Origin of the sequence: Paenibacillus sp. 11B (genome assembly GCF_030487755.1) — a bacterium.
Taxonomy (GTDB): domain Bacteria; phylum Bacillota; class Bacilli; order Paenibacillales; family Paenibacillaceae; genus Paenibacillus; species Paenibacillus vandeheii.
Window position 1 is genome coordinate 230,685 of the sequence record NZ_JAUKNS010000009.1, and the last position, 57,671, is coordinate 288,355.

A 57,671-nucleotide genomic window follows, 5' to 3' on the forward strand; every position below is an offset into this window, starting at 1 on the left:
TAGCACGTTCAGCAATTTTTTCGATTGTAACCGCTCCGAAGCCGTGTTCTAGTAATAATTCATAGGAAGCTGCAAGAATCGCATTCTGGGTTTCCACATTGCGGGGACGCCCTCTTTTGGCAGTCATCATAAGCCCTCCTTGGCATAACAAAACCATTTGTATTTCATAAAAACGATACGTTCATTATACTAAATCACCGATAAATTAAACAATTTCAAGCTCACTTTACTTCGATAATACAAAAAAAATGTCTGCGCCTATTTACAATACTGAACGTCTAGTATATTATATGTTTGTGATTAGTAAACGCATCGTTTAGTAATTAACATTTTGAATATACGTATACATTAATGAAAATGAATTTAAGAACATGTGGAGGTTGATGATTATGCATATGCCAAACGAAGTGAAGGCTAAGTCCGTCCCAAGCTGGTTGATTTTACTTTTGGCTGCCGCGTGCGGGCTAGTTGCTGCAAACCTGTATTATGCTCAGACCGTCGTAGGACCAATCAGCGTTACAACAGGGCTTTCCTCTGCTGCTGCTGGATTGATTGTGACGTTAACACAGATCGGTTATGTCATTGGGCTGCTGTTTATCGTACCGCTTAGTGATATTGTGGAGAATAAACGACTGGTCACTTTTTTCCTCATCATATTGGTCGTTGGGTTGATCGCCGCCGCCTTCTCTTCCCATGCCGTATTATTCCTGATTGCTTCTCTCGTTATCGGTATCAGCTCAGTCGTTGCACAAATTCTGGTCCCTTATGCCACCTACCTCACTTCGGAGGAGCAGCGCGGACGGGTCGTCGGGAATGTGATGAGTGGTCTGCTGTTGGGCATCATGCTGGCTCGACCTGTCGCAAGTTTTATTACGAGCCTGCTCGGGTGGCAAGCGGTCTTTGTCTTCTCCGCAATCATTATCGTTTTGCTGACACTGCTTCTGTCCCGTGCACTTCCTACACGTCAGCCACAACCTGCGATGAAGTACGGACAATTAATCCTGTCATTAGGTACCCTGCTCAAAACATTTCCATTGCTCCGCCGCCGAGCCCTCTATCAGGCCAGTTTGTTTGGCGCCTTCAGCCTGTTCTGGACTACAGTTCCCTTACAGCTCGCCAATGAATATGGCATGTCCCAACAGGGAATTGCCTGGTTTGCACTGGCTGGTGTTGGGGGTGCTATCGCAGCACCGATTGCCGGAAGATGGGCGGATAAAGGGTTAACCCGCATATTAACCGGAGTCGCCATGATCATCGCGGTTGCATCTTTTGGGCTTGCCTATCTGTTCCAGGGCCACTCTACCGCTACCCTAATTCTGCTTGTGATCGTTGCCATCACGCTGGATATGGCAGTCTCGGGCAATCTGGTGCTGGGACAGCGCATCATTTATTCGTTGAGTGAAGCAAGAGGACGGGTAAACGGGATCTTCATGTCGATCTTTTTTGTAGGGGGAGCGATTGGATCATCTCTTGGCAGCTGGTCGTATGCACACGGGGGTTGGAGTCTCACCACATTGATTGGTCTGATCATGCCTCTGCTGGCACTCGGATATTATTTAACGGAAAAGAAAACTGCCGTCGTCAGCAAGGCTTAATTGGACTTCATATGTAAGCAAAGGGCAGACTGATCTCAACAATCAGCTCTGCCCTTTTTCTTTTATTTCATAACACTGAATTTCTTAGTCGCGGTTCGAACTACATCATCCGCTCCCCAGACAATAACGCCGACCACTTTGGTGGCTTCCAAGTCCATGGACGCAATCTCACCTGCATACTGTTCAAAGGCATTGTTGAGCGATTGTCCCGTCTGCGAGAAAACAACATAGTTTAGTCCTTCGTTCTCAGTTGAACAGGATTTGGTTAAATTGATGAGTTGGTTCTCGCCAGCCTTCAGGATGACCGTACTAAACCGGATACCCGCATGCTGATTACCGCTCTGATCCAGTACAGGGGCATCCGAATATAATCCGGGCTCCCTTAGGGCTGCTTGTCCCATTAATAATGCGGCAACATTCGCTGCTGCACCAATTTCGAGATTTTTCTCCAGTATGATAGCTATTCTCTTCATATGAGTGCGTTCACCCTCTGCATACTTTTTGTAAAACATACCCACGGCATGTTGATTCCCTCTCGCAATACTTTGTAGGTCACTAACCCGTAATGGTCGGCACAGAGCTGATTCGTAAGTGCAATGGAACCCTCCGCATTGTGCATGACCTTTCTGCAAGCTTCAGGGTTGGACGATACGGTGCTGTTCTCTCTATAGGTCGTGCTGATCTCTGTTAACAAGTATGTAGTTGCCGGATGATGGAATATAATATCAATCTGATCGGGACATACCGCATGGGAACCGCATAGCACCAGTGCCGGAATCTGCTCTACAAAACTCTCCGACACCACCAATTCGGAATCCATGATGAAGCTGTTTAGCTTTGGATAAGCCCCGGGAACCAACAAGCAGGAAATTGCTCCTGATTTCAAGTCTTCCGCTGCGGCTTCAAATTGCGGATATGGCTTGATTAGATCAGAGTTGTTGAGTTTCTTGGCGATATGCATGCTGCAAGTCAGAAATCCTTCGTCGTCTCCCAGTGTTCCCAGTATGGCATATTTGTTTTCGGTCATCTCCATTTTTTTCTATTTCCTCCCTTTTATTCAAATCCGGTAAGATCGTATACCAAAAAATATCTGTTGTCAATTAACACTTTAACGCAACAAAAATATGTTCTATCATGCATATATTTTACAAAAAACGGTATTGAAAATGGAAAATATTGAGCTATAATGTTATGAAATGTATTTTTTCAATATTACTTTTTCCTTGAGGGAGGATTTATGAAAACCATCGTATACATATCTGATTTCAGGCTTCCATTTAGCTTAAACTTTGTGAAACCTTTGAAGGAATTAGCTAATTACAAGAAAATTTTGATCATCGAGCGATACAATCTGCATAACGAGGATGTACTCAAAGACTTCTTCGACGAAATCAGATATATCGACCACCTGGAATCCGTGGACTTCATCAGGGACCATATCATTGATATTCGAAAGTCCCATTCCATTGCTGCCTTGTTAACTCCTGGCGAGAATGCCATCGAGATTGGCGGCCAAATCCGATCCGAGTTTGGCATCCCCGGCATGCAGCGCAATCAGGCCGAAGCCGTTCGTAACAAATGGATTATGAAACAAATGCTTCATCAACGCGGGATTCGGACTTCGGATATTGCAATTGCCCTGAATGAAGAGGACTACCTCCAATTCACCGATAAACATGGGTTCCCGATTATTGTAAAGCCGCTCAGCGGATATGGGAGTATTAATACGTTTAAACTTTCCAGCATGGAAGAATTGTTCCATTATCTCCGGCACTCAAGACAAGAGCAGCAAAAGGACTTACTGGAAGAATTCATCAGCGGTAAGGAATTTCACTGTGATTCCATTGTCTCCAAGGGCGAAGTTGTGTTCTCATCCGTCTCCCAGTACCTGTATAACTGTCTGGACATTGCCACGAACCAGAAGCCACCCGCCAGTATTACGTTTCCGGAAGGTTCCAGTGAGGACTTCATTCAACGGATCAAAGAGGTTAACCAACAAGTGATTGCTGCACTCGGAATCAATCATTCCGTAACACATGCCGAATTGTTCCTGACTCCTCAAGGAGAAGTGGTATTTGGCGAGATCGGTGCGAGAATCGGGGGTTCACAGGTTATGCCGCCTTGTATCAAGAACACACACGGCGTTGATTTCTTCAAGGCAGTCACTGAATTGGAAGTTGGCATATATGAATTCAGCAAACAAGAGACGAGTAACAAGTATACAGGCATGATTTGTTTTCCTTCACGTACAGGAATCATTCGGAATATTTCCGGAATAGAGGATTATGAGGATATCTCCGGGATTATTGAGTTCCATGTAGCTTACCAGGTGGGACAACGTGCCGGAGACGTGAGTGATACGATGACCCGATCAGGCTTTGCGATTGTGGAAGGTGATTCGTTTGAGGAATTGCGTCATACATTGCTGGATATGTACGATCGTTTCAACATAGAAGTTAATGTTGCCGAAATCGTATAGGCTGTCTGGGAAGAACGGATAAGCCTATAGCTGGATTGACCGTTTCTGGGGAGGTTTGGATGTATTGTCTTTATTCAAAACATACGCGGGGTTAAGCCGCGAAATATATTATCTTTGTTTGGCCCGAACGATTAACAGCACAGGGGATTTCGTATTTTCCCTCATTACCCTGGTTCTGACTTTGCAGATGGGGATGAACGTTGTCAATGCAGGCATATTTGTTTCAATGGCAGCCTTGATCAGCGGGCCAGGCGTACTCCTTGGGGGGTATTTGAGTGATGTCATGGGCAAAAAAACCATTATCGTTACCGGACAATCGCTTGCCGCCATCATAATCATCTGCTGCTCGTTCTGGTCGGGCACTATTACGGTTGGATATTTGCTAATTGCAGTTATGTTCTTCATCAGCATTACCCGGCCTGCCTATAACGCGTTGATCATTCAGCTGTCTCCACAGGAAACAGGGCGAAAATCCGCTTTCTCTCTGATGTATTTGGGAGCCAATCTGGGTATAGCCATCGGGCCGTTGGTGGCCGGCTTTTTCATCAAGGATTATATCAACATGGTCTTTATAAGTATTGGCTCCGTGTTTCTGTTATCCACCTTCATCATCATCAACCGGGTAAAGGTGGGTACACCCAAGGAATTGGACTCAACAGGCAGCCAACATGCTGTCCAACAACAACCAAGCCAATCGCCTTCTCCATTATTCAGACTGTTGCTGAAAAATCCGCTCGTCGCCTTCTTTATCATGGTGTCATTCCTTAATTATTTTATCTATATGCAATACTCGTTTAGCCTTCCGCTCCAAATGAATTATTCGTTCGGAGAGAACGGCGCGGCATATTACGGCTCTGTCATGACTATTAATGCCATCAGCGTCATCGTTCTGACCACCTTAATCCTGTCCGTTACACGCAAATTAACCGCGCTAAACTCCATTGCCATAGGGGCACTCTTCTATGGAATCGGATTTGGTGCGTTGAGCTTGATGAGTTACTTTCCCTATTTCACCCTTGTGGCCATCTCTACGGTGCTGTGGACCATTGGAGAGATTTTGGTGCAGACCAATATCAATCTGTATATTGCTTCGCGAGTACCGGACACGCATCAGGGGCGGTTTAACGGCCTGCTGCTGTTCGTAGGCTGTCTGGGCTATACACTCAGTCCGTATTTGACCGGGATTTTTATCAAAAGCATGGATATGGGGAGCGTATGGATCATTATTCTGGCCTTCAGCTTGTTCTATGCGTTGTGCATGATAATCCTGTGGTATATCGAAAAAAGCTCAACCAAAAAAAGTGAAATTGAACCGTTGGATTTATCACAAAGTGTTTGAGTATCGAAGCTGATCCCAGGATCAGCTTTTGTCCTTTTATCATCATTTTTACACCAATTTATGATGTAAAAACCCTTTTTAATAAGGTCGTAGAAGTCTCAAATACCCGATGAACTATAAAGGGGAATTTTTCTTGCTTTTCACTAAAATAAACAGAAGAGATAGGAAAAACAGAAACTCTGAAATACTGACCAACAGCCTCGTGCCTTCCCCTAAATCCTTTAATCCAAATAGAATATGGATCAGCGAAATTTTTCCCGTAATTACAGCGACCACTACAGCCAGAACCAGCATGCATTAATCCCCTCAAAATTTATTTTAAATTCGACAATACCAAACTATTCCTTTAAATTACAAATAATGATAGATTAAGAGTAGTGTGATATGGATATACATTCCAAAGGAGGATATTAATATTGAGTAAATCTATTGTTCTACGTTGTGTCTTAACCTGTCTGTTATTTCTGAGTTCATTATCTGCCCTGTCCACCCCAGCCAATGCAGAAGCTTCAGCGGCTGCCAGTGGGCGCAATCCGATTGTTCTTGTACACGGTATTGGAGGCGCGGGATTTAACTTTGCCAGCATCGAAAGAGCGCTAATAAACGAAGGCTATTCCCGAAGTGACCTGTACGCCATCGATTTTCTGGACAAGTCGGGAAACAATGTCACCAATTCACGTCAGTTATCCGCCTATATTGATGATGTCCTGCGGAAGACCGGCGCCAGCCAGGTCGATATCATTGCCCATAGCATGGGCGGAGCCAACACCCTGTATTATATCAACAACCTCGGTGGTGGTAAAAATATAGGCAAAGTCGTTACGCTCGGTTCTCCCAATCGGCTTGTAGCCCGTTCCGCTCCAAACGGTATTGATTATACCTCCATCTACAGTACGTCGGACTTTATTGTAAATAATACGTTATCCCCTCTGAACGGGGCGAACAATATTCGCATTTTCGGGGTAACCCATATCGGCCTGTTGACTGACCGTGGAGTTCAAAGCCATATCATGAACGCTTTAAAGTAAAACCAAAATATAAAGAAGGCGGGTATCCATATGGAAACCCGCCTTCTATTTGTACTTTCACTTTATCTGCGCTTTATTCGGAGCATTCGGGCAGAGCGGTTCAGGAGACGTTAGCATTTTTTCTAAGGAACACAGAACGTCTTATTTGGTCCCCAAGCCCTCTTTTTCAAACGTAAGGAACACCAGACGCGTTATTTCCTAGAATCCCCCTAAAAAGATGCTAAAAACAGCTTCAAAATTCGATAAAATTTACCCGCGCAGTCTCCGGGAACTTAGGGCGTGATGACCATTTTGCAGGAACGTGCTGCGTGTATTCTTCATCAGTTCAATCCGGCGTTCAGCCAGACGATCTGCGGCAATATACGTTGCGATGCCTTCGGTCCGTGACGTATCGAAGATTTTCTCCAGATTATTGTAGATCTCCCCAACCTTGCTCCAAGCACGGTCCGCATTATAGCCGTTCAACTCGTCCGCAATATTGATTACGCCGCCTGCATTAATCACGTAGTCTGGTGCGTATACAATCCCCATCTCATGCAGCTTGTCACCATGACGCGGCTCCAGCAGCTGATTGTTGGCACAGCCTGCCACAACCTTGGCCTTGAGCTGTTTCAGCGTATCATCATTAATTGTCCCGCCCAAGGCACACGGCGCATAAATATCACAATCCACTCCAGTAATGTCGGAGGGGTCTACCGCCTTAGCACCGAATTGATCCACAGCCTGCTTCACGGAATCCTTACGGATATCGGTCACAATCAGATGCGCACCTTCTTCGTACAAATGTTTGCACAGACGCATCGCCACGTTGCCCACACCTTGTACAGCCACGGTTTTGCCTTCCAGCAGATCTGTGCCGAAGGCTTCCTTCGCCGCGGCCTTCATGCCCTGATATACCCCCCATGCTGTTGCCGGGGAAGGATTACCGGAGGAGCCGTAGCTTGGCGATATGCCTGTAACATAGTCGGTCTCCTGATAGATCAGATTCATATCTTCCTCAGTTGTTCCCACATCCTCTGCGGTGACATAACGTCCGTTCAGTCCCTGAATGTATCGGCCAAAGGCCCGGAACATCGCTTCATTTTTGTCACGGCGCGGATCTCCGATTATTACGGCTTTGCCTCCGCCCAGATTCAGTCCGGATACCGCATGTTTATATGTCATTCCCCGCGCAAGGCGCAAGGCATCTTCAATGGCAGCTTCCTCCGAAGCATAGGTCCACATCCGTGTGCCTCCCAGCGCAGGACCGAGTGTTGTATCGTGAATAGCAATAATTGCTTTTAATCCAGAGGCTCTATCCTGGCACAGTACCAGTTCCTCATAATCGTGATGTTCCATTGCTTCAAACCAGTTCATGTGTTAACCGTCTCCTCCAACCATTTTTGCGATCCATTCGCCTTCTTCAGTTCGTCTTCCACCTCTATTGTACCCATGAATATCAAGTTTGTGCAAAATCACATCTGGATGTAACAAAAAGACCTTTCTCCCTCCACAGGGAAAAAGGTTCATATAATCCAGCCCAGCATGGAGTTTGTAAAAAGGCGGTATCAACATGTAATCATGACAAGGTTTCAACCACGTTAATGGGATGTAAATCCCCACTCACGGCGAATGACGCTTGCCCGGTCTCTTCCGAGACCACCAGTACAACCGCATCCGTCAGTTCACTCAATCCGAGAGCAGCCCTGTGCCTTGTGCCAATCTTTCGTTCACGCGCAATCGCCTGTGACAAAGGCAGTACATTACCCGCAGATACAATCTGATTGCCTCGAATCAGTACAGCCCCATCATGCAGAGGCGCACCCGGTATAAATAAAGACTCCAGCAATGCATGAGTAACCCGGGCATCGACTGCAACTCCTGAATGGATAATCGGTTCAAGCGGCACTTCCCGTTCAATCACAATGAGAGCACCATATCTGCGATCAGACAAATGCTGTATACTGGCAGTCAGTTCGGCAAATTTCTCTGTGAAGGGTGACAGATAACAATCCAGATAAAAGGAAGACGCAAGCACCTCGATCTGCTTGATCTCGGCCCGAATCTCCGCAAATTGGCCCAGCAAACACACACTGTCATTATCAAAGGTGGATAAAGTTAGGTTCATTCGCTCTGCCACACGATGAAGATCTCCTTTGAGTTTCTGCCTCATGGACGAGCTGTCACAGTCTGCTTGCCGATTCATCATGGTCTTCCTCCTCACCTTGTCATCTATCTCGCTCATCATTCATAAGTACTCATACGTTTCCCTCAGCTCCGGGCATTTATGCAAAATAAAGCCTGTCCGCAATGATTGCGGACAGGCCGATTATCCGTATATTTACGTTACTGCTTATCTTATTGCGCTTTACCGTACGAACCTGCCTTGAACGTTGTAGGATCATACCATTTGTATCCGGCAGCCGGTACAGCCCATGGCTCCGTTTGCGGCTCGGTGGATGAAGCTGGAGCTTCAATCGCAAGCAGACTGGTCGGTGTATCCAATGTCAGTCCAGACACCTGAGCCAGACTCGTATAGCTTTCTTTTACAGCAAGCCATTTCACGGTATTCACAAGGAATACACCATCGTTCACTTCCTTGAAGCCGTTGTACGTTGTTTTGGCAGCGCCTGTTTCTTCACGAAGATATTTGGGAGTGGCATCTTCAACAGGTGAGGAGTCACCAATAAATGCCGCTTTACCTGCTCCTACCTTGGCAATCGCTGCGTAGGCTCCTTCAGCCCGTCCGCCGCCATTGTATACGCCCTGATCGACCGCGTTGCCCCATTTGGAGACACCGCTAGGCACATATACCAGGCCTTTAGCTTTGTTTGGATCAATAATGGCAAGGGTAGAACCTGCATGCATGGCTACAGCGCTCACTCCGGTTGTAATGCCGAACGACTGCGAAGGTGCAACGATATCCGTTGCATTCACGTCACCCAGTGCATTGTAGCGGAAGCGAATGCCGAAGTTGGATGCCAACCAGTCGGAGCTGGTCACGCCTTGCATGGCTGGAGATTCGGCTTCTGCCGACGACATGCCTTTGGCCGGATTCAGGAATGCACCACGGCGATAGCCGTTGAACACTTCGGAGGAATCCCAACGGTTTTTGTTCCGGTCTGCATTATAATGATCGGCAATGAAGAAGACACTGCCACCATTCTGCACATACTGCAGCAGTGCTGCCTGCTCAGTAGCTTTGAACGGCACGTTCGCTTCGCCGATAACGAAGACATCATAATCTTTCAATTTATTAAAGGTGATGGCTTGCTCACCGAAGGTATACGGGATGCTGCGTTCCAGCTGATCCACGGTAAAGCCTGCGTTTCGCAAACCATTCGCAAAGTCCGAAAATGCCCCGTCAATAACCCAGTCCGCAGCTCCAGCTGTCTGAGCATGCGCGTTGTCGAACAATACTTTCTTCCCTGTACCATCCGGCAGCGTTGTGCCTGGATCAGGATTAGGATTCGTTGTTCCAGAGGAGAGCGCGATTGAGGTCGGATTCTTCAACCCGGCATAGCTGTTATACGCACCCAGTGTTCCGGTTACGATTACCTTCTGCCCTACAAGATTCGGGTTGGAGGCCAGTCCATATTGCGAACGGTACGACGCTGGAATTTGCACGTCGAGCAGCTTCGCGTTAGTCTTCTCTGTCGCTGAATCTGCAATCAGGAAGTTGAAATCATTGGCGTATGGAGATGTAAATTTGGCTGTAAGCGATCCGGTAGCATGTCCAACAATATATCCTTCCACCGTTGCTGTTGCTCCGCCACTCTGGGCAGCGATGGCTTGCGATACCGTAATTGGTGCTGCTGCCGCCTGAACAGGACCTTGCGAACCAGGTTGAAGCAGTGCTGTTGCCATCATAATAAAGATCAGGAATGCTCCGATCCAATGCTGCCATACCGCTTTCTTCATACTTGCCTTCTCCTCCTCATAATTACCTGATAATGGGTTATCCACCTTTAATTTAATCGTTCATATGCTGAATTCCTCTTTCTTTTTGTAAAATCTTTGAAAAAACTTTTGGAAATCATGACCATTGCCCATACTGATTAACAAAAGTACGCCAAAGGAGATTTCGTATAATGAAGCTTCTATTCCTTCTGCTTCTGCTGATTGTTCCGCTTATTATGGCTTTTGTTGCGCTTCGATCCCGGACGGTGACCCGTATTTTTCACGTACTTGCCCTGCTCTGCTTTTATAGTGCGGCCACTGTCATTGCTGGCGATGTGTACGCTACAAATGCCCATATGACAACATTCACCACGGAAATCCATCATTTTCTGTTGAATGGATGGTTTCTTTATCCGTCCGCATACCTAGGTGTGTACATTCCATATTTGCTGTGGATGAGCCTTTTTTCGAAAAAAAATTGAGGAAATTCAAGCTTGGCATTGCATTTTGCCAACGTTCATTGCATAATGATAATATAACTGTGATAATGATTATCATTCTTGAGCTTGTCTCAACTCTTCTGCCTACTGTACATGACTTAACGATTTTATAGATAAAGGGGAACGAACATCGAATGAACACAACTCTGCAAAAAACGGATCTGCAGCTCGACGATTATTTGGATCTTCTGAACCTGGCAACCAATCTGGGTGATACCAAATGGCAAAAGGAAATTATTCGTAAGCTGGCTTACACTTATCCCGCAGTCGAATGTAAACAACCACAATAGCATTTCTACATTTACATAGCTCATAACCCCTCCTTTACACGGATCGGTTATTGGGCTATTTTTGTTTTACTAGGAGGGGACAGCGATGCAATTGGAAACCGAACGACTTATCATCCGGGATATTCTGGAGACTGACTGGGAAAGCATACATAGCTATACATCCATGACAGAGGTTACTCAGCATACGGCATGGGGACCGCATACGGAAGAAGATACGCGGGCTTATGTGGAGTTTGTACTAAATTTACAGCAAACAGAACCACGAGAGGGCTTCGAACTGGCGATATGCTTGAAAAATGAGGGCATCCTAATCGGCGGTGTTGGCCTTCACATCGAAAAGACGAACGCAGAGATCGGTTATGTCCTCAATCCCGTTTATCAGGGGAAAGGGTATGCTGCCGAAGCAGCCCGAGCCATACTTGGCTTTGGCTTCAATACACTTGGCATACACCGGATATATGCGAAATGCCGCCCGAACAACAAGGCTTCAGAGAACGTTATGCAGAAGATTGGCATGCAGCGTGAAGGTCTGATGCGGGAGCATTGGTTCTACAAAGGGAAATATCATGATTCGTGTCTATATTCGATTCTAGTAAAGGAATATGCGGGCGCGAATGTTGGACGCTAATCTTGCATGATTTCTTCTAATATTTTTTTACCTGTAAAGTCTATCATCATTCCTTGAGAAGGTTCTTTTTTAGTAATCCATTTTTTTAATTGAGCAACATAATTATCTATAAGAGAATTTGAGAAAAAAGAATAATTGGATAGCAATACAACTCCTACACGGAGTTCCTTGTTGAAAGCTAGATAACTATTAAAACCAGCTGAACCCCCGTTATGCCAAAGGATGCCTTTATCTAGAAGTTGATCCTCACCCCAGCCAAAATAACGGTTTGAATCCCCGATCCATATAGGGAGATGACTTTTTTGTAGAGTAGCGGCTATCGGACTATCATCATTTAGATTGGCTTGGACAAATAAACTCAAATCCCTAACCGATGACTTAATACCCCCAGCACCTTCATGTATAGCAAGATCCCAATGAGGGACTCTTTTCCCAGTTGAAGCATGTCCATTCAAAAACCTGCCATTCTGTTCTGAATCAAGCATAACAGCTGTCTCATTCATCCTTAATGGGCTTGTGATATATTTTTTTAACAAGTCGTCATACGTACTTCCTGACACCTTACATAATATGTATCCTAATAAACCCACACCTATATTGGAATATGCAAACGAACCCATGCTATCCGTGTAATCAGCATTCGATAAAAAAGCAGTTAAATCCTGCTGGGTATACATTGAATAAGGATTCGATCTTTTTTTTGCCAAATTGTGGTTGGTTGCCAATATCGGTAATCCAGAGGTATGAGTAGCAAGGCTTCTCAAGGTAATCTTATTCAAATAATCGTTTTCAACGTTTTGCATGAACTTACCAACCACGTCATCCGAGGAAAGCAGTTTTTCTTTTTCCATTTCTAATAAAAGTATGGATGTAAAAACTTTGGTTATGGAGCCGATTTCAAACATCATATGTTCATGAGGGATCAAACTTTTCTTTTTATTATTATTAAATGAGAAGTATTCAATATCTCCCTCCCTAACAACCCCGATAACAAGCTGTAAATGTTTCTTATCTTTTGTGTAATCTGAAACATAACTTTGTAAATCCATCATAGTAAAATTTACTCCTTTTTTATGATTCTTTCATTACTCGAATGCTGGAATTACGTTGATCAATCTATTTTCGGCAACCAAACTATGTATTCGTTTCCAATTCCTGATTTTCCTGCCCCGTTAGCTGAACAAGATTACTTTATTAATGGTAACCACGCCAAAAAAGCTGAACCGAGTAAATCGGACATCAGCTTTTTTCATCTCTCCGTAACGACCCCAATCGCCATCGAAAGTACAACCTTATTCAACTTGTTTCCATTACAATCGGCACAGCTCTACTGGGCAGCTTGGAAATGTGGGACATCCGCACATGCAGCGCAAGGCTGCCAGGTCCCGAATCATCAACTTTCCATCCATGGTGTCCAACGTCCCCTGTTCTTTCCAGGCTCCCAACATACGTGTTACACTCTCCCGCGTTGCACCAATCATCTCCGACAACTCGGTATGATTCAGCTTCATGTCGAGCACGATGCCATCAGGCGTAACTCTGCCATACGAGTTGCTGGCACGAATCAGCGTCGATGCAAGCGCACCTGCCTTGCCATAGAGCAGCAGGTCCCGGAAACGCGATTGGGTGATGCGCTGAGCGAGCGCCATCCATTGCAGGAATTTCAAGGCAAGATCGCCATGTTTGCTAAGCACACTTTCCAAGTCACTGAGCGATACGATCCCCAGCTCTCCTTTGCCTGTCATCTCTGCACTGTAGCTATGAGTCAATCCGCCGATACCGCCAAACTCTCCAATCAGATCCCCAGTTTGCTGAATCGATAAAATGATTTCTTTCCCATCCTCAGTCGACTTGGTCAGCTTCACTCTTCCCGAGCGAATGTAGTACAGGTATCCGGCTTCATCGCCTTCCAGAAAGAGACTATACCCCGACTTTACCCGTTTTGGCTGCATCTTCGCTTCGATCAAGCCCCATTGTTCAGCTGTCACGAACGAAAGGATTCCACCTTTCTCCCGTGTCATCTTGCTCGCCTCCGTCTGTTCATGTTGTGTCGCCTGGGTTGTTCTTTCTTTAAATACCGTACCCATTCCCATCGTCCCCCTCGGTGTTTCCTTATGTATCCATCATACCGCGAATTTAGCGTGGGGGTTATCGGGGGATTACCTGAACCTCACCGGGAAACTCCCTGAATTTGCTGTGAGATAAATCACACTAATGAGGCACCTTTACGACTCCACAATCGAAAAAAACCTTGCCCTACATGGCCTGGATGCCGGTCCATACACAGGATCAGCAAATTACAGAATGGAAATAGGGGTTTTCCCTGAATTACATTACGGAAGAAAGGGGCTACAATAGAAGCAGTGGCGAAATACCCTTATTTTAAGATGTTCCCTGACTACAGGTTAACGATATTGATAATGATTACACCGTAACGTACGGTATGATTCCAAAAAAGGAAGTGTCCTCTCATGCATGATGAACTGCCATCCGGCATTCAGGAGATGATCGACGGCCTGCGCCTGAATACCTCCAGCGATTTTTGCGGACTGGCCTGCCTGTCCGGGACGATGCTGCGCTGGAAGTATACATCCGGCGCCAGCAACGAACGGGTAAAACGCATGGAGATGCGTCCCGGACAAGACCTGGTTGGCACAGCGCTTCGGACTGGACGCACTGCTCTATCTGATGCACAATCCACCGGGGAGCATACACCCGGTCGTTGCCCATTAATGCTTGCGGAGCGGTTGGTCTGTGCCATAGCAGTCCCTGTATTCCAGCAAGGAACCGTACCTGGTGCTGTGCTGCTCGTTGGCAGCAGACTGCCTTGCGCGTTCTCCCCGGAGATCGTCCGTCAGACCGAACAGGTCGCTATACAGTTGCAGCCAAAAGTATTTGGATAAATACAGCTGTCAGTAATACGCTAAGAAGTCTTATTATTTCCTTATGGGAGAAGTAGGCGGATAGAGAATCGAAGCTATTCAGAGGTTAACCTCTGAATGGCTTTCTTTTTTTGGTATGATAAAGAAAGAACCGTGGAACCGGACAGGAGGAAAATGATGTGATTCAATTATTAGTGGTCGACGATCATGTAGTTGTACGCTCCGGGCTGATTGCCCTGCTCGAAGGAAAGAATGATATACATATTGTTGGAGATGCGGCCGATGGTGATGAAGCTATTGCCAAGGCACAAGAACTGAAGCCGGATGTGGTCTTGATGGATTTCAGCATGCCTCCAGGCAAAGATGGTCTGACCGCTACCGCTGAATTGAAGAAATTGATGCCGGATATCTCCATTCTGATACTGACCATGCATGACGATGAAGAATATCTGTTCCGCGCCATCCACGCCGGAGCCTCCGGATATATTCTCAAAAGTGCCCCACATGAAGAATTGCTCGCCGCTATTCGTTCCGTAGCAGAGGGTAGCGCCTATCTCTACCCAAGTGCAACCAAGCGGCTGATGAGTGAATATCTGGACAAAGCGAAGCAGGAGAACGCGGGACCGTATGACACGTTATCCGAACGGGAGAAAGAGATTTTATCCTGGATTGCCAAAGGTTATGCCAACAAGGAAATCGCTGAACTTCTGGTGATCAGTGTCAAAACGGTCGAATCCCACAAAAGCAATCTGATGGAGAAGCTCGGTCTTCGAACCAGACCGGAACTGGTGAAGTTTGCGATGAAAAAGGGGTTGCTGAACTTTGAGTAGCACACGTGAAAACAGACTTAGCGGTTTTGCCGATCAGCCTGTGCGTCAATTATTGGAGGAAATCGACAGTCACATTACAGATACGGAATTCCGCAGCAGATTGAAAGGTTCTCTGCATCAGCTCAGTGATCTGAAGTTTGCCCTGGATGAATCGTCCATTGTAGCCCTCACAGACCGCAAAGGAAAGATCCAGTATGTGAACGATAAATTTTGCGAAATCTCACAATATGATCGGGAAGAATTGATCGGTCAGGATCATCGGATCATTAATTCGGGTTATCACGGTAAAAATTTTATGAAGAACCTGTGGGAAACCATATCTTCCGGACGAGTGTGGAACGGAGAAATCCGCAACCGTGCCCAGGATGGCAGCCATTATTGGGTGAATACAACTATCGTGCCTTTTCTCGATAATGATGGTGAGCCCTATCAATATTTGGCCGTACGTAGTGAGGTCACCAAGCTGAAGCGGGTCGAAGCCGAGCTACAGACGATGATGACCCAAGTCATGAATATTCAGGAAGAAGAACGACGTCGCATCTCCCGCGAGCTGCATGACGGCATTGGACAGAGTCTCTTCTCTCTCGTCATTCAGATGGATCGACTGCTTGCGGATCAGCCCCAATCTGGTGTGGAAGCACTGCGGAAACAGGTCACGGGTATTATGGAGGACGTACGCGGTATGGCATGGGAGCTGAGACCGTCTGTACTGGATGACCTCGGCGTCGTTCCGGCCATTCGCACGTATATCGAGAACTATACCCGGCACTACGGAATTGAAGTGGAATTGGAATGCAATCTGCGAAAAAGGCTGGAGATGAACCGGGAGATCGCGATGTATCGTATTATCCAGGAGGCTTTAACCAATGTGGCCAAATACGCCGATGTGTCAGAAGCTCATGTGACGGTGAAAGATTCGGAAGAGGGCACTCTTGTGAAAATTGAGGACAGAGGCGCAGGGTTCAACGGTACGACAGCTGGCAACGGCGTTGGTCTGTTTAGCATGGAAGAGCGAGCCCGCGGAGCCGGAGGTACACTAACGATATCTTCGGAGCCTGGGGAAGGAACTGTAGTTACCCTTTGCCTACCCAAAACCGTTCATTAACTCGATCCAACCTGCACTTTATATAGAAGACTGTTTACGGATGAGCTCCGTGAACAGTCTCTTTTTCGCTTTATGATTACATACCGCTCCCCTTTCATCATCTTCCGATTGGTAAAAATGACAAAATGAAAGCTCTGAATCGGATAAATTCAATATTTACAATAAATATATTGACTCCAATTACGATTCGTCATTAAAATATGAATGCTACATACACATTGTACGTAGATCCTATTATAATTTTTTATTCTATATAGTTAAAAAAAGGATGGTCAATCATGTCAGAGAAACGCTCCTCCAAAGGGGGAGAAATCCCGCAACTGCACAATCTGGATGCAATCGATCGTAAAATCATTGCCGCTCTTCATCAAAATAGCCGGATATCCTACACCGATCTGGGTGCACATATCGGTTTGTCCCGTGTGGCCGTTCAGGCCCGCATTAATGCTTTATCCGAAAAGGGAATCATTGAACGCTTCACCGTGGTCATCAATCCGGGCAAAGTTGGACTTCAGGTCTCTGCCTTTTTCAATGTCGATGTAGAACCGCAATTTCTGGATGAAGTAGCCGCGAAATTGGACGAAGAACCCGCAGTAACCAGCCTCTATCATATGACAGGCCCGAGTACCCTGCACATGCATGGTATTTTTGCAGATATGGAAGAGATGGAGCAGTTTCTGCTGGAGAAGCTCTACAAGATGCCGGGCATCGTCAAGGTAGAGTCACAGCTGTTGTTAAAACGATATAAAAGCCGAATGGGCATGAGACTCTAGGAGGAAATCAGCATGAGTTGGAAAGATTACAACGGTCTCGTCATAGGGATGGTACGAACCGGAATTTTGGGATATGGCGGTGGCCCTTCGGTTATTCCGCTGATCCGTTATGAAGCCGTTACCCGCTATAAGTGGGTAAGCGATGATGAATTCGGCGAGATTTTGGCCATTGCCAACGCCCTGCCGGGTCCCATTGCCACCAAGATGGCCGCATATCTCGGGTATAAAACGAAGGGCGTGCTGGGCGCCATTGTGTCGGTTCTGGCCCACATTTTGCCGACGAGCATCGCTATCATTGCGCTTCTTGGTTCCATGTACGCGCTGCGCGAATCAAAAATCGTAGCAGGCATGGTGGCAGCTGTTCGCCCGGTTATTTTTGTCATGCTCGGCATGATGGCTTACGAATTCGCCAAGAAAGCATGGAAGGGACTCGGCACAACCTTTGCCGCCCTGTTCGGTGTTCTTGCATTTGTACTGCTGCAGCTGCTCGATATTCACCCCGGTATTGTCATTGCCGTCTTCCTCGGATATGGTGTCTTTCATCTGGATGTGGTCCAGCGTTTCAAATCCAAGGGCAACAGTTCCGACAAGGGGGTGTCCTAAGCGATGCTTCAGACATGGTGGGAATTGTTTTGGGGATTTTTTGTAGCCAATATATTGGGATACGGGGGCGGACCTGCCTCCATTCCGTTAATGCAGGAAGAAGTGGTCAATCACTATAAGTGGATGACCACGGAACAATTCGGGGATGTACTCGCCATCGGCAATGCACTTCCCGGTCCGATCGCGACCAAAATCGCCGCATTTGTCGGTTATCAGGTGGCTGGCTGGTTTGGTGCATTTATCGCCAGTTTTGCCACCGTTGTGCCTTCGGCTGTTGCGTTAATTTTGCTGCTCCGCCTGCTGAACAAGCATCGTACTTCGCCAAAGGTGAAAGGTATGACCTTGCTCGTACAGCCAGTTATCGCTGTGCTCATGATCTTGCTTACATGGGAATTCGGTCAGGTATCCACCAATTCTATCGGCATTTGGCAGACGCTGATCATTGCAGGTATCTCGCTCTGGGTCATGACCAAGACCAAGCTGCATCCAGCCATTCTGATTGTCATTGCTTTTGCATACGGTGCGCTGGTTCTGTCTCATACGATGTAATTCATTCATAAACATACTAAAGGAACGTTCTGGAACAAAGGATGCACTTTCATTGTGAGGTGCATACAAAGGTTCCGGGATGTTCCTTTTTCTTATTTCCTTTTTTAAGCGGCACCATCGCATTTCAATGTCGTTTACTATAAAAAAATGGTGATAACAGCATTTAAGCTGTCATCACCATATAGGGGATTGCTTGTTTTACCTTCGTACTTGATACAGTTATTATTTTGCCTCAACAACTACTGCCACTTTGGTTTTCACACCTGCATAAGTCACCGTAATGGTTGCTTTACCTTTACCATTAGCCTGAATGACGCCATCCTTCACCGATGCTGTCGCAATACGGGATGATTTCCAAAGCGCTGGTTTGGATACGTTCGCTTCGCTGCCATCCGCATACGTTGCTGTAGCAACCAGGGTCACCTTGTCACCTGGCTTCATGGTCAGGGTGACCTTATCGGTTTGCAAATATTTCAGTGTATCCACTTCGACTGCAACCGTTACCGTCTTGCTGCCGTACTTCGCTGTAATTTTTGCTTTACCTGAACCTGTTGCTTTTACTTTACCTTTAGTTACCTGTGCTACTTTGTAGCTGTTGGTTTTCCATTCCGCTTTGTCCGTGACATCACGCTCACTGCCATCGCTCAGATATGCAGTAACTGTAAGATCAGCGGAATCACCGGTTTTCAGGGAAAGAGCCGGTTCGGATGCTTCAATACGTGAAATAACGTCCACTTCAACCTGAATGGTCACTTTGTTGGAACCATATTCAGCCGTGATATTGGCTTTACCGCTGCTGTTCGCAGTGATAACCCCTTTTTTCACGTCGGCTACGCGGGAATTGCTTGATTTCCAAGTTGCATCGGAGGACACGTCCTTAGACAAGCCATCTTCATCCGTTGCTGTGAGTACAATTTGCTGTGTTTCCTTGGAGGACAACACCACAAAATTCACATCTGCCTCCAGCCCGCTAGCCATACCTACTTCAACAGGCAGCGTCAACGTTTTGCCTTCAATCTTGGCTGTGATGGTTACTTTACCTGTTGCAATACCCGTCACGACACCTTTGCTGTCCACTTCAGCGAGTTTTTCACTGCTGCTGCTCCAATCCGCATCTTCGGACACGTCTTTGGATGTATCACCGTATACGGCCAATACTTTCACAGACAATGTGCCACCAACGGCTACAGAACCTTTTTTCTTGTCCATTTCATACTTGTCTGGAACATCTACATTTACGGTGAATTTAACGGTTTTGCCGCCGTATGCCGCAGTGATGGTCGCTGTTCCTGATTTATAGGCGATCAAGTCGCCGCCAGATACATATACAACATCCGCATTGCTGGATGTCCAAGTTGCTTTGGAAGTTACGTTCTCTGTACTTGCATCAATATATTCTGCATTGGCTACCAGTTTCTTGGTTTTGTTATCCCCTGTAACGCTCATAGCCAATTTATCTTCGACACCCGCAATATCCAGATATCTTGCCGTATCCACGTCAACCGTGATTTCCACCGTTTTGCCGCTATACGTTGCCTTGATTGTCGTAGAACCCGCACCAATTGCTGTAACCTGTCCCTTGAATACCGTCGCAACCTTCTCGTTGCTGGATGTCCATGTTGCCTGATCCGTTACATTTACATCAGCACTATTCGGGTAAGAGGCAGTCAATACGACATTTGCTGTTTTATTGGACTCACTCAAACGGAAGAAAATGCTCTGTTTCTCCACACTCAGTTTGCTTGTCAAATCCACATCCACATCGACCGATACGGATTTTGTTCCGTATTTGGCAGTAATTTTGGCAGAACCCGCCGAATAACCTGTGATTTCACCTTTTAATACGTCTGCTACTTTTTCATTGCTTGACGTCCACTCGGCCAGATCCGTTACATCTTTGGTTGTGCCATCTGGGTAGGTGGCTGTCAGTTTTACAGTTTCACTTTTGTTCAACAGCAGATTGACCTGCTTCTTGTCCACATCTACACGTTTAACAACCTCAACGTTAACCTCCACAGTCACACTTTGACTGCCCACTTTACCTGTGATAACGGCTGTACCGGCGCTTTGTCCAGTAACTTTACCATTCACAACCGTTGCCACTTTCTCATCATCGGATGACCACTCAGCAACTTTGGATGCTTCTGCATTCGTCGTGTTATCACTGTAGGTTGCCGTCAAAATAATGTCTTTGCTATCTCCTGTGCGCAAGTCCAGCGACTGCACGTTTTTGGAAAGGGCTTTGACCTTTTTGGTTACATTCACCTGAACCGTCTGACTCTGACTCTGATACGATGTTGTAATGGTCGCCGTACCTTCCTTTTTGGCAGTAATGGCACCATTATATACAGTCGCTATCGAAGTATCACTGCTACTCCAGGATGAACTAATTGTCACGTTAGCCGATGTATTATCGCTATATACTCCTGTCACCGTAACCGAACTGGAATCACCCACTTCGAGCGACAGCTCATTTTTGGAAACTACAATTTTGGACAGTTCTTTATCTGCCGCAGCGGCCAAGCCTACGTTGGAAATACTCAGCAGCAATACCAGCATCATCACCATGTACTTGGTCAATCTTGGCTTTAACATCATTTCCCCCCGATTCTTATCATTTTGTTCCTTAAGGTTTAATGTCGGCAAGTTCTTTCCAGATGTTTAGACTTTCAGGGAATTTTAAGGGGAATTCGCGGGAATTCATCCTTCCGACCTATCGAATTCCAAAGGATTCATACCCGCAAATATTACGCATAACCTATGTATAGTTACTGAAATTTGGACTTTATTTCATAGGATCGGGGGAGAAACATGAGTCAGTCTTTTGATTACAAAGGATATTGGGAACAAACGTATAGCTCAGGTGAAACATCGGGAAGAGGTTCTTATGGTGTACTGGCTGAATTCAAGGCAGAGGTAGTAAACGGACTGATTCAGCGTGAGGGTATCTCCAGCGTCATTGAATTTGGTTGCGGGGATGGAAATCAACTGCAGTATATGAATTATGAGACGTATCTGGGTGTCGATGTGGCAGGTTCGTCGGTACGACTCTGCGTCTCCAAGTTTGCCAGCGATACCTCCAAGAGCTTCATGTTATACACGCCAGGTCTGTGGATTAACCGCGGTTTCCTTCAAGCGGATCTTACCGTCTGTCTGGATGCACTCTACCACATTACGAATGAAACGGATTTCCGCAACACCCTTTACGACATCCTGCACGCTTCGTCAGAGTGGGTCGTGCTGTACACTCGATTGAAAGAAAACGGGAATCCAGGGGTTAGCACCATTCAGGACCGAAATATTTTTGATTATCTGTTCGACTATCCCGAGTTTAAAGTGCAGGAGATTATTCCTCAACGATATCCTGATCAGTCCTCGGCCGACTTTGTCATCTTAAGACGCACACCTGAAATCAAAAATCAAAAATAAATCTGTGTGATCTAACATGTGAACCGGAGCCATTGAATCTCTACCAGGTCATTTCTAATAGAAACAAAGAATTAGCCCGGTGGCCTATCTATAAGATCCCTTCCATTACAGCTTCTACTTAGGTGTGCTCCGCCTCCAAGACAGAAATACCTTTTCCCCTGGGAGGCAGGCACACTCGAGCAGTTGTATGGCGGGACACATATTCATCCCCTCACGCATACTCGCTGCTCGACATGTGATGTTCTTAAATTTTGTTTTTCTAAAATAAACCCGGACGGCCACGCAGCTTCGCCAGCGCCTCCATATAGTAATAATCGCCGTATATAATCGGCACATTCAAGCCACGACCCTCCGGATAATGCACGGTTCCCTGCATGATCAGACCTTCTTCCGCTGCTGTCTCACCAGAGCTGTAGTTCTCATGCAGCCCGTGAAGGATACGCTCTGCCGCGGCTCTGTATTCCTCACCGCGCGGCGACAGCTTCGCCAGCTCCAACAGACCGCTTGCGGCAATCGCCGAAGCGGACGAGTCCCACGCCACCTGATGCTCGGCAGGTGCGCGGAAATCCCACAGCGGCACGATGTCTTCGCCAAGCATGGCGAGGAAGAAATCGGCCGCTTGCTCCGCTGTCTCCAGATAGCGGGCTTCGCCCGTATACCGGAAAGACAGCGCAAACCCGTGCAGCGCCCAGGCGGTGCCCCGCGCCCAGGCGGAACCTGGAGCATGGCCCTGCCCACCATGCTCCTGCACCTTCTGCCCCGTGAGTGGATCGAACTCCACCACGTGGCAGATGGACCCGTCAGCGCGGACGAACTCGCGCGCCACGGTGTCCGCATGCGCTTCCGCCAGCCAGCGGAAGCGCGGGTCGCCGCTCTGCTCGGATGCCCAGTAGAGCAGCGGCAGGTTCATCATGCTGTCAATGATGGCTACGCCGCTAGTATCCATCATTGACGAGCTGAAGTTCCAGGCGCGGATATATTGACCGCGCACGTTGAAGCGGGCAGCGAGCAGATTGGCGGCGAGCATTCCCCGCCGCCGACCGTCCGCGCTGCCTGTCTGGCGGTAGTTGGCTACGCCACTAAGCAGCCAGATGAACCCCAGATCGTGATCCACCGATTCGGGATCACGCAGACAACCCTCCAATTGCCGCTCACAGCTTTCGGCATAACAGTATAATGGAGCGACAGCTTCGCTCTCTGGCGACTCGCCATAGACAAGCCATAACAGCCCCGGCCAGAAGCCGGCGGTCCACCATTCAGGATCATTCCGGTCATACATGCCCTGCGGGGCGGTGTGCGGAAATGTATCCTTGATGCGCTGCGCATTGCGAATCGTTTTGGCCGCTCCTTGACGCCATGCTTCCTTCAGCCATGTCACGGATGTGGATGTATTCATACAGTTATCCCTCCTCTAATCAATTCCCAATCTGATCGTAAACGTAATACTTCGCCCGCTGATTACTTCCATCCGTGCTTCCTTCAGCAATCCGTTGCGGGACGCCATCGGCTGTTCTTTGAGATGAATGGTAGCTCCTTCGTCCAACACGGTTGATTCCACATAAGCTCCACGATACTCGCTGCGCACAGCCTGACTGGAAAGTGTAATGACAGCCTGTTCACGGCCATCACTGAACATTAATGGAATGAGTGCTCCGACAACCTCAAGTTCACCTTCGAATTCATATGTCACGGTCAGCAAATCCGTCTGCTGTACATAACGGGTGCGCAGTGAATCGATCCCGGTTAACGGGCCGAGCCATGTCACTGTAAACGCATTGACCTGATCCTGACGTTTTCCGTCATCTCCCTCTGGAGAGCCTGAATTATCTTTCACCTCTTGCTCTACCGTTTCAAGCAAAATCGAACCCCCACCATCAGCAGGATTAATCCCGGCATCCCGGTCATAGTCAACACCTGACGGGATGCCCCTGGCAAGACTGTGCCATTTCCCATCTGCCGTTTTCCAGGCAGGACAGTAGCTCAGCGGACCAACTTTCCCTTCAGCAAACTCCGTGAAACCGGATTGCACATGTCCAGCAGCGGAGGGCCCGATCAGCCCCGGTAATCCCGCCTGTTGTATCCGCGCAAGACCGGGAACCGTGTATGGATCATTCATGGCCGTATGCAGGATCATTTGTTGACCTGGTACAGAGGCAATGATCGTTTCAAACCATCCATCGGCCTGCAACACCCTGCTGCCTACCTCGGAAGGAAGGAGTATGCCCGTTACATCTTCACCAGGATTGCTGAGACAGGCATGGGCCAGTGCCGCTGCCGTCCACAGGTTGTAGGCGGTATGATTCGTATAGATTTCGTATCCGTGGCGTACCTCGGGCGGGTACTCGTTGCGAACAATTTTCAGACGCCCATCATCCATCTTCCAGCGCTCCACAGATTCGAAGCACCGATTGGCAGCTCGGGTGAACGCTCCTGCCATCACCCGATCTCCAGCCTGTAAGGCCTGAGTTGCATGAACAGAACATACGTAGGCTGCTGCCGCTTCATTCCATTGATGTTGGGAGCTGCGTCCACGCGGAGGAATCTCTCCCAGCGGCGACAATGTAAGCAGCGTACTGAATGCACCATGACGTAATTGTTCCTTCAGCTCACCAGCACATGAACCGTCATATCCCGCTTCAAGCATGACATCCAGATGATAGCGCGTCGCAATATCATAGGAAAATGGACAATTTGGTCGGTCCAGCGGTCCGTCCTGATACAGTCCAAGCGCCGTAAATCGTGGCAGATGATACTGATCCAGATAACGATCCATCCACGCCGTATCATCACTGGCAAGCTGCTCTCTCCAGCGCAGATACTCCCCAGAGATCATAATCGCGTTCCAGTTGATCATGCGATTTGGATTGTTCATTTTGCTCATTGTAAAGACATAATCTTCTTCAGGCTGGATCTTCTTAAGGGCATCTGCCCAGACTTTTGCCTGCTCAGGCATATACGGCTTCAACAGGATGTATGCTCTCATCATCAACACGGGGAAAAAGTCCGGGTGATGATCCGGCGCACATCCCTTCACGACAACATCGATGCTGTGTGACAGGGCCAATGCCGCTGAAGGAAGCAGATCCGTTAGGCCCGCTTGAACAAGAACCGATGCAGCCATTGCATAAGCTGGCGTGGAATAATATCGCTCCGCCTTCGAAAATGGATCAATAATGGCGCCTTCACTGTCCTGGTAAGGTGTATAAGCCCGAACAACACTCTCCACAAGGGACAATTTGCGAGCCTGATTCCAACCATCTGAAGGAGCAGGCCCCGCCTGTTCCGCTAGTGTACGGTAATCTTCGAGTGCATCTCTCCATGGATATGTTGATGCGGACGTATACTTACTCACGTATGCTCACCTCCATCTTTCACTTGGGTCCAACCGTGAACTTCAGCTCACACACCGTTTCCAGCGGATTAACTTCATCACTTCCACTTCTTACTTTTCGGTTATCAGGCTGGTCTCGCCATTCAAGGGAGGTCCGATAGAATGTAACTGGCATATTATCATGATCCACTGTATTAATGATCTCTATATCAGCCTGCCATTGGATTGCATCATACGTCATCCCTACCGTCGCATGTTCACCCTGCCATTGAATCTTTCCCTCATGTACCCTTTCAGGTACCTTTCTGCTCATAAACCGCTCCGTCACACTCGGCCGTTGCTGTTCTCCCACCGAAAATAACGTGCTTGATGAAGACGCCGCTCTGTTTTTCCATTGAAATCGATCTTTCAGACGCAGTTCTGCTACGGTCCCGATATCTTTAGCAGAACCGCTCCAATGCAACTGACGTGTATAGCAGGCGAGTGAAGCCGCTTCAGGATAAGCTGCTGTCAGTTCCAAACAGGCATCCAGTGTACAGTCATCGTCCGAAACCTTCGCCTCAAGAACCAGTGCTTGCGCCTGACGTCCCGAGCTTTGCTCCTTCCCTTCTATGCGAGGAACGTTATGCCCGGACGAGCTAATGTGGAACAACTGCTCTCTGCCCGGAGCAAAATAAGCTTGTGTGTACAGCCCCGCTCCCGGATCACAAAGAATGTTTTCGCCACCACAATGGAGTATAAATTGCCCAAGATCATTATGGTTATGGGGTTCATCGTTATGCCCGGCCTTGACGGAAAAAGCAGTAGTGAGAGGTTCATCTCTGGTAACATCTGCGCTCGCAGATTCAATCACTCCTTTCGCAATCATCCAGCCCAAATCATCCAAAATGATCCCTCGTTCCGCTGGAACAGCCCCCGCTTCTTGAAGGACCATTGCCGAACTGCTCCACAGCACGTTGCGCAGCAGGTGACCCCAACGATGACAGGGATCATCAGTAAACAAAGGGATATGAAACGGCAAATCCACCTTTATAGCGAAACGGGATGCCAGAAGTGAAAGCAAGCCCGAAGGAATCTCTTGCTGCTCCGCACTATCCGAATAATTCACGAAGGTCCCTCCCGACAGATGAACCCGCAGTGGGAAGGCTGCGATCGCCGCTATTTTCGGACCATTCAGCAAATCCATCTCACCTTCACTGTATTCGCGCAGCATGTCGGCATAATAGACGAAATAGCCGAACCCATATACCCAGTAACCAATGCCTTCTGCACAACCACCATCCATGCCATATCCACTCAGAAATGCCTGCATGGATCGAATCGTCTGAACAACCGATTCTGTCAGAACTGCTTCTTCCTCCAGCAGTAATAGTCCAGCCATGCCACAGCATCCGCTGCATACAGCAGACCAGTTATGATCTGCACCTTGCCAGTGATAGGCACGTTTCTCCCGATAGAGCGGAGTGAAAATGCGTCGCTCGGCCTCAGCCCTAATCCGTTGGATGATGCGTGTATCCAGTCGATCCGCGTGAATCGTCACGATTTCGGCCAGCATATGTACCGTCTCCGCGGCAAACAGATCAATATTGCCGTTGACCTGTTCCACTCCCCCCGTACCCAAATGTGCAGGCAAACACCATGTATACTCGCCACATACATCCCACAACATATCTTCCAATGTCTCTATCCATCCCGCGCCATTTGAATCCACAGCGAGCAGCGCTATTGCCGCAAGACGTCCCCTGCGTTCAAAGTACGCATCCTCATACAACTTTCGTTCCCCTATGTCCCCAAACTTCCGATAAAGACCAAATGATAGCGAAGGCAAGCTTTCGTTCAGGGCACGTTCCCCATACGCTTTCAGATCGATATAAAAAGAAGCCAGCTCCGGTTGGAGTAACGCCTGTTCGATGCTATCCGTAGAGCAGACTGAAGCTCGTATTGGTGCAGGCTGGATATGCTGATCCCCCTGTCCCCCGCTCGTTATCCGATGTACCACCCGTTGAATGACCGAAGTATCCGGCATCGGGATGGAACTTTCCTTACTTTGATTGGTGTTTTCCATTGAATTCACCCTAATCTATATGGAATACAAAACCTTCATTATATGTAACCGATTTCATTTTACCGGATAATGCTTTACATTTGAAGAGTTATCCATCATATCCAACCAAATTAACCACAGAATCCCTATTTCGAGATATGAAAAAAAGAAGAACCCGACCGGGTTCCTCGTTACATCAAGCTTTTTAGTGCGTACTTGATAATCCAATTCAATCCAATGTCTATTAACCAATCGCAAGCGGAGAATTCTGTACAACAGACAACCATTGACGCGCGATAAGCTCATGACCGGCTGCCGTTGGATGCACACCATCCCACAACCAGTAGGTAGCGTCAGCCTTTTCAGTGGCCTGATTAAACACATCCTGCAATGGAACCAGCACAGCACCGAATTCTGTGGCAAGTTCAGCAACAAGGCGCTGATACTGCCCGATACGCTCCTGCCAAGTGTCCCAACGCTCCACTGTAGCTCCGGTTTTAAGAATAAACGGTTCCATTAAAACCAGCCCAGTATTCGGCATCACTTCGCGTGTTTCCTCCAGCAAATGACGATATGCACGTCCAAGACGATCCGTCACTCCACTGGGTTCGCCATTCACGGTACGCCATGCATCATTAACGCCGATGAGAATGCTGATCAGATCCGGCTTCAGACTAAAGGTATCCTCGTTCCAGCGTGCATACAGATCGGAAGCACGATCCCCGCTAATTCCTCTGTTATAGAACGTCGGCTGCTTGGCGGCCAGTTCCACGCCCAGTTTGCTTGAGATCAGATACGCATAGCCATGCCCGAGAAAATGATTCGGATCATCATTGCGCGATCTTCCCCCGTCTGTAATGGAGTCTCCCTGAAAAAGTATAACGGATGAATGTGTACTCATGATCAATAACCGTTCCTTCCTGTATGTAAAATGAAAACCTCAACCCTTCAGTCTCCATTTTATCCCTTTCGGACGCAATAGAAAATAGCGTTTTCAGAACGGTACTTTTCAGCCTTTCGGGTCTTTCGCCACATATCCTCCACCCTGATATTTCGTCTCGTCTTGCTTATCCGGCGTTCCCTTGCGTTTAGCTTCGTCCCACAACTCTGCCGCATCATCCTCCGGGCGGTACCCAATCATCTGCTCCAGATATCCAATATCATAATAATTGTCCGTATTCGCTGAAGTGCCATATAAATTAACATATTTCATGCTCGAATCCGCCTCAATGCAGCACTCGGCAAGCTGCACCATATCTCTGGGCGAGATCCAGATGTGTGCCGAACGCTCAGAATGCGGATACGCATCGCCCGAGAAATTGCCAATTCGAATGTTGAATGACGATAGGCCATGCTTATCCACGTAATATCGTCCCAGCAGTTCGATATAACATTTGCTAAGTCCATAGAAACTGTCTGGCCGATATGGATCATGCACTTCAATATCCTCTCCTGTTGGATAGAACCCTGTCGCATGATTTGAACTTGCAAAAATAACCCGCTGTATACCGTTCAACCTTGCAGCTTCATACACATGGTATGCCCCTGTTACGTTGATCGGCAGAACTTTGCCCAGAAAATCCTCTTCGTCCTTGGCCCAAGCAATGTGAAGCACTGTCTGAATACCCTGCATGAGCTCGTTCAGTCGTTCTCCATCTGTCACATCCATTGCTACAATGCCTGATTGAGGATCATCATGAAGGTCGGCAGCCACGATATCATACTTGCCCTTTTCCCTCAGTCCCTCCAGCAAACTGCGACCAACGACTCCCGCCGCTCCCGTAATCAATAGTCTGTGCTTCGTTTTACTCATGGATCTAACTCCCTTCGCCCTATTTGCTATGATCTTATAGGACATTATTAACCGTAAGGGCGAAGGATTTACCTGCTCCAATAAAGACCCCGTATATTAACCCATCAAGTACCGCAAAATCATCATTGCCACCATACCGACAAGTACCGTTCCGAGCAGACTCCGGGTCCAGATTGCCACGGCAATGGTAGGTAATGCTGCCCAGAGGGCAGCATTTTGCGTAATCGGCACCAACTGGTTGTCCGCCATAAACAATTCCTGACCGATCAGTGCCGCCATCACCGCTACGGGTACATATTCAAGCCAGCGTAACAGCCACATCGGAATCTGTATCTTGCTGAACAGCATGAGTGGCAATACACGCGGAATGAACGTTAACAAAGCCGATCCCATAATAATCCAAAATACATCCCATCTTACTTCCATCGTTCCATCACTACTCCCATCGTTGCCGCAATGACCGCAGCCACAATGACACTCATGCTGCCAAGCGAAGCCATGCTGGCGAAGATTACACAGACAACAGCGATGATCGCCACATTGATGTGTAATTTTTTATTTTTGCGCTGCATCAGCTGAAGTACGACCAGACCGATAAACATCGCAGGCAAGGCAAAATCCAGCCCAAGCCGATCCGGATTGATTATCCAGCGACCAAAATAAGCCCCCGCCATATTCGCCACAAACCAGTTCAGATATGCTGTAATGTTCAGACCGTGCATCCAGCGCTCACTCAGCGTTTTCCTACCAATCGCACGCGTCATCGCCACGCCAAAGGACTCGTCGGTGAGCAGCGAGCCGATCCACATATTTTTAAGCGGCGTCAGATGACGGAAGTACGGCGATACGGCTGCACTCAGCAGCAAATGACGCAGATTCACGAAAAATATGGTGAAAATAATGGCCGTCGCTGAACCATTCGATGCCAGCATGCCTGCGGCAATAAACTGGGCCGATCCCGCATACAGAATCAGACTGAGCAGAGCCGTTTCCGCCAGGCTAAGACCTGCCGTCATTTCAATGACACCCGCTGCAAAGCCAATACTCAAATAACCAAGCAGGGTTGGAATACAATCCTTGACTCCTTGCATAAATCTAGCATCATCCTGCACCTCTTCGGTATTTGCGGGCCCGGATGTCAGTGGTATTGATTTGTCCAAATCCGGTGCATCCCCTTTCCATTTCAATCCACATCCTGCGGATTACTTTTAATTTAGAAATATACCACAGGATGAGACGTTCCGGGAGAGACAGATCCCCTTTTACAGAACAGATCCGCTACGAATCTTCATAATTCGATGATTAACGAAGTACACCAACAAGAAAAAGACTGCGGGGTTATACCCCACAGTCTTCTTCGAGAATGGCTATTAAACTATAACTTGAATCGTTCAATCATGCTTTGCAGATCTTCAGCCATACGGGACAACGCCGCCGAGGACGCCGCAACCTCTTCCATTGTAGCCAGCTGCTCCTGTGCAGCAGCTGAGCCATCTTCCGTTCCTGAGGCAATCTGATTGGATAATTCAATCGTCTCATTGACTTCTTTGGTCACATAAATCATGCCTCCATCAATCTGACGGGAAGCTGCCGACACTTCTCCAGCTTGAGCAGCAACCAATTGCACGGCACTACGGATATTTTGAAAAGCCTCTCCCGCTTCCGTAATCATTTGGGAACCCTTGATCATGCCTTCTCCCGTACGGGCAAAGGTAGATTGTACCGCATTCGTTTTCTCATGCATCTCACGCATCAGTTCATTAATGCGCTCGGCCGCACTGCCCGAATTGTTGGCCAGCAACTTCACTTCATTGGCAACCACGGCGAAGCCCCGGCCCTGTTCACCTGCTCTGGACGCTTCAATGGATGCGTTCAAGGCAAGAATATTGGTCTGCTTCGCAATAGCAGTAATTTCGGCTACAATCTCAATGATCTCTTCATTTTTCGCTCGAAGATCCTGAATGACCGCAGCCATGGCTTCACTCTCATCATTCACCTTCTGAATATGAGCAACCGCCTCTTCCACCGTAACCATACCCGCTTCGGACTTGGTAGATGCTTCAACAGCGATGCGAGCGGCCTCTTCGGCACTCGATGAGATTTCTTTGACCCCAATAGACATTTCACCCACAAGTTGCCCCGTTGCGGCGAGACTGGCGTTTTGTTTGTTCGTTCCTGACGCTGCATCCTGCATCAGTTCAGCAACCTGTTCGGTTGCCCTGGATGTCTGTTCAGAACTCGCCATCAGCTCCTCAGAGGATGCCGCCAGCTGGCTCGATGTATCATGTACTTCGCCTAGAACGTTGCGCAGCGAGGAGGTCATAGTATCGAAGCTTGCCCCGAGTTGTCCGAACTCATCGCGACGCTGCAAGCCCACCCGAACTGTCAGATCCCCTGCGCTCACTTTCGATGCTGCCTGTGTTAGCTGCAACAATGGACGGTGTATGCTTCGAATAATGAACACAAGCAGAATAATACCAATGATCAGTGATGTTCCAACAAGAGTGTATGCACGGATCAAGATCGGTCTTACGGCATCGGCTGCTTCGGAAGGAACGATCTCACCAACAATTTTCCAACCCGTCGCGGGATTCGTAAAGAACACAGCTTCCAGCTCTTGTCCATCATACGTGTACTTTACAGTTCCTTGGTCTTTCGTATACATCTCATTAATGTAGCTCTCATTGGACTGCACGCCGGATTCGATATTGTAATGGAACAGAAACTTTCCGCCGTTGTCCAGCATATACAGTTTTCCTTTTTCACCAATATGTATCTTATCAACAGATTCTTTTAAGTGGTTGAGACTTACATTGGCTCCGAATACTCCTTTGCCATCGGACAGTTTGGCAGCTGCGGTGACGACCCATTCTCCCGTGGTTACCGATTGGAACGTATCTGAGATAATCGGTTCATCTTGAGACATCGCCATTGTATACCAGCTGCGTTCCCGTGGATCATAGATCTGCTGTCCGGGGTCAGGAGATTTCATCCAGCTGCCATCTTCGGCACCTGCTGTGAGCACACCCAGTTCTTTGTGGTTCTTGGACATCCCGTCCATCTGCCTTTGAAGAGCAGGGGATTTATTAATAATATCTGCTGAAGTAATACCGGCGGCGAACTGCGCTGCGTTATCCTTCTCCATATCCAACATCTGACTAATCTGCAGACTGAGCATTTCCGTTTTGGCCTGTGCAGAATGAATGATTTCTTCCCTGACCTGGTCTGCTGCTTTTAAATAAGACAACCATCCCACGCTTATGCTCGGTACAATCAGGAACAGAAGCAGTGCAGCGATCAGACGTTTCTTTACCGTTAATGTAAACCAATTGCGAATCCTTTTCTTCATTTAAATATCCCCCATCATCATCTTCACCCTTTTTTATCGGACAAACGTAGTGAAAATATTATGTATGAATATTAAAATCAATCGAAATTACATTATTTTTGTTAGGATAATAGAAAATGATGCTCCTTCCTCGTTTTGACCCTCACTACGAGATCGTTTACAATGCTCATAAGCTGGTTATCTATGAAACGATTGGAAGGAGAGGATTCGAATCTTACGCAATTCACATGTGCAACAACCTGTATCCAGATTATATTCATCCATGTTCCGTATTCTGTTCGCCCTCATTCTTTGTGCAGGACCTGTTCTAGGACAAACCAGTTTCACAGCAGCCGCAGCACAAGAGGCGCAAACAGTTCACATTGAAGTGAATGGTCAAGAGCAATCGTGGAAAAACGCCCCCCTTGTATTGAAAGGTACAACGTATGTTCCACTGCGAGATGTTGTTACCTCTGTAAATGGCACCTTGAAGTGGGAACCTCGTACCAAAACGGCTACCATTACCGTTGGTCAAGACAAGCTGGTTCACCAGGCGGGCAGTGACTTCATCCAGGTTAACCATGTTCGGCTGTCCTCCGGTGTCGAATCTCGCACGATTAACGGCACCCTGATGTTACCTGTCCGCGCACTTGCCAATGCACTCAAGGCAGATATTAAAGTACAACGTACAGCCTCTGGTCAGATGAGTGTTAATATTGAGACAGACAAAGTAAGCCTATTAAACAGTCAAGTCGCCAGTGTAGACCGCTATTTGCGCGAAATCGATTTTCCAGGCATGGCTCTGATTGCCCGCAATGGAGAAGTCCTTCTTCGCCAAGGCTATGGACTGGCGGATGAACAGACGCTCAATCGTCCAGATCAGAAGACCAGAATCGCCTCTCTGAGCAAATCCTTCACTGCAGCCTCCATTCTCAGCTTGGTGGAAAAAGGAAAGCTAAATGTGCAAGATCCGATCTCCAAGTATATCACCGGTATACCCAAGGGAGACCAGATCACACTCCATATGCTGTTATCCCAGACTTCGGGTCTTCCATCCGCCTTCGGACGGGGTGAAGGCACTTCATTGGAAGAAACGGTAGAAGAAATTCGGCACAAAACATTAAAATTCGAACCCGGTAGTGCCTATTTGTACAGTAATAGTGGTTATGTTCTGCTGGCCTATGTTATTGAACAGGTGTCCGGCATGAGTTATGCCGACTATGTGCAGCAGACTATTTTGAAGCCGCTCGGCATGAAGAACTCTGGAGAAGCTTCCCGTAAGGTCCATACGAATAGCGGATTCGTTGCGAAGAATAAACAGTGGGTGCCTGCGCCTTATTATGTTTCACAATCAGGTTCAGGAACGATCTACTCCACCGTAGACGATCTCCTGAAGTGGGATCGGGCGCTGTACACGGACAAAATTTTGAGTCAGGATACGATTGAACAGATGTATGAGCCGTATTCGGATAAAAATTATGGCTACGCCTGGATTCTCAAGGAAAACGATCAGAATCGTACCGTCTTCCACAACGGCAGCGGTGGTGGTTTTGCCACAGCCTTCTCACGTAATTTAACAGATGATATTACGATTATTCTTCTCGGTAATCATGCGGGTATGGATATGACTTCACTTATGGATGAGGTGGAGGCTAAGACAGCTCAGGCACTGAATCTGCAATAATATCCTTTTTACTCATTAGATAATAGCAGAAGGGACGGTCCATTATTGGATCGTCCCTTCTGCTATCTATGTCTTCAAATTCAGAATCATACTTTCGCTTCGCTCGTCATTTAACGTCTGTCTATTTTATGGATACTGGAAGCTTTCCGGCAAAAGGAATATGTCCCATCAGCGCCCGAGCGACGCTATCCATGGCAAGCGGGCGGCTCTCGTACGCAGCCACATAGACCTGCACCTCCGGGATCGCCAGCAGATCATAGGGGCTGCGAAGTGCCACAACAGCCAGCGGCTTGCCCAATTGCTGCAGCCAGCCGATCAGCCTGCATTGCGGATCACCAGAGGCACTGCCTGCGTTATATGTTCCCACTATGATCTGGCGAATGTCATCCTCTTCCGCAGCTTGAAGCAGACGGGCAGAACGAATGGCAACTTCCTCTGGCGTGACGGTTACATCAACCACATCCAGACCGCAATGCGACAAAGCCGAGCCTAGGGTAACCACCTGAGTCAGCTGTTCGTCGGCAATCGTCGTTACTGCTGTAGCAACCGTTATGACCAGCGTACGTTGCGGCTTCAAAGGCAGCATGTTCAATTGGTCACGAACCAGCGTGATGCTGTTCTCACTGATTCGTCGGGCCACCTCCTGGTGTAACGAATGGTTACGCTCTTGGCGCCTAAATGAAGCTGGATCCGTTGATGCCTCAGGGAGGAGCGAAGTCGCTACCTCATCATGCACTTCATCATTACCTGTGCCCATTCCATTCTCCAGCAGACCTCGTTTCGCCTTGTACTTCAGCAACCGAGTTACAGATTCGTCGATGCGAGCCTCACTGATTCGCCCGCTCTGGACGGCTGCCAGCAGCGCTTCAAATGCCCCTGCCTGAAGATGAGCAGTGTGGCTGATCAACACCAGATCCGCGCCGGCCTCTACCGCCATCACAGCTGCATCAACCGTACCATAGTTGGCGGCAATCGCGTCCATCTCCATGCAGTCCGTCACAATCATACCTTCATAACCCAGTTCCTGACGAAGCAACCCACTTAAGACGGCTCGCGATAGCGTTACAGGCAGACGCTCCGGCTCAAGGGCCGGAAAATAAATATGGGCTGACATCATCGCATCGACACCTGCCGCTATGGCAGCCCGGAACGGAATCAGTTCCACACGCTCTACCCGTTCCCGAGTATGGGTGATGACCGGAAGATCCAGATGTGAATCCATATCGGTATCCCCGTGCCCCGGGAAATGTTTGGCTGTCGCGGAAATGCCAGCATCCTGTACTCCTGCAATGCTCCTTGCTCCATACGCTGCGACGGACTGCGGTGATTCCCCAAATGAACGCACACCAATTACCGGATTGGCAGCATTATTGTTTACATCCAGAACCGGAGCAAAGTTCATATTTATGCCCATGGATCTTAGCTCCACACCACTGATGTAGCTTGCCTGATATGCATCCTCGATGGAGCCTGCTGCGGCAATTGCCATCTGTCCCGGCATCAGGGCGATCCCATCGGTGATCCGGGCTACCATGCCGCCCTCCTGATCAATGGATATCCAGAGCGGCACATTACCGCTATCGACAGCAATCCGTTGCAGGCCCGACGATAGCCGCTCCACCTGCTCCGGTGACTCCACGTTACGCGCAAAATAAATCACACCTCCGATGGGATACTTTCGGAGAAAGTCATCTACATCACCAGCAGCTTCAGTGCCATGAAAGCCGCAAAGCAGCATTTGACCGATTTTCTCACGCAGGGTCATCTGTTCCAGCTTCAATGGGTATAGCTCGTTTTGCCCACTCATTCCATGCCCCCTCCCAATGACAAGCATCCATGATTCATTACAAGATATCCTTCCCATGGACCCTACTTTTACGGATATAGCAAAAACGGCTTCCGCCGCTCCTTCCATTCCTCTGCTTGAACTCTCCACGATTTAATTAAGCCAATTACTTTCTCCCGGTCATGAATGATTTCCCTAACTTCCCTGCCTCCGGTCAGCAAATCAATAAAATAGCGCGAACCTGACTGTGGTGGCTCCAACCATTGAAATTGCTCTGGATAAAGCGAAGCCAGTTCATGCAAAAGGATCAATCCTGTATCTACTGGTCGGAATACGCTGCTGTCCGTTACGAATATCCTTACACCCCCGCACAACTCTCCTGCATGTTTGGAAAAGGTCGGCGACATGTACACGGGGTGCACATGCACTCCCTCCAAATGGTAATCACGAAAACGTTCCGCCAGTCGTTCACCATCTACCCACGGTGCTCCAATCCACTCGAATGGGCGGGTCGTACCTCTGCCCTCCGAGACATTGGTACCTTCAAACAGACATGTACCCGCATACACCCGCACACTGTCCAGTGTGGGCATATTGGGAGAAGGCAGCATCCAGGGCAAATCACAGTCCGTAAACTCCATAGAGCGCTGCCAGCCTGCCATCATAATTACATCCAGTTCGCAGGGCACCTCCATCTCACTGTTCACCAGCAGGGCCAACTCACCGACCGTCAATCCGGTGCGGACGGGGACACGCCAAGCGCCAACGAGCGATTCATAGCCCGTGCTCAGCACGCCGCCTTCCACCGCATCCCCGCCCAACGGATTGGGACGGTCCAACACGAGCAGTCGTTTGCCCGTTTCAGCACAGGCCTGCATCATGTGAAACAAGGTCGATTCATAGGTGTAATACCGGACACCCACATCCTGGATGTCATACAATACGGTATCCACCCCAGCCAGCATTGCAGGCGTGGGTTTCTTATGCTCCCCATAAAGGCTGAACACCGGAATACCTAACTTTGAATGCATCGTATCCCCAAATCGGACACCAGCCTGAAGTTCACCATCCAGTCCATGCTCACAAGCATAGAGCGCCGTAAGTTGGGTATTTGCCAACCCGGCACAAACATCCACCGTAGAGATAAAATCCGCGGTAATTCCGGTCGGATTCGTTATCAGGCCAATACGTGCATCCGTTAACCATGGGTGAGAGAGCCCTCCCGACAGAAGATCAACTCCAGTTCTGACGACCATTACACATTCCCCTGGCTGATCCACCCTGTATGCTGGTGGTCATTGCCGCCAGATGAAGCTGGTTCCTCTTCGGGTTCCAGTACATTAAGGGCGACCTTATACTGATAGATGGCAAACATGCCCGCGAACAGTGCACCGTATCCAACAACCGTCAGCATCAGCAGAGCCGTCAGACACAGCGCCTGAAAACAGGCTCCCATCGTGTACCCCGGATGACGGAAGAATAACTTCACACTTTCCCCCATCGCCTGAATGATGCCCATGTTCTTTTGCAAAACGAGCTGCCAGGTATAGAACTGCGACATTAGCGCCATAAGGACGAAGAACGTTTGGAACATACTCACCGCTGTACCTGTAACCCCGCCCTGTCCGCCGTAATACCACCAGGTTGACCACAGAATGAAGCCAAGCACCGCGAAAAGCACACCTACTGCCCCTCCCGGGATGAATCCCTTCTTAGTTCCGTTCCAGATATCCTTGAGCCCATTGCGGCGTTCCTTGCGTTCCAGCCTGTGATGCACGGCATAACTGACGCCGAATAGGATTGGCATATAAATCACGGCCAAAAGCAGCACCGCGATCGGTAGGGGAGCAAACATCAGAATGGGCACCATTATGATGGAGCTAACAACACTGTACAGGGCCACCGGAATAATATCCCGATAGATTTCCGCCCCAGACTTGACCAACACTTCACTCAGCTTACGCATTTTTATTCTCCCTTCTATATAAACTGGACTAAACATTTACACGATAACGGAGAAGGCAGAACCATTCCGGAGAAGCGAAACATTCAGCTGATATAGCTTATTCCCGTCCAATTGCCAGTTCCGTTTCCGGGTCAAAAAAGTGCGCCTTACGCAGGTCCAGTACAAAATTTTTGTCCATTCCTACATAAGCATGTGTTTCCGGGTGAACCTTGGCTGTAACGGTACGGGCACCGGAATGGAAATATACCAGATTCTCGGAGCCCAGATGCTCCACGACTTGAACCCGCGCCTGCAGCATATGGTCTGTCGGAATATTCGGAGCAACATCGTCACCAAAAATATGCTCTGGACGCAGACCCATAATCACCGGCTTCCCCTGATAGCTCTGAAGACGAGCGAGTACTTCCTCTGGCAAGGTGAATGATGCCCCATCCACGACAACCTGCGTGCCTTCAATTCGGGCATCAATGAAGTTCATCGCCGGGGAACCGATGAATCCGGCAACAAACATATTACGCGGACTCGCATATAATTCTTTCGGTGAAGCCACCTGCTGAATATCTCCATGATTCATGACCACAATGCGCTCCCCCAGTGTCATGGCCTCCACCTGATCATGCGTGACGTATACAATTGTGGCACCGAGCCGCTTATGCAGCTCGCCCAATTCTACCCGCATCTGCACCCGCAGCTTGGCATCCAGATTGGAGAGCGGTTCGTCGAACAGGAATACCTGCGGATCACGGACGATCGCCCGACCCACCGCCACACGCTGTCGCTGACCACCGGACAGCTCGCGCGGTTTGCGCTCCAGCATCGCTTCCAGCCCCAGAATGGAGGCCGCGTTCTGTACCTGTTCATCAATATAGGATTTTGGCTTTTTGAGGTTTTTCAGGCCAAAAGACAGATTTTCGCGGATCGTCATATGTGGATACAGCGCATAATCCTGAAATACCATCGCGATATCGCGATCCTTCGGATGCAGATCGTTCACAACCCGTTCCCCGATGACAATGTCTCCACTCGTCTGCTTTTCCAGTCCCGCAATCATCCGCAGTGACGTTGTCTTGCCACAGCCTGAAGGACCCACAAAAACCACGAATTCCTTATCTTCTATAACAAAGTCCGAACCGGCCACAGCCGTGAACGTTCCTTTATGATCGTCTTTGAATTCTTTGCGCACTTGGCGAAACTCCACGCGTGCCATAGGTAGATCCCCCTTTACGTTGTCGCTTGTCCTGAACTAAACGTTCACCTTAACCTTTAACTGCACCGATGGTAATACCCTGTAAGAAGTAGCGTTGCAGCGAGAAAAACAGAATAATCATCGGCAGCGCGCCAATCGTTGCCCCTGCCATCATTGCGCCGAAGTCCGTTGATTCGGCAAATACGAACGAGGCTAGCCCTACCTGAACGGTCCGCATCTCGTTGGAATTGGTAATCAGGAATGGCCAGAAAAATTCGTTCCATGAAGCGACAAACGTGAAAATCGCCAGTACCGCGATCCCCGGCTTTGCCATTGGCAGAATCACTTTCCAGAAGATGCCGAACTCGCTGCATGCATCAATACGTGCCGCATGAATCAGCGATGTAGGCAGCGTTGACATGAACTGTTTCATCAAGAAGATATTGCCCACGCTGACGGCAGCAGGCAGAATAATGGCCGTATACGTATCCCCCAGGTCAAACACGTTGACCATCAGAATGTACAAAGGAATCAGCGTTACCTGTGCAGGAATCATCATCGTACCCAGCAGAGTCCAGAATACCGCCTGGCTCCCCGGAAACTTCAATTTGGCGAACGCATATCCCGCCAGGGAGGCGAAGAACACATTCGTCACGGTCAGAATGACTGCGATCAGCAGCGAGTTATATAGCCAGCGCCAGGCATCGGTTTTGGCAAAAAAACGCTCATATGGTGATAACGACAACTGCTCCGGAATCATCTGCGGTCTAAATGAAGCCGACATCGCGCTATCCTGCACCGAGCCAACGAGCATCCAGTACATCGGAATGACCGTCACCAGCGCCCAGGCCACCAGCAGAATGGATGCAACGACAAGCAGTGTCTTTTTCTGTGTTGATTTCATGGATTTCATTCACCCCCGGATGCTTAATGCAACGTGCTTAAAGCTTAGTACTCAATATCGCTGGAGAAATATTTGAACTGAATGACGGAGATGACAATGATGATGATCGCCAATACGAACGACTGTGCAGAAGCCAATCCGAATTCATAAAATTTGAATGCCGTCTCATATATCAGATAAGCAATCGTCGTTGTCGCAAAGTTCGGTCCACCCTGTGTCATCAGATATACCGAGATGAACACCTGGAAGGACGTAATCACACCCGTCACAAGCAGATACAGCGTCGTTGGTTTGAGCAGCGGCCATGTAATCTTGCTGAACTGGGTCCAGCCGCTGGCATGATCAATATCCGCCGCTTCGTACAGTGATTTCGGAATACCGCCCATGGCTGCCAGATACAGAATGATACCCGCGCCGTGCGATCCGAGCCAGTTCATCAGAATGAGTGAAAAGAGTGCCGTACCTGACTGACCCAGCCAGATTACCGGATCAAGGCCGAACAGGCCGAGGAAGCGGTTTAGCAGTCCCGAATCCGTCGGGTCAAAGATCGCCAGCCATACGATGGAGATGGTTACCCCGGATGCTACTGCAGGCAAGTACAACGTTGCTTTGAAAAAAGTCTGCCACTTGCTTTTCATCTGGAAGATGAAGTAGGACAGCACAAATGTAATAAGAATGTTGACCGGTACCGTACCCACAGTAAAGATAAGTGTGTTTTTAATCGACTTCCAGAACGTCTCATCCTTCACCAGTCGCTCGTAGTTGTCCAATCCAACCCACGTCGAATTCATGATGTTGTATTTCTGGAAGCTCATCACGAGAGCCGTCAGAACAGGATACAGTGTGAAAATGAGAAACAGCAGGACAGGCGCCAAAATGAACAAATACGCCCACCCGTAGTCTCGCCAAAACCGGGCAACCCGGGAAGTCCGGGGTACAGATGGTTTTGGCGCAAGGGCGGTCTGCATGGCGAATCCTCCTCTCCTAATCAGTGTGATTTTACGTTATGTTATATGGTCAGAGTTATTGTCCGAACATCTGCTGGCCTTTGTTCTTGAAGTCTTCTGCGATCTGCTCCGGTGTTTTCTCACCCGAGAACAGCGCCTGAATGTTAGGCTTCACAACCTGTTCCTTGAATTGTTTTTGCTGTGATGCTTTGTCGATATCCAGTTCCAGTACAACCGGCATAGCGATATTCTCTGCCATTACTTTCGCAGCAGCCAGATTATCCGGTTGACCAAGCTCTTTTCCTTTAAACAGATCCGCCTGGGATTGTCTTACGAATGGGAGCGCCAGTTCATTGGCCGAGTTTCCTGCTTTGGCACCACTAAGTGCCTCCATCACGAGGAATGTATTTTTGGCATGCTGTTCGCCTTTATCCTTCTTCTGCTTGAAAGCTACGTACCCTTCGCCGCCCATCGTTGCTGCCGCAGGTTGATCGTCGTTATGCGGTACAGGCAGCAGGACAAAATCAATTTTCTCCCCTTGTACCTTTCCGTCATCAATGTCCTTGTTGCGGTTCTGAATCATGACATCATAATAAGGAATCGCTTTGGAGATGATTGCCGTTTCACCCGCGTAGAACATATCCGTCCGTTTTGCTGGAGCAAGAGCTGCCGTTTCCTTCGGCATATAACCTTGATCCATCAGGTTTTTGATAAAAGAGAGCGTATCCAGAATGCGTCCATCATTCCATTGGAACGTGCCGTCTTTGTCGAGAACGTCAATCATGCCGTTGTTTCGGGACAGCATTTCAATGAAATCAAGCGAGGTTCCGTCGGTCACCAGTGCATACTGTTTAGCCCCGCCATCCAGCGTTTTCGTCAGCTTGGCTGCGGTAGCGTTGAATTCGGACCAGGTCCAGCCATTTTGCTGAATGGATTTCCAGTCAATACCCGCTTCCTCCAGAATGCGTTTGTTGCCACCCCATGCCCATTGGAATTGATACAACGGCAGTCCGTACTGCTTCCCTTGGATCTGGCCCAATTCAAGCGTACCCGGCAGATAGTCATCCTTGATCTCAGGTGTCAGGTAGCTATCCAACTCAAGCGCCAACCCCGTATTTACATATGTGCCGTCTACACTATGAAAGTAAAGATCCGGCGGGTTGCCCGCGTTCAGAGCGACATCGAATTTTTTGGGCCCTTCCGCCCAGGAGAGCATTTCCGTCTTCACGGTAATGTTCGGGTGTTCTTTATTGAAATCAACGATCAGATCCTTCAGTTCATCTTCATACGTCCCATGCACCGGATAAGTCCATACCGTCACGGTATCTTCCGCATTGGGATCATCTGAAGCAGCACCACCGCTATTCCCGCAGGCAGTAACCCAGACCATCATCAACAACATTGCCCATACCAGACCCTTCTTTTTCATCCCTTCATCTCCTTCGCGTGTCGTCTCCCAATTATTGCATTGCCTAACCATGCTACCCCTTTTGAAATCATCCATCCTTAAACGGCATAACTGACTAATGAGCGTGGCAGTAAGGAAAATGCACCTCCCTTATGGATTAGACCTGAACGTACACAGGATTAATCTCTTAAATGCAATATTAACGTCAACTTAGTTGACATCAACCGTATTAATTCCTTCCAAAATTGTAGATTGAATTCATTATATGAGCTATGAAATAAAAATTCAACATTATTTTTTATTCTAAAATTTAATTTTACTTTTTCTTTTTATGCCTCTATACTATGTAAAAAGAAAACTCAAGCAAGCGAGGTGAGCCACTTTGCGAGTATATGTTGGCGTAGATGGAGGCGGTACCAATACTGATGCAGCAATCATTTCTGAATCTGGAGAAATTCTTGCCCGGCTCAGCGGCGGTCCCACGAACCCTCACAGCGTACCACCTGAACAGGCCCTTTCTGAATTGCAACGAGTGCTGGAACAGCTATTTAATCTAGTAAGTGATTTATCGACAAATTGTGAAGGTATATGCCTTGGAATGTCAGGTATTGATACGATCCAAGAACGGCAACTTATAGCCGACGCAGTAAATAATTATATGAAGAACAGTAATCGACACAAATCAGATGCCTGCCCAGTCTGGGTTGTATCCGAAGGAGAGATCGCCCTGATGGCCTCTCTCGGACATACTCACGGTGTATTGTGCATCTCTGGAACAGGGTCTATCGTGTACGGTTTCACGCTGGAAGGAGAACGATACCGGGCAGGAGGCTGGGGTCATCTGCTCGGAGATGAGGGGAGTGGCTATCGCATTGGACAACGTGCACTGCAAGTAATCATGCAGAGCTATGACGGCGTTCTTCCTCCAACCGGTTTAACTCCGCTTCTTATAAAGAAGCTGAACCTTCAGGATATATCAAAACTTAAGGCACGGGTGTATCAGTCGGACTGGGGCAAAACCGAGACCGCGTCCATCGCCCGTCTTGCTATAGAAGCTGCTGAATCCGGGGATGAGGCTGCCCGGGCGCTGATCATCGATGAAGCCGGACAATTGGCAATTACGGCAAAAGCACTGATTGCCCGTCATCCCGAATTTGCAACCACTCAGATTGTCTTGTCCGGATCACTGTTCCGATACGCTGCGCTTTTCCGAAATACATTTATCCAGAAGCTGTCAGGATATTATGAAGAATTGGACTTTGTATATCGTGAAGATGCCCCTGCTCCAGCGGTAGGTGCAGCACAACTGGCAAGAAGACGCTGTTCCTTGAAAGAATCATTTTAAAAGAGAGAAGGAGGCCATACGGATGAACCACATGCTGAACTCATTATTAACGGAACAACCCAATCCACTAACGGATCATATAGATGAATTGCCCTCAGCAGAAATTATGGAACTGATTAATAAGGAAGATCAACGGATTGCGGAGCTGATTCAGCCCCTGATCCCGGTCATTGCCCAAGCGGCGGACCGAATCTTGGAGGCATTTCAGTCCGGCGGCAGGCTGTTCTATGTAGGTGCAGGCACCAGTGGACGATTGGGAATACTTGACGCTTCGGAGTGCCCGCCTACCTACGGAACCCCTCCCTCCATGGTACAGGGTATTATTGCAGGGGGATTTCGGGCGGTGAAGGACCCGGTGGAAGGTGCTGAGGATAGCGAGGAATTGGGGGCTGCAGACCTGGATGAGCATGGAATAGACGAAAACGATGTCGTGGTTGGTATCGCAGCCAGTGGGCGAACGCCATATGTGCTTGGTGCGATGAGACACGCCAAGGAGATCGGAGCTACTGTGATCAGCCTGAGTAACAACGCAGGTACACCAATGACCCTTTTGGCTGATGTAAGCATTGAGGCTGTTGTCGGCCCGGAGGTTGTCATGGGGTCAACACGCATGAAGGCAGGCAGCGCCCAGAAGATGATTCTGAACATGCTGACCACTACCGCCATGATTCGTCTGGGCAAGGTATATCGTAATTTCATGGTCGATCTGAACCCTTCCAACCAAAAGCTTGTCCATCGGGCCAAACGCATGATCCATCTGGCAACCGGAGCGAACGAAGCGGACATTGAACAGGCCTTTGCCGGCGCAGACGGTCATGTGAAAACGGCAATCGTTATGCTGATGGCAGGCGTGGACGCCGTGGAAGCTCAGCGCAGACTGGATCTGGCTGACGGATTCGTCCGCACCGCCATTATGGGGCCTTCCTGAACCATGCAGGGCAAATAGCCTTTGAAGTTGAAAGAGCCCGATATAGGTGTCCGGGCTCTCTTTTTGATTTTTTCATACTACAAGCGGATATCATCCGTCAAAAAAACCCCTCCTGTATAAACAGAAAGGGATTCAAATCGTTCAAATTCACTTATGCTCCAGAATAGCCTGCCGGCTCTTCTCCAAATATTCCACCGACTGGTTGTAGTCGCGGCTGGCAATCGCCAGATACAAAATGTCGATCACGTTCAGCTGTGCGATGCGTGACGAAGTTGCTCCGCTCCGGATATCGCTTTCGGTGGAAGTAATCATCAGGGGTACATCCGCCAGACTGCTGAGCTTATTACTCCCCCACTTGGTAATGCTAATCGTTGCAGCGCCGCCTTCACGAGCATGCTTCAGACAGGAGATCACGTTCGAAGTCTCCCCTGAATACGAGATACATACCACCGCATCATCTTCGCGAAGCGTCGTTGCGGACGAAATCTGCATATGCGGATCGGCGAACGAAAAGCTTGTACGATTGATTCGCATGAACTTGTAGTGTGCATCCAGCGCAATCAGGTTGGAGGCCCCCACCCCATAGAAAAAGATCCGTTTCGCCCGATGAAGCACATCCACTGCCTTTTCCATCAGACGTGGATCCAAAATATGAACCGTATCCTTCACCGATTGAATATTGTTTGCGGACACATGCTGAATAATGCTCTCCATGGAGTCCTGGGGACGAATCTCCGTATATTGATATTGTTCACCTGTCTGCAAATCTCCGGCAATCTTCAGCTTCAGCTCCTGAAAACCCGTTACACCCAGTGATTTGCAGAGACGGATAATGGCAGCCGGGCTGCCACCGCTCCGTTCAGACAGCTGTGCCACCGAGGACTGAACCGTTTCTTGGGGATGATCGAGAATGTAGGCTCCGATCTTCCGTTCCGACGGAGTCAAGTCATCCATTAATGCGCGTAAACGTACAAGTCCACCCTTCATGCCTTCCATCCGCTCCTCCTTTCCGTACTGCCTTCATGTACAAGCATTTTATCCTATAATTGCAATGGAGTCTAATCGGTTAAACGCTCTTGCATAGCCAAATCATTCAAAAACCAGGACTCACTACAGTGTCAGATTGCCCGATATTACTGCGTGTTTCGCGCCGGTTACTGCTGGGAGTGTGTTGGTTCTGCCCATAAGTGCCTCATGGCCAAGGAGGGCAAAACCGATCGCTTCGCGGGCATCATCCGGTATGCCATAATCCGCGGTACGTTCCAAACGAATGCCTCCCGGTAGTCGCTGACGGATCATCTCCATTAACGTGGCATTGGAAGTGCCACCTCCGCAGGCGAGCATGGCCGATATTTGCACCTTCGGCAGGATAAAATCCTCCACTGCCCGCACGATCGTCTCCGCAGTTAGACAGGTGGCGGTAGCCAGCGTATCTTCCAGGGATAAGGAACGCGCAGCAGCCATCTCCATTAGGCGCGCTGCATATGCCGCACCGTACACTTCACGTCCCGTGCTCTTGGGAGGGAGCCTTTTGAAATAATCATCGTCCATACACAGATCCACCAGACCCTGATCAAACGTCCCTTGAGCGGCCATGCTTCCATTCGGATCATAATGCTGCCGCCCACCTGTCGCCTGGCGTACAATCGCGTCCATCACCATATTCCCGGGTCCCGTATCAAAAGCCGAGATACCTTCGGCAGATGACGCTGCCGGGAGCACCGTGACGTTGCCAATGCCGCCGATATTTTGTACCAGCCGCCCTTCCGTTGGGCTACGAAACATTAACGCATCGGCGTAAGGTGTGAGAGGCGCTCCTTCCCCGCCAGCCGCCATATCCCGTGCCCGCAGATTACCGATCACTGGCAGGCCCGTTCGTTCACGTACAACGGCGCATTCGCCAATCTGGAGCGTGGACACCACGGGAAGGCTCCCGCCAGTTGGCCCCGGAAAATCCGAAGCAACAGGTGCGTGCCATACGGTCTGCCCGTGCATGCTGATCGCATCCACCTGCCCGGATGAGATTCCTGAGGATCGAATAAGCGCTGTGACACTGTGTGCATACCACTCCGATACGCCAAAATGTGCAGCTGTCAGCTCATCCACGCGTGCCGTCTCCGGTGAGCATAGTCGAATCAGCACTTCTCTCAATTCATTGGAGTACGGTACGCAGACGAAGTCAACCAGATCGATCTTTTGCAATGCCCCGCTGTCATCTGTCAGAATCCGCATCAATGCTGCATCCGTCCCGTCGAGGGACGTGCCTGACATCAATCCAATGATATAATGCTCCCGTTTCAAGCGATATTGCTCCCACATCGGATAGCTGCCTGTATCCATCCATTCACAACCTCCCGCCAGACCCGATGAACACGTCATCCTGCCATAATTCCACCCAGTATATGATATAAAATTTCACAAGTCAAATATTTTATGAAATTAAATTACATCCTTCCAACCATAGCTAGTCTTTGTCTGAACTGGAATCCTCACGACATGCTTTCAATAAATAAAAATAGATAAATAACGATCAAAAAAGAAACATTTTTACAATTTTACCGTTTATATAATGGAGGTATATTTTGGAATAGAAATATAGAACGAAAATAGTAGAGGTGCATAATGAAAAAAACGATTTTACTCCTGTTTTTGAGCCTGTTTTTTCTAGCTTTACTCCCTAGCCAGGGAAACGCCGCTGCAAGCACGTCGAAAATCTTCTTGGACGGCGAGGAATTAATCCTCCCAAGTGACGTTCAGGTGACCATTGTAAATAAGAATGTGATGATTCCGATTCGTGTCGTTGCCGAAAACTTGAAATTCAAAGTGGATTGGAATCAAAATGTACGTAATGTAAAGATTCAGCAAAATGACAAGACGATTTCTTTAACCGTTGATCAAAAGCAAGCCATGGTTGCGGACAAGCAAGTCACCCTGAACACAGCCCCACTCATTTTGAATAACACCATGGTGGTACCCATTCGATTTGTCAGTGAACAAATGGGACTCAATGTGAAATGGAACAACAAGGAAAAGATTGTATACTTAATCAACACCGACACCAGCAAGCAGCCCACAGATGAACCGGGTAACGCTTCAGGAAACGGCAGCCCAACATCGCTAACCCATGTTACGGATATCCAATTTGCTAACAATCAGCTCGTCGTGTCTATGGATGGTCAATCCAAACCCGTGATGACAACTTTGAAGAACCCCGATCGTCTGGTCGTGGATCTGCCCGGAGCAGTGTTCGGTGATCTATCACAACCTTTGAATCAAAACATGAATGGCAAATTGGATGTGGACGCATACCCCAATATAACGGAAGTTAGATATTCTCTTTTTAAACAAGACCCTGGTCAAGTCCGAATTGTCGTAGAATTGAATCATGTGAAGGATGTCCAATACAGCCAGAACCTGATTGCCGATAAACTGATTATTGATCTGAATGTTTCGGGCGATAACGTCACACCTGTTCCTGTCATTCCTGGAGGAGATTCAGGACGCAAGGTCGTTGTCATCGACCCAGGCCATGGTGGTAAAGATCCAGGAGCAACCAGCATCACCAACAAACCCGAGAAAGAATATAATTTGGCATTGGCTCTCAAAGTACAAGCACTGCTTCTCAATGAGCCGGATATCGAATTGGTGATGACTCGTGACGGTGATACTTATCCTACCCGCCCGGAGCGTGTTCAGCTCGCCAATCAATTAAACGCGGATGTATTTGTATCTATCCATGGCAATAATGTGGAGTCCTCACCCCAGGCGACAGGTACGGAGACGTTCTACTACCAACGCAGTAGCAGCAAAGAATTAGCCAATATCATTCACCAGCGTTTGGTTAAAGCCATGGGGCTCAAAGACCGTGGTGTGAAAAATGGTAACTTGGAAGTGATCAGAGACACGACCATGCCTGCAGTACTTTTGGAAGTGGGATTCCTGAGTAATGTTCTGGATGAAGAACTAATGTCATCCGATGTCGTTCAGATGAAAGCCGCTCAAGCGATAGCAGATGGGATTAAGGAATACCTGGGTATAAATTAAAGGATAGAACATAATGTAAATACGCTAGAGGATGTGATCCATTGAAAACGAAATTGGGATGTGCACTCGTCTTATCCTTCTTCATGATTGTTGGCATTGGTTGTGCTCAGAAGCCAGTCAGTGAATCCGGATCGGCTGAACCTGCTGTTCAGGGGGGACAGTCACCAAACCCATCCGAAACCAAGGTGGACCTGGGCACAATGAACACACAAGCGGTTGATGTGTATTTCGCAGATTCACAGGTACTGGAACTGGAGAAAAAAGAGCAGGAAATTGAATATAAGGACGATTCCGAGAAATACAAAAAAACATTTGAAGCTTTACAAAACAATACTGATTCGGAGCTTGTATCCCTCTGGGAGAAGGTCGAATTGCTCTCCATACAGTACGGCGAGGGCAAAGTCACTCTGGATGTTCATATCCCGGATGAGGCCAAATTGGGAACCAGTGGCGAACTGCTTGCATTGGATGCACTGACCCAGACGATGTTTCAATATGATGAAGTAGAAAGTATTGATATCCTGGTGGACGGTGAAGCCCTGGACAGCTTGATGGGCCATTCAGAGCTGGAGCACCCTATTCAGCGCCAATCCTAATTTTAAAAAAGACACCGGATGATTCTCTCCTTGAATCATCTCCCTTGCATGATGAGAAGCATAATTTCTCATCATGCATTTTTATTTTTATAAAAATCAACATTCAAAAAGGCGTCTCCAGGGACGCCCTACATAGATCCAATCCTTATAAAATTCCTATCTACAGATACAGCTCATCTCCGGGAGATAGCGAATGCAGTATTTCCTTCCCCGAGACCCATTTTTCGCTGAGTAAGCCTTCTCTCAGTTTATCCGTCTCTGCCCGATCCGCATGCACAAGCACCGTATGCCTTGCAGGAACCTGGTGCAGCATCGTCTCAACATCCTTCCAGCCCTGGTGTACTTTATAACGTATTTTACGTACTTCGCACGCGCCATACTTTGCAGGATTATGAAAAAGCCTGTGAGCGTATGTGCCAGCAGAGACATGTCCGGTGAGCAGCACCAGATTATTTCCACCGTCGGCAAACTGGCTATAGTACCAGCGAGCAAGAGAGGACTGCATCATCCCGTCTGGAATGAACCACAAAGAAGCAGCATGGTGATTCAGTAGCCGCTCTCGTTCTTCCTTTGTCACAGGCAGCTCCCAACCTTGACCACTCAGAAAACGCCCAATCGCATCCTTCACAGAACCCGGTATGTGTTCTTCCTCTTCCTTTAACCAGTATGGAGCACGTAAAAGCTGCTTTAGTCCATCCACCAAGCCTTGTTCCACTACAATCGGAACGTCCAAGAACTGCTGCTGTGCCCACAGCATGATTTCCTGACCACGACCCACCGAAGGCATAGGCATCAGCACCTTTCCACCCCGGGCAATCGCCTCACGGATGACATGCTCCAGTTGCTCCAGCTTGTTGCCCTGTGTATCGCGATCTGTACCGTATGCGGCATCCACAATCGCCAAATCCAGCAGGCTGATTGGAGTTGCTTTGGTCACTTCTGCTTCCTTCGATGTGGAATTGCCAAGCCGTTGCTCTACAAACCTTCCTGCTGATACCGATGATCGCAACACCCCTTCGGATGAAGCAGAGGCCAAGGTATGCGATGCGGATGGCTTTCCTGCCACAACATGCCCACCATTCACGGCGGTTAGTGTACCCAGCTTCCAACGTGTATCAACTGGAGCATCAAGACCCCGCTTGTTACGTGGTAACCTTGCCTGCCAGAACGCATCGGCTGGACAATCCTCCTGCAAAAGCATGGACTCCGACGTGTAGTCGCCGGAATAAAATATCCGCTTATCTTCCATTTCCAGCCCGAACCATACCGATCCGGCAAGGTGTCCACTGCGCCCCCAGACCGCCGAGACGCCAGGGAAAAGTTCAAACCAGGTTCCACCCTCGGCTTCATCCTCCAGAAACCGATACCGAATCAATTGTTCATCGCCTTCTTCGTAAGGCAGGGCATGCCCTGCTCGCTCCATATTCCTGCGCCAAGCTCTGAAATAGGTGTCCAGCTGCTCCCTGGTTTCCCGCGTCGTCCATACTTCGCCCTGATATCCCAGCCTATAGAGCAAGGGAATAGCGACAGAATGATCCTCATGGGCGTGAGACAACAGCACTACATCCAGCTTCTTGACAATTTCCGGTTCGATCAGCGGGTACTCGCCAGCTCCTTCTTTTTTCACGCCACAATCCAGTAAAAGCTGAACCCGGCTCCCACTCAGCAGATAGGCGGAACGTCCATGTTCCCCAGCACCGCCCCATACCTTCAGTTTGATCATGATGCATTCCACTTTCTCTTCGAATTCAGAACTTCAATACCAAGCAGCATCAGTACCGTCATGCCGACAGTAACCACGGCCATCGCCATCCCCAATGAGACCTGACCTTGTTCAAACTGTGCAAAAATATACGTAGCCGAGGTCTGCATCGATGGAGGTAAAATCAACAGCGACCCTACCAGTTCCCGAGTGGCAATCGTGAATGTCATCATCCACCCGGCCAGCATGCCAGGAATGATCAGTGGTAGAAGAATGCGCCGCAGAATATACAGCGGCTTTCCGCCAAAGACCTGACCCGCTTGGAATAACGTTCCGTCAATCTGGGTGAAGCTTGATTTGACATACTGCACCGTGTACGGCAAGAAGAGCACCACATACGTCAGAACAACCATTCCGTACGAGTTGTACAACATGAACGGCATCCATGGTGAATTCCAGAAGAGGATCAGACCCACCACCATGACAATGCCTGGTACCGTATTCGGCAGCAGACTGAACAGATCAATGACACGCTGCATAAAGGAAGATGACTTACCAATCGTCAGTGCAAAACCTGTACCGATAATAACCGCAACCGTCGAAGCTGCCAGTGACAGTCCCAGACTGTTCCCGATTGCTTTCATACTGACCGATCCCCAGGACAGTAATTCCCGGTAATGATCCAGCGTCAGATTATCGAAGGATAATCCCGCCCCACGCAGCTTCATCGTCGACGCCGCAATGATCGAGAAATACGGAATGCCCACTGACAGAATTAGCAGCAACGCGAGATACAACCCGCACAACCAGCCCGCTCCGCCTCGTAGGGAGTACCGTTTGGAACGCTGCCCTTTGCCCCCTACCAGACGGTATGTGAACTTGCGACTCATGGCAGACTGCATGTACCACATCACCAGACAGACCGACAGCAGCACGGAAGCGAGCGAAGTCGCCTTGCCAAAATCAATCGGCCAACTGGAGATATACTTGTGGATTTCAGAGGTCATGACATAGTAGCCAATCTTGCGTCCAAAGGTTGCTGGCGTTCCGAATTCTGCAATCGTTTTAACAAAGACGAGCATGATCCCCATGCCATAGGAAGACAACAGCAGTGGTAAAATAATGCGTCTGAATCGGTATCCCGCACGTCCCCCGTGCACCGCTCCCGCTTCTTCCAGATTGCCTCCAATACGAATGATTGCATCCCGAAGCAACAAGTACAGGAAGGGGAACAGGTGCAGACTCATAATGAGCACCATGCCCCAGAAGCTGAAGAACAGCTCACTCCAGCTTGCAGCGGAGGGCACCCATTGCTGCAGGTATCCCCCTTTTTGCATAAACAGAATCCAGCCCATAGAGCCGATATATGGCGGAGTCATGAACGGAATCATGAGGATTACGTCCACCCAGCGATGCTGTCCCATGCGGGTCTTCGCCATCATCCAGGCCAGTGGCAATGCCAGCAGCGTTGTTACAGCTACTACGCAGATCCCCAGCCAGACGGAATTCAGCAGCACCCCGGATAAATGCTGTCCGGTAATGGTCCGAATCGGAGCCATCCAATCCCATTGCCCGTCCGGATACACACTTTGCCAGAAAATCAGCAAGAGCGGTACACCAATGCTTATCATTAGCAGAAAGAGGGCCAGAATCACGCCCACTCTCCGAAAAATACGGTTGTTGTCTACTACAACAGGTTTCACTACGATTTCACCTCACATGACTTCCACAAGACAATCGTCTCTTCACTCTAGTTGCTCAATTTGCTCGTCATTCTAATCTGCTTATTTAAAAGTCTCGGAGAAACGTGCCGCTGTCTCATCTCCGTGTTCACTCATCCAGTTCCAATCCACTTTAAGCTGTGGGATGTCTTTCAGATTCGCCCGGTTAGTCGCCTCGATGTCTTCACGTCCAGGAATCAGATAAGCATCTGCAACGAGCTTTTGTGCTTCATCGGACAACAGGTAGTCGATAAACGCCTTGGCATTCTCTACATTCTTACTTGATTTCAGGATCGCTGCTGGTCTCGGACTGATTACAGTCCCTTCCTCTGGATATACGATGTCCAGTGGTTCACCTTTGGCTTTGGAGGAATACGCCATGTAATCCACGCCAGCTGCTACGATGCTTTTCGCTCCGGTAATAACCGGATCAAGCGCTTCCTGATTCGCTCCTGCCATCGCTACACCATTTGCTTTGTAGCTTTCCAGCAAGTCCCAGCCCTTATCTCCGTTCGCACTCAGGTATCCTGTAATGAAATCAAGCGCCGAACCAGACAGCGTAGGATCCGGGATGTTGACTAGGTCCTTCCAGGCAGGTGTTGCAAGTTCAGCCCAACTGGTTGGTGGCGTGGACACCAGCTTGGTGTTGTAGACAATTCCGAGTGCAGAAGCACTGGAGCTAAAATAGTTACCTTCAGCATCCGACCAATCTTTGTTCAGCTTGTCTGCATTCTCGGCATCTGCATACGGGAGTGTCAGACCATCCGCTTTCAGTGCTTGTGCCGAAGGCAGGGAGGCCAGGATAACGACGTCCGCTACCGGATTGGATTTCTCAGCTTCCATGCGAGCCAGAATTTTACCTGTTGTACCCTGGAACATCTCCACTTCAATGCCCGTCTTGGCTGTAAATCCGCTGATGATGTTATCCGCCAGCTTCTGTGGTCCTGCACTGTACAAAACCAGCTTGCCGCCGGCTGGTTTTGTTGTTTCCGCCGATGCAGTAGCCGCACTGCCTTCCCCTGCAGCTTGCCCCGCATTCCCGGTGGTTGAATTACCTGTGCTGCATCCGAACAAACTGATACTCATTACCGCTGATAATAACAGCATCGCGCTTCTTTTCCGTGTTTTCATACCCAACATTTCATTCCATCTCCCTTGGTTTCTGATTATATTTTTATTCAAGTTTCTGCAAAATCACGCTGTCTACGCTGTTTACACTATGGTTGCTATGGTGGTTATGTTTGTTTGCTATCGACACCAACACATGCCTCTCTTTATGAGACTGAACGGTGATATGATCTCAGGAAGGTACGTTTCCTTCATAATTCACTTTCTAAAAGTTACACTTCCTTGGTAATCTGTTTCATTACTTAATGATTTGATCCTCTTCATGGCCCATTTCCTGATCCGTGACCTTTATACTCATCATGATCAGTTGGCTGCTGCGATGAACTCTCTCGGCTTCACTTTAGGAGTGTCTTCCCCATTCATTCGGCAGATCCGCTCCGGGGATACATAGAGCTGAATCTTCTCCCCTACACGCACTCTTTGATCCAGATAGGCTGTCCATACCCCCAGCCCTTCCATCTGCACCCGAATTTCATAACGTTCTCCTACATAACTGACGCTGAGCACCACGGCCTGATAACACAGATCATCATGACCTGTTTTGTTCCAGGAGACATGTTCCGGTCTCACCATGGACTGATTGGGCGTAAGCCAGTTGGACTTTCCGATAAACGAAGCAACAAAGGGATCACTTGGCGATCCGTAGATCGTTTCCGGGGTTCCTTTTTGCAATATCCGCCCCTTCTCCATCACCACAATCTCATCCGACATCGACATCGCCTCAACCTGATCATGGGTGACATACAGCGCTGTCAGTCCCATATCCCGCACCAATGACATCATCTCAATCCGCATCTCTTCCCGCAGCACGGCATCCAGTGCACTTAGCGGCTCATCGAACAGGATAATCCCCGGTCTCACCGCTACCGCTCTGGCAAAAGCAACCCGCTGCTGCTGTCCTCCCGACAGCTGATGAGGATAGCGATCCTCCATGCCTTGCAGGCGAACCATGCCAAGTGCTTCGGTCACCTTCTGACGCAGATCCGATTTTTGCTTTCCGGCCTTCAGGCCGAACGCCACATTTTCGTACACCGTCATATGCGGCCATAATGCAAAATCCTGAAACACCATGCCCAGATTACGCTTATGTGTCGGTACATCTATCCGCTTCGTCGCTGAGTAGAAACTCTTGCCATCCGCGACGATTTCTCCCGCATCCGGCTGCTCCAGCCCGGCCAGCATGCGCAGCAGTGTCGTTTTGCCGCAGCCGGATGGGCCGAGCAGCGTCGTAAACTGTCCATGCTGAAGCGTTAAATCCGTGGGCAGCAGTGCGGGAGTGCGATTGAATGATTTTTGAATTCCCGTAATTTCCATTTTCATAAGCATCCCTGCCTGTCTTCTTGTACTGTTCTCAGTCTAACGTCCGCTTTCGCGAGTTGTATGTTAGAAATGTAAAATTGGAATTAACTTTTTAGATGAATTCTGTTGATGTTCATAGATTAAATCTATATAAGGTGATTCAAAGTTACCTGAGAGGAGTGTTGAGTTCGTTGAACCTGATTAAACTGCAAATTGTTGAACTCATTGATAAGCATCATCATATGACCAGTGTGGCCGAGGTTCTCGGCATCAAGCAGCCTACTGTTACCTTTCATATGAAGTCTCTGGAGGAAGAGATGGGGGTACGATTATTCGAATCGCGTAGTGGAAAGACGTTTCTGACCGAGGCTGGACAAGCCCTTTTACATTATTCCGTCAAAATCAATGCCCTGACCCAGGAAGCACGCAGAGTGGTACAGGAATATGACAGCCTGTATCGGGGCACCCTGCACATTGGAGCGAGCTATGTACCTGCAACATATCTGCTGCCACCTATTTTGAACACATTTTCTCAGGAATTCCCCGGTATTCGAATTATGTTATCGGTCAAGCCTTCACCCGTTATCCGCGAAATGTTGATCCGCCACCAGATTGATCTAGGTGTGATTTCTTCCGAACCATTTGTGGGTCCGGTATTGCAAGCAGAAACGCTGTGTGAAGACGATCTGGTATTAATCTGCTCACCACAGCATGTCTTGGCCCAGAGGGATGTACTGAAACCCGAGCATATGGCACAGGTTCCTTTTGCGCTCCATGGGAATGAATCCAGCACTCGCCGTTTAACCAACCAATGGCTGGAGCAACATGATATTCGTCTGCGGAGCACTGTGGAGATGGATTCTCTGGAAGCAATCAAGCAGCTGGTTTTACTCGGCGGTCATATCTCGTTCATGTCACGAATGGCTGTACAGTGGGAAGAACAGCATGGGCTCATCAAGGTGCTACCCATTCCGGGAGAGCAGGCTCCACGGCACATTTACACCGTTCACAACAAGGATCGTCATCCTTCAGTTCAAGTTAACCGCTTCAAAGAAGTGTTGCGGGACAAGAGCCATAGCTTCTCTCTTTTCAATTCATAATCCTGCTATCCCATATAAACTATCGCTTGGCATTCATCAAATCTATGCAGGGTTAACGCAACGAGTCCCTCCATTTAATCGCTTTCATATACTCGGACGATAAAGTGGGTCTGTACGTTAATCCAGCCTAGGGAGTGATTGGTTTTGAAAAAATGGAAAAAGGTAACCGCCTCATTCATGTTGAGTATCGTGACATTGGGAAGTGGACTGACGTTTCTGGAAGCACCACAGGCTTCAGCAGCAGCTAATGCTGTTCCTGCCTATGAAGTGAAGTTCCTGGCTAAGCCGGAGCTGGTATTGAACACAGATGGGACACCACGCAGTGAAGTCATTCAGACGCTTGGCTTAAGTTCCACAGCAAAAAACATTAGCGCAGAGTATTTCGACACCAACGCGTTGAATCTTGATCAACAGGGATGGAACGTCCGTTTTCGGAAGAAAGATGACAAGAACAATTATGAACTGACTTATAAAAAGCGCTATCCTGTTATCAATGGTGATGTTAATGCGGCTTTGACTCTGGCTAACCAAGAGGGATTTGATGCGTCAGACGATAATTATGAGGCCGAAATTGACTGGGGATATGGCAAACAAACATTGAGCTTCTCCAACACCAAAAAGGTGGATACCAAAGCTACAGGCGTACAACTTCCATCACAGCAAGAAGCATTGACCATGTTATTGGACAAGCTGCCTGGCAAATTAAAAAATTGGTCCTCCTCCAACTGGGGTAAACAACAACTCTCACAATCCCGTGCCTACGGCCCAGTAACGTTCCAACGTTATGAAGGCACATGGAATGGACAAGAACTTACCCTTGAAGTATGGCCTATTCGTAATGCAGCAGGTACAGGAGTAGAGAATATTGTCGAGATTTCGTTTAAAACAACAGATACTTCAGCTGTTTCCGGACTGCGTTCCCAACTGATGCAAGTGCTTCAGAACAAAAACTGGCTCATTCCTGCCGATGGTCTGAAAACTCAGCTGATCCTGGAAAGATACTAATTGGTAGTTGTTGTCTATACCTTGTCTACGTAACTGCCTCTAGCGGCTTAAAGGGCAACGGGGAAAATGGGCATGGCTACGTTCTTAATGAAGAGAAACAGACATGGCCGTTACCCTTCTCTTACCGTATCGCTTAAACATACAAAAATATGCTTGGTTTATCTGCCCATTAGAGCTAAATCCCATTTCATCCAAAACAAAAGGAGATCAGTAGGAACATTCTGCTGATCTCCTTTGTATTTATTATCTTTACAGTTAGTATATTTTAAAGGTTTGGGCGGTTTCGATCCCAAGTGCACTCTGGATAAACGTATTGGCGACCCGCTCCACAGGCACCGGATTAAATCCGATAAACACACCCTTATATTTCTCTGCGGATTCAACAAAAAGGTTAGGACTAACGGAATTTAAACGTATACCTCGAGGAAGCTCATACGCTGCTGCTTTGGCAAACGAATCAATTGCACCATTGACCATAGCACTGGATGCACCTTTCA

53 protein-coding genes (2 of these 53 cut by a window edge) are annotated in these 57,671 nt (G+C 48.4%); 21 read left to right on the forward strand and 32 right to left on the reverse strand.

Annotated features, from left to right (window positions below; genetic code table 11):
* Nucleotides 1-127: the 5' end (the start) of a TetR/AcrR family transcriptional regulator gene (locus Q0V21_RS30015; protein WP_301882119.1), read on the reverse strand. The gene continues 449 nt to the left of window position 1, outside the view; only the first 127 of its 576 coding nucleotides appear in the window; the start codon lies at nt 125-127; its stop codon lies beyond the left edge, outside the window.
* A gap of 262 nt (nt 128-389) precedes the next feature.
* Here Q0V21_RS30015 and Q0V21_RS30020 point away from each other — a divergent pair, with 262 nt between their 5' ends.
* Nucleotides 390-1,595, forward strand: a complete 1,206-nt coding sequence (locus Q0V21_RS30020; protein WP_301882045.1) for an MFS transporter — start codon at nt 390-392, stop codon at nt 1,593-1,595.
* A 62-nt stretch (nt 1,596-1,657) separates the two neighbouring features.
* Here the strand turns inward: Q0V21_RS30020 and Q0V21_RS30025 are convergent, their stop codons facing one another.
* Together Q0V21_RS30025 and Q0V21_RS30030 are read right to left on the reverse strand one after the other, a co-directional pair.
* Nucleotides 1,658-2,068: a DUF2000 family protein gene (locus tag Q0V21_RS30025; RefSeq protein WP_079348608.1), complete on the reverse strand. Its 411-nt coding sequence runs from the start codon at nt 2,066-2,068 to the stop codon at nt 1,658-1,660.
* Nucleotides 2,065-2,628, reverse strand: a complete 564-nt coding sequence (locus tag Q0V21_RS30030) for a type 2 periplasmic-binding domain-containing protein (protein WP_301882047.1) — start codon at nt 2,626-2,628, stop codon at nt 2,065-2,067. Before Q0V21_RS30030 ends, Q0V21_RS30025 begins: the two co-directional genes overlap by 4 nt.
* 204 nt (nt 2,629-2,832) lie before the next feature.
* Between Q0V21_RS30030 and Q0V21_RS30035 the strand changes: the two genes are divergently transcribed.
* Nucleotides 2,833-4,074 carry an ATP-grasp domain-containing protein gene (locus tag Q0V21_RS30035; protein ID WP_301882048.1) on the forward strand — a complete coding sequence of 414 codons (1,242 nt, stop codon included), beginning with the start codon at nt 2,833-2,835 and terminating at the stop codon, nt 4,072-4,074.
* Nucleotides 4,075-4,138: 64 nt separating this feature from the next.
* Complete coding sequence (locus Q0V21_RS30040) at nt 4,139-5,413, forward strand: MFS transporter (protein ID WP_301882050.1); 1,275 nt, start codon at nt 4,139-4,141, stop codon at nt 5,411-5,413.
* A gap of 114 nt (nt 5,414-5,527) precedes the next feature.
* Here Q0V21_RS30040 and Q0V21_RS30045 read toward each other — a convergent pair whose 3' ends face one another.
* A complete protein-coding gene (locus tag Q0V21_RS30045) occupies nt 5,528-5,707 on the reverse strand; it encodes a hypothetical protein (protein ID WP_079348600.1) in 180 nt (59 codons plus the stop codon).
* A gap of 122 nt (nt 5,708-5,829) precedes the next feature.
* Here Q0V21_RS30045 and Q0V21_RS30050 point away from each other — a divergent pair, with 122 nt between their 5' ends.
* A complete protein-coding gene (locus Q0V21_RS30050) occupies nt 5,830-6,441 on the forward strand; it encodes an esterase/lipase family protein (RefSeq protein WP_079348598.1) in 612 nt (203 codons plus the stop codon).
* Nucleotides 6,442-6,690: 249 nt separating this feature from the next.
* Here the strand turns inward: Q0V21_RS30050 and Q0V21_RS30055 are convergent, their stop codons facing one another.
* From Q0V21_RS30055 to Q0V21_RS30065, 3 genes are all read right to left on the reverse strand, one after another.
* The gene (locus Q0V21_RS30055) at nt 6,691-7,797 is read right to left on the reverse strand and encodes a Leu/Phe/Val dehydrogenase (RefSeq protein WP_079348596.1); all 1,107 of its coding nucleotides are present in this window, start codon (nt 7,795-7,797) and stop codon (nt 6,691-6,693) included.
* A gap of 202 nt (nt 7,798-7,999) precedes the next feature.
* A complete protein-coding gene (gene cdaS / locus Q0V21_RS30060) occupies nt 8,000-8,629 on the reverse strand; it encodes a sporulation-specific diadenylate cyclase CdaS (RefSeq protein ID WP_301882054.1) in 630 nt (209 codons plus the stop codon).
* Between the two features lie 149 nt (nt 8,630-8,778).
* Nucleotides 8,779-10,290 (reverse strand): DUF6359 domain-containing protein, encoded by a 1,512-nt coding sequence (locus tag Q0V21_RS30065; protein WP_301882122.1) that lies wholly within the window; start codon nt 10,288-10,290, stop codon nt 8,779-8,781.
* A 221-nt stretch (nt 10,291-10,511) separates the two neighbouring features.
* Here Q0V21_RS30065 and Q0V21_RS30070 point away from each other — a divergent pair, with 221 nt between their 5' ends.
* From Q0V21_RS30070 to Q0V21_RS30080, 3 genes are all read left to right on the forward strand, one after another.
* Nucleotides 10,512-10,802 (forward strand): hypothetical protein, encoded by a 291-nt coding sequence (locus Q0V21_RS30070; protein WP_079348592.1) that lies wholly within the window; start codon nt 10,512-10,514, stop codon nt 10,800-10,802.
* Between the two features lie 152 nt (nt 10,803-10,954).
* Complete coding sequence (locus Q0V21_RS30075) at nt 10,955-11,110, forward strand: hypothetical protein (RefSeq protein ID WP_179132754.1); 156 nt, start codon at nt 10,955-10,957, stop codon at nt 11,108-11,110.
* Nucleotides 11,111-11,195: 85 nt separating this feature from the next.
* A complete protein-coding gene (locus Q0V21_RS30080) occupies nt 11,196-11,738 on the forward strand; it encodes a GNAT family N-acetyltransferase (protein ID WP_301882057.1) in 543 nt (180 codons plus the stop codon).
* Here Q0V21_RS30080 and Q0V21_RS30085 read toward each other — a convergent pair.
* Both Q0V21_RS30085 and Q0V21_RS30090 read right to left on the reverse strand, forming a co-directional pair.
* On the reverse strand, nt 11,735-12,790 hold the full coding sequence (locus Q0V21_RS30085) for a serine hydrolase domain-containing protein (RefSeq protein ID WP_301882059.1): 1,056 nt from the start codon (nt 12,788-12,790) through the stop codon (nt 11,735-11,737). The two genes, Q0V21_RS30080 and Q0V21_RS30085, sit on opposite strands and share 4 nt — an antisense overlap.
* 258 nt (nt 12,791-13,048) lie before the next feature.
* On the reverse strand, nt 13,049-13,825 hold the full coding sequence (locus Q0V21_RS30090; RefSeq protein ID WP_301882061.1) for a Crp/Fnr family transcriptional regulator: 777 nt from the start codon (nt 13,823-13,825) through the stop codon (nt 13,049-13,051).
* A 384-nt stretch (nt 13,826-14,209) separates the two neighbouring features.
* On the opposite strand from Q0V21_RS30090, the gene Q0V21_RS30095 reads away from it, so the two are divergent.
* The 6 genes from Q0V21_RS30095 (at nt 14,210) to chrA (ending at nt 18,480) form a co-directional block, all read left to right on the forward strand.
* Nucleotides 14,210-14,641: a GAF domain-containing protein gene (locus Q0V21_RS30095; RefSeq protein ID WP_301882063.1), complete on the forward strand. Its 432-nt coding sequence runs from the start codon at nt 14,210-14,212 to the stop codon at nt 14,639-14,641.
* A 158-nt stretch (nt 14,642-14,799) separates the two neighbouring features.
* Nucleotides 14,800-15,450 (forward strand): response regulator, encoded by a 651-nt coding sequence (locus tag Q0V21_RS30100; RefSeq protein ID WP_079348584.1) that lies wholly within the window; start codon nt 14,800-14,802, stop codon nt 15,448-15,450.
* On the forward strand, nt 15,443-16,555 hold the full coding sequence (locus tag Q0V21_RS30105) for a PAS domain-containing sensor histidine kinase (protein ID WP_024632332.1): 1,113 nt from the start codon (nt 15,443-15,445) through the stop codon (nt 16,553-16,555). The genes Q0V21_RS30100 and Q0V21_RS30105 overlap by 8 nt, the downstream gene beginning before the upstream one ends.
* Nucleotides 16,556-16,833: 278 nt before the next feature.
* Complete coding sequence (chrS, locus tag Q0V21_RS30110; RefSeq protein ID WP_301882066.1) at nt 16,834-17,328, forward strand: chromate efflux transcriptional regulator ChrS; 495 nt, start codon at nt 16,834-16,836, stop codon at nt 17,326-17,328.
* 12 nt (nt 17,329-17,340) lie between these two features.
* Nucleotides 17,341-17,931 (forward strand): chromate efflux transporter ChrB, encoded by a 591-nt coding sequence (gene chrB / locus Q0V21_RS30115; protein WP_301882067.1) that lies wholly within the window; start codon nt 17,341-17,343, stop codon nt 17,929-17,931.
* A 3-nt stretch (nt 17,932-17,934) separates the two neighbouring features.
* On the forward strand, nt 17,935-18,480 hold the full coding sequence (gene chrA, locus Q0V21_RS30120; RefSeq protein WP_053780063.1) for a chromate efflux transporter ChrA: 546 nt from the start codon (nt 17,935-17,937) through the stop codon (nt 18,478-18,480).
* Nucleotides 18,481-18,702: 222 nt separating this feature from the next.
* On the opposite strand, the gene Q0V21_RS30125 is transcribed toward chrA, so the two are convergent.
* Complete coding sequence (locus Q0V21_RS30125) at nt 18,703-21,078, reverse strand: Ig-like domain-containing protein (RefSeq protein WP_301882072.1); 2,376 nt, start codon at nt 21,076-21,078, stop codon at nt 18,703-18,705.
* Between the two features lie 213 nt (nt 21,079-21,291).
* On the opposite strand from Q0V21_RS30125, the gene Q0V21_RS30130 reads away from it, so the two are divergent.
* A complete protein-coding gene (locus Q0V21_RS30130) occupies nt 21,292-21,909 on the forward strand; it encodes a class I SAM-dependent methyltransferase (protein WP_301882073.1) in 618 nt (205 codons plus the stop codon).
* A 259-nt stretch (nt 21,910-22,168) separates the two neighbouring features.
* Here the strand turns inward: Q0V21_RS30130 and Q0V21_RS30135 are convergent, their stop codons facing one another.
* The 8 genes from Q0V21_RS30135 to Q0V21_RS30170 all read right to left on the reverse strand — a co-directional run bounded on the left by Q0V21_RS30135 (nt 22,169) and on the right by Q0V21_RS30170 (nt 32,446).
* A complete protein-coding gene (locus Q0V21_RS30135) occupies nt 22,169-23,305 on the reverse strand; it encodes a glycoside hydrolase family 88 protein (protein ID WP_301882074.1) in 1,137 nt (378 codons plus the stop codon).
* A 15-nt stretch (nt 23,306-23,320) separates the two neighbouring features.
* Nucleotides 23,321-25,261 (reverse strand): glycosyl hydrolase, encoded by a 1,941-nt coding sequence (locus Q0V21_RS30140; protein WP_301882075.1) that lies wholly within the window; start codon nt 25,259-25,261, stop codon nt 23,321-23,323.
* Between the two features lie 19 nt (nt 25,262-25,280).
* A complete protein-coding gene (locus Q0V21_RS30145; RefSeq protein WP_301882076.1) occupies nt 25,281-27,305 on the reverse strand; it encodes a heparinase II/III domain-containing protein in 2,025 nt (674 codons plus the stop codon).
* Between the two features lie 223 nt (nt 27,306-27,528).
* On the reverse strand, nt 27,529-28,185 hold the full coding sequence (locus tag Q0V21_RS30150; RefSeq protein ID WP_301882077.1) for an SGNH/GDSL hydrolase family protein: 657 nt from the start codon (nt 28,183-28,185) through the stop codon (nt 27,529-27,531).
* Between the two features lie 108 nt (nt 28,186-28,293).
* Entirely contained in the window at nt 28,294-29,097 is an 804-nt protein-coding gene (locus tag Q0V21_RS30155; RefSeq protein ID WP_079348569.1) for an NAD-dependent epimerase/dehydratase family protein, read from the reverse strand.
* A 96-nt stretch (nt 29,098-29,193) separates the two neighbouring features.
* On the reverse strand, nt 29,194-29,523 hold the full coding sequence (locus Q0V21_RS30160; protein ID WP_024632343.1) for an AzlD domain-containing protein: 330 nt from the start codon (nt 29,521-29,523) through the stop codon (nt 29,194-29,196).
* The gene (locus Q0V21_RS30165) at nt 29,514-30,188 is read right to left on the reverse strand and encodes an AzlC family ABC transporter permease (protein ID WP_301882123.1); all 675 of its coding nucleotides are present in this window, start codon (nt 30,186-30,188) and stop codon (nt 29,514-29,516) included. Before Q0V21_RS30165 ends, Q0V21_RS30160 begins: the two co-directional genes overlap by 10 nt.
* Before the next feature lie 284 nt (nt 30,189-30,472).
* On the reverse strand, nt 30,473-32,446 hold the full coding sequence (locus Q0V21_RS30170; RefSeq protein WP_079348567.1) for a methyl-accepting chemotaxis protein: 1,974 nt from the start codon (nt 32,444-32,446) through the stop codon (nt 30,473-30,475).
* Nucleotides 32,447-32,708: 262 nt separating this feature from the next.
* Here Q0V21_RS30170 and Q0V21_RS30175 point away from each other — a divergent pair, with 262 nt between their 5' ends.
* Nucleotides 32,709-34,109 (forward strand): serine hydrolase domain-containing protein, encoded by a 1,401-nt coding sequence (locus tag Q0V21_RS30175; protein ID WP_301882083.1) that lies wholly within the window; start codon nt 32,709-32,711, stop codon nt 34,107-34,109.
* A 121-nt stretch (nt 34,110-34,230) separates the two neighbouring features.
* Here Q0V21_RS30175 and nagZ read toward each other — a convergent pair whose 3' ends face one another.
* The 7 genes from nagZ to Q0V21_RS30210 form a co-directional block, all read right to left on the reverse strand.
* Nucleotides 34,231-35,916 (reverse strand): beta-N-acetylhexosaminidase, encoded by a 1,686-nt coding sequence (nagZ, locus tag Q0V21_RS30180; RefSeq protein WP_079348563.1) that lies wholly within the window; start codon nt 35,914-35,916, stop codon nt 34,231-34,233.
* A gap of 68 nt (nt 35,917-35,984) precedes the next feature.
* Nucleotides 35,985-37,151: an exo-beta-N-acetylmuramidase NamZ family protein gene (locus Q0V21_RS30185; protein WP_301882086.1), complete on the reverse strand. Its 1,167-nt coding sequence runs from the start codon at nt 37,149-37,151 to the stop codon at nt 35,985-35,987.
* Nucleotides 37,151-37,861 (reverse strand): hypothetical protein, encoded by a 711-nt coding sequence (locus Q0V21_RS30190; RefSeq protein WP_079348559.1) that lies wholly within the window; start codon nt 37,859-37,861, stop codon nt 37,151-37,153. Before Q0V21_RS30190 ends, Q0V21_RS30185 begins: the two co-directional genes overlap by 1 nt.
* 97 nt (nt 37,862-37,958) lie before the next feature.
* Nucleotides 37,959-39,068 carry an ABC transporter ATP-binding protein gene (locus tag Q0V21_RS30195; protein ID WP_079348557.1) on the reverse strand — a complete coding sequence of 370 codons (1,110 nt, stop codon included), beginning with the start codon at nt 39,066-39,068 and terminating at the stop codon, nt 37,959-37,961.
* Between the two features lie 49 nt (nt 39,069-39,117).
* Nucleotides 39,118-39,951, reverse strand: coding sequence for a carbohydrate ABC transporter permease (locus tag Q0V21_RS30200; protein WP_053780049.1), 834 nt, complete (start codon nt 39,949-39,951; stop codon nt 39,118-39,120).
* Between the two features lie 44 nt (nt 39,952-39,995).
* Entirely contained in the window at nt 39,996-40,919 is a 924-nt protein-coding gene (locus tag Q0V21_RS30205; RefSeq protein WP_079348555.1) for a carbohydrate ABC transporter permease, read from the reverse strand.
* 55 nt (nt 40,920-40,974) lie between these two features.
* Complete coding sequence (locus Q0V21_RS30210; protein ID WP_301882088.1) at nt 40,975-42,327, reverse strand: ABC transporter substrate-binding protein; 1,353 nt, start codon at nt 42,325-42,327, stop codon at nt 40,975-40,977.
* Nucleotides 42,328-42,688: 361 nt separating this feature from the next.
* On the opposite strand from Q0V21_RS30210, the gene Q0V21_RS30215 reads away from it, so the two are divergent.
* Nucleotides 42,689-43,651 carry an N-acetylglucosamine kinase gene (locus Q0V21_RS30215; RefSeq protein ID WP_301882091.1) on the forward strand — a complete coding sequence of 321 codons (963 nt, stop codon included), beginning with the start codon at nt 42,689-42,691 and terminating at the stop codon, nt 43,649-43,651.
* A 22-nt stretch (nt 43,652-43,673) separates the two neighbouring features.
* A complete protein-coding gene (gene murQ, locus Q0V21_RS30220) occupies nt 43,674-44,579 on the forward strand; it encodes an N-acetylmuramic acid 6-phosphate etherase (RefSeq protein WP_301882092.1) in 906 nt (301 codons plus the stop codon).
* A 147-nt stretch (nt 44,580-44,726) separates the two neighbouring features.
* Here murQ and Q0V21_RS30225 read toward each other — a convergent pair whose 3' ends face one another.
* Entirely contained in the window at nt 44,727-45,566 is an 840-nt protein-coding gene (locus Q0V21_RS30225; RefSeq protein ID WP_301882125.1) for a MurR/RpiR family transcriptional regulator, read from the reverse strand.
* A 123-nt stretch (nt 45,567-45,689) separates the two neighbouring features.
* Complete coding sequence (locus Q0V21_RS30230; protein ID WP_301882093.1) at nt 45,690-46,919, reverse strand: anhydro-N-acetylmuramic acid kinase; 1,230 nt, start codon at nt 46,917-46,919, stop codon at nt 45,690-45,692.
* A 282-nt stretch (nt 46,920-47,201) separates the two neighbouring features.
* Between Q0V21_RS30230 and Q0V21_RS30235 the strand changes: the two genes are divergently transcribed.
* Nucleotides 47,202-48,623 carry an N-acetylmuramoyl-L-alanine amidase family protein gene (locus Q0V21_RS30235; protein ID WP_301882095.1) on the forward strand — a complete coding sequence of 474 codons (1,422 nt, stop codon included), beginning with the start codon at nt 47,202-47,204 and terminating at the stop codon, nt 48,621-48,623.
* A 41-nt stretch (nt 48,624-48,664) separates the two neighbouring features.
* Complete coding sequence (locus Q0V21_RS30240; RefSeq protein ID WP_024632360.1) at nt 48,665-49,219, forward strand: GerMN domain-containing protein; 555 nt, start codon at nt 48,665-48,667, stop codon at nt 49,217-49,219.
* 160 nt (nt 49,220-49,379) lie between these two features.
* Here Q0V21_RS30240 and Q0V21_RS30245 read toward each other — a convergent pair whose 3' ends face one another.
* The 4 genes from Q0V21_RS30245 to Q0V21_RS30260 all read right to left on the reverse strand — a co-directional run bounded on the left by Q0V21_RS30245 (nt 49,380) and on the right by Q0V21_RS30260 (nt 55,090).
* Entirely contained in the window at nt 49,380-50,942 is a 1,563-nt protein-coding gene (locus tag Q0V21_RS30245) for an MBL fold metallo-hydrolase (protein ID WP_301882099.1), read from the reverse strand.
* The gene (locus tag Q0V21_RS30250; RefSeq protein ID WP_301882127.1) at nt 50,939-52,552 is read right to left on the reverse strand and encodes an ABC transporter permease; all 1,614 of its coding nucleotides are present in this window, start codon (nt 52,550-52,552) and stop codon (nt 50,939-50,941) included. Before Q0V21_RS30250 ends, Q0V21_RS30245 begins: the two co-directional genes overlap by 4 nt.
* A 153-nt stretch (nt 52,553-52,705) precedes the next feature.
* On the reverse strand, nt 52,706-53,782 hold the full coding sequence (locus Q0V21_RS30255) for an ABC transporter substrate-binding protein (RefSeq protein ID WP_301882100.1): 1,077 nt from the start codon (nt 53,780-53,782) through the stop codon (nt 52,706-52,708).
* Nucleotides 53,783-54,073: 291 nt separating this feature from the next.
* Nucleotides 54,074-55,090 carry an ABC transporter ATP-binding protein gene (locus Q0V21_RS30260; RefSeq protein WP_024632364.1) on the reverse strand — a complete coding sequence of 339 codons (1,017 nt, stop codon included), beginning with the start codon at nt 55,088-55,090 and terminating at the stop codon, nt 54,074-54,076.
* A gap of 170 nt (nt 55,091-55,260) precedes the next feature.
* On the opposite strand from Q0V21_RS30260, the gene Q0V21_RS30265 reads away from it, so the two are divergent.
* Both Q0V21_RS30265 and Q0V21_RS30270 read left to right on the forward strand, forming a co-directional pair.
* On the forward strand, nt 55,261-56,169 hold the full coding sequence (locus Q0V21_RS30265; protein ID WP_029881557.1) for a LysR family transcriptional regulator: 909 nt from the start codon (nt 55,261-55,263) through the stop codon (nt 56,167-56,169).
* A gap of 144 nt (nt 56,170-56,313) precedes the next feature.
* Entirely contained in the window at nt 56,314-57,174 is an 861-nt protein-coding gene (locus Q0V21_RS30270) for a CYTH domain-containing protein (RefSeq protein WP_301882103.1), read from the forward strand.
* A 255-nt stretch (nt 57,175-57,429) separates the two neighbouring features.
* Here the strand turns inward: Q0V21_RS30270 and Q0V21_RS30275 are convergent, their stop codons facing one another.
* Nucleotides 57,430-57,671, reverse strand: the 3' portion of a protein-coding gene (locus tag Q0V21_RS30275) for a short chain dehydrogenase (RefSeq protein ID WP_024632367.1). 364 nt of this gene lie beyond the right edge of the window; the window shows 242 of its 606 coding nt (coding positions 365-606); the start codon falls outside the window, past its right edge; the stop codon is at nt 57,430-57,432.

Excerpts from the sequence above, each read along its gene's own strand:
- Q0V21_RS30020 (WP_301882045.1), top strand. The coding sequence starts at position 390 with ATGCATATGCCAAACGAAGTGAAGGCTAAGTCCGTCCCAAGCTGGTTG.
- Q0V21_RS30025 (WP_079348608.1), bottom strand. The coding sequence starts at position 2,068 with ATGAAGAGAATAGCTATCATACTGGAGAAAAATCTCGAAATTGGTGCA.
- Q0V21_RS30030 (WP_301882047.1), bottom strand. The coding sequence starts at position 2,628 with ATGGAGATGACCGAAAACAAATATGCCATACTGGGAACACTGGGAGAC.
- Q0V21_RS30035 (WP_301882048.1), top strand. The coding sequence starts at position 2,833 with ATGAAAACCATCGTATACATATCTGATTTCAGGCTTCCATTTAGCTTA.
- Q0V21_RS30045 (WP_079348600.1), bottom strand. The coding sequence starts at position 5,707 with ATGCTGGTTCTGGCTGTAGTGGTCGCTGTAATTACGGGAAAAATTTCG.
- Q0V21_RS30055 (WP_079348596.1), bottom strand. The coding sequence starts at position 7,797 with ATGAACTGGTTTGAAGCAATGGAACATCACGATTATGAGGAACTGGTA.
- cdaS (WP_301882054.1), bottom strand. The coding sequence starts at position 8,629 with ATGATGAATCGGCAAGCAGACTGTGACAGCTCGTCCATGAGGCAGAAA.
- Q0V21_RS30065 (WP_301882122.1), bottom strand. The coding sequence starts at position 10,290 with ATGATGGCAACAGCACTGCTTCAACCTGGTTCGCAAGGTCCTGTTCAG.
- Q0V21_RS30070 (WP_079348592.1), top strand. The coding sequence starts at position 10,512 with ATGAAGCTTCTATTCCTTCTGCTTCTGCTGATTGTTCCGCTTATTATG.
- Q0V21_RS30075 (WP_179132754.1), top strand. The coding sequence starts at position 10,955 with ATGAACACAACTCTGCAAAAAACGGATCTGCAGCTCGACGATTATTTG.
- Q0V21_RS30080 (WP_301882057.1), top strand. The coding sequence starts at position 11,196 with ATGCAATTGGAAACCGAACGACTTATCATCCGGGATATTCTGGAGACT.
- Q0V21_RS30085 (WP_301882059.1), bottom strand. The coding sequence starts at position 12,790 with ATGATGGATTTACAAAGTTATGTTTCAGATTACACAAAAGATAAGAAA.
- Q0V21_RS30090 (WP_301882061.1), bottom strand. The coding sequence starts at position 13,825 with ATGGGTACGGTATTTAAAGAAAGAACAACCCAGGCGACACAACATGAA.
- Q0V21_RS30095 (WP_301882063.1), top strand. The coding sequence starts at position 14,210 with ATGCATGATGAACTGCCATCCGGCATTCAGGAGATGATCGACGGCCTG.
- chrS (WP_301882066.1), top strand. The coding sequence starts at position 16,834 with ATGTCAGAGAAACGCTCCTCCAAAGGGGGAGAAATCCCGCAACTGCAC.
- chrB (WP_301882067.1), top strand. The coding sequence starts at position 17,341 with ATGAGTTGGAAAGATTACAACGGTCTCGTCATAGGGATGGTACGAACC.
- chrA (WP_053780063.1), top strand. The coding sequence starts at position 17,935 with ATGCTTCAGACATGGTGGGAATTGTTTTGGGGATTTTTTGTAGCCAAT.
- Q0V21_RS30125 (WP_301882072.1), bottom strand. The coding sequence starts at position 21,078 with ATGATGTTAAAGCCAAGATTGACCAAGTACATGGTGATGATGCTGGTA.
- Q0V21_RS30130 (WP_301882073.1), top strand. The coding sequence starts at position 21,292 with ATGAGTCAGTCTTTTGATTACAAAGGATATTGGGAACAAACGTATAGC.
- Q0V21_RS30135 (WP_301882074.1), bottom strand. The coding sequence starts at position 23,305 with ATGAATACATCCACATCCGTGACATGGCTGAAGGAAGCATGGCGTCAA.
- Q0V21_RS30145 (WP_301882076.1), bottom strand. The coding sequence starts at position 27,305 with ATGGAAAACACCAATCAAAGTAAGGAAAGTTCCATCCCGATGCCGGAT.
- Q0V21_RS30150 (WP_301882077.1), bottom strand. The coding sequence starts at position 28,185 with ATGAGTACACATTCATCCGTTATACTTTTTCAGGGAGACTCCATTACA.
- Q0V21_RS30155 (WP_079348569.1), bottom strand. The coding sequence starts at position 29,097 with ATGAGTAAAACGAAGCACAGACTATTGATTACGGGAGCGGCGGGAGTC.
- Q0V21_RS30160 (WP_024632343.1), bottom strand. The coding sequence starts at position 29,523 with ATGGAAGTAAGATGGGATGTATTTTGGATTATTATGGGATCGGCTTTG.
- Q0V21_RS30165 (WP_301882123.1), bottom strand. The coding sequence starts at position 30,188 with ATGCAAGGAGTCAAGGATTGTATTCCAACCCTGCTTGGTTATTTGAGT.
- Q0V21_RS30170 (WP_079348567.1), bottom strand. The coding sequence starts at position 32,446 with ATGAAGAAAAGGATTCGCAATTGGTTTACATTAACGGTAAAGAAACGT.
- Q0V21_RS30175 (WP_301882083.1), top strand. The coding sequence starts at position 32,709 with ATGTTCCGTATTCTGTTCGCCCTCATTCTTTGTGCAGGACCTGTTCTA.
- nagZ (WP_079348563.1), bottom strand. The coding sequence starts at position 35,916 with ATGAGTGGGCAAAACGAGCTATACCCATTGAAGCTGGAACAGATGACC.
- Q0V21_RS30185 (WP_301882086.1), bottom strand. The coding sequence starts at position 37,151 with ATGGTCGTCAGAACTGGAGTTGATCTTCTGTCGGGAGGGCTCTCTCAC.
- Q0V21_RS30190 (WP_079348559.1), bottom strand. The coding sequence starts at position 37,861 with ATGCGTAAGCTGAGTGAAGTGTTGGTCAAGTCTGGGGCGGAAATCTAT.
- Q0V21_RS30195 (WP_079348557.1), bottom strand. The coding sequence starts at position 39,068 with ATGGCACGCGTGGAGTTTCGCCAAGTGCGCAAAGAATTCAAAGACGAT.
- Q0V21_RS30200 (WP_053780049.1), bottom strand. The coding sequence starts at position 39,951 with ATGAAATCAACACAGAAAAAGACACTGCTTGTCGTTGCATCCATTCTG.
- Q0V21_RS30205 (WP_079348555.1), bottom strand. The coding sequence starts at position 40,919 with ATGCAGACCGCCCTTGCGCCAAAACCATCTGTACCCCGGACTTCCCGG.
- Q0V21_RS30210 (WP_301882088.1), bottom strand. The coding sequence starts at position 42,327 with ATGAAAAAGAAGGGTCTGGTATGGGCAATGTTGTTGATGATGGTCTGG.
- murQ (WP_301882092.1), top strand. The coding sequence starts at position 43,674 with ATGAACCACATGCTGAACTCATTATTAACGGAACAACCCAATCCACTA.
- Q0V21_RS30225 (WP_301882125.1), bottom strand. The coding sequence starts at position 45,566 with ATGAAGGGTGGACTTGTACGTTTACGCGCATTAATGGATGACTTGACT.
- Q0V21_RS30230 (WP_301882093.1), bottom strand. The coding sequence starts at position 46,919 with ATGGATACAGGCAGCTATCCGATGTGGGAGCAATATCGCTTGAAACGG.
- Q0V21_RS30235 (WP_301882095.1), top strand. The coding sequence starts at position 47,202 with ATGAAAAAAACGATTTTACTCCTGTTTTTGAGCCTGTTTTTTCTAGCT.
- Q0V21_RS30245 (WP_301882099.1), bottom strand. The coding sequence starts at position 50,942 with ATGATCAAACTGAAGGTATGGGGCGGTGCTGGGGAACATGGACGTTCC.
- Q0V21_RS30250 (WP_301882127.1), bottom strand. The coding sequence starts at position 52,552 with ATGATAAGCATTGGTGTACCGCTCTTGCTGATTTTCTGGCAAAGTGTG.
- Q0V21_RS30255 (WP_301882100.1), bottom strand. The coding sequence starts at position 53,782 with ATGTTGGGTATGAAAACACGGAAAAGAAGCGCGATGCTGTTATTATCA.
- Q0V21_RS30260 (WP_024632364.1), bottom strand. The coding sequence starts at position 55,090 with ATGAAAATGGAAATTACGGGAATTCAAAAATCATTCAATCGCACTCCC.